The organism is Thiomicrorhabdus heinhorstiae, assembly GCF_013391765.2.
Taxonomy (GTDB): domain Bacteria; phylum Pseudomonadota; class Gammaproteobacteria; order Thiomicrospirales; family Thiomicrospiraceae; genus Thiomicrorhabdus; species Thiomicrorhabdus heinhorstiae.
The window spans coordinates 1-57,671 of record NZ_JACBGI020000013.1 but is presented as its reverse complement, the minus strand read 5'-3'; the positions used below and the strand labels follow the sequence as shown (position 1 = coordinate 57,671).

52 protein-coding genes are annotated in these 57,671 nt (G+C 49.2%); 10 read left to right on the top strand and 42 right to left on the bottom strand.

What is annotated here, in order from left to right; all coding sequences use genetic code 11:
- The first annotated feature begins 17 nt into the window (after positions 1–17).
- Both rlmKL and hemN read left to right on the top strand, forming a co-directional pair.
- Positions 18–2,222, top strand: a complete 2,205-nt coding sequence (gene rlmKL, locus H8792_RS07770) for a bifunctional 23S rRNA (guanine(2069)-N(7))-methyltransferase RlmK/23S rRNA (guanine(2445)-N(2))-methyltransferase RlmL (protein ID WP_185978377.1) — start codon at positions 18–20, stop codon at positions 2,220–2,222.
- 74 nt (positions 2,223–2,296) lie between these two features.
- Positions 2,297–3,679 carry an oxygen-independent coproporphyrinogen III oxidase gene (gene hemN, locus H8792_RS07765; protein ID WP_185978376.1) on the top strand — a complete coding sequence of 461 codons (1,383 nt, stop codon included), beginning with the start codon at positions 2,297–2,299 and terminating at the stop codon, positions 3,677–3,679.
- A gap of 19 nt (positions 3,680–3,698) precedes the next feature.
- On the opposite strand, the gene H8792_RS07760 is transcribed toward hemN, so the two are convergent.
- From H8792_RS07760 to H8792_RS07680, 17 genes are all read right to left on the bottom strand, one after another.
- Entirely contained in the window at positions 3,699–4,484 is a 786-nt protein-coding gene (locus tag H8792_RS07760; protein WP_185978375.1) for an ABC transporter ATP-binding protein, read from the bottom strand.
- Positions 4,477–4,995, bottom strand: coding sequence for a globin domain-containing protein (locus H8792_RS07755; RefSeq protein WP_185978374.1), 519 nt, complete (start codon positions 4,993–4,995; stop codon positions 4,477–4,479). The genes H8792_RS07760 and H8792_RS07755 overlap by 8 nt, the downstream gene beginning before the upstream one ends.
- Complete coding sequence (locus tag H8792_RS07750) at positions 4,992–6,035, bottom strand: FecCD family ABC transporter permease (RefSeq protein WP_324187603.1); 1,044 nt, start codon at positions 6,033–6,035, stop codon at positions 4,992–4,994. The genes H8792_RS07755 and H8792_RS07750 overlap by 4 nt, the downstream gene beginning before the upstream one ends.
- Positions 6,032–7,066, bottom strand: a complete 1,035-nt coding sequence (locus H8792_RS07745) for an LLM class flavin-dependent oxidoreductase (protein WP_185978373.1) — start codon at positions 7,064–7,066, stop codon at positions 6,032–6,034. Before H8792_RS07745 ends, H8792_RS07750 begins: the two co-directional genes overlap by 4 nt.
- Positions 7,053–8,111, bottom strand: a complete 1,059-nt coding sequence (locus H8792_RS07740) for an ABC transporter substrate-binding protein (protein WP_185978372.1) — start codon at positions 8,109–8,111, stop codon at positions 7,053–7,055. Before H8792_RS07740 ends, H8792_RS07745 begins: the two co-directional genes overlap by 14 nt.
- Positions 8,098–10,050, bottom strand: coding sequence for a TonB-dependent receptor plug domain-containing protein (locus tag H8792_RS07735; protein ID WP_185978371.1), 1,953 nt, complete (start codon positions 10,048–10,050; stop codon positions 8,098–8,100). The genes H8792_RS07740 and H8792_RS07735 overlap by 14 nt, the downstream gene beginning before the upstream one ends.
- 103 nt (positions 10,051–10,153) lie before the next feature.
- The gene (locus tag H8792_RS07730; RefSeq protein WP_185978370.1) at positions 10,154–12,169 is read right to left on the bottom strand and encodes a TonB-dependent receptor plug domain-containing protein; all 2,016 of its coding nucleotides are present in this window, start codon (positions 12,167–12,169) and stop codon (positions 10,154–10,156) included.
- A 350-nt stretch (positions 12,170–12,519) separates the two neighbouring features.
- The gene (locus H8792_RS07725) at positions 12,520–13,107 is read right to left on the bottom strand and encodes a rhodanese-like domain-containing protein (RefSeq protein ID WP_185978369.1); all 588 of its coding nucleotides are present in this window, start codon (positions 13,105–13,107) and stop codon (positions 12,520–12,522) included.
- Between the two features lie 94 nt (positions 13,108–13,201).
- Positions 13,202–13,669: a DsrE family protein gene (locus H8792_RS07720; protein WP_185978368.1), complete on the bottom strand. Its 468-nt coding sequence runs from the start codon at positions 13,667–13,669 to the stop codon at positions 13,202–13,204.
- A gap of 22 nt (positions 13,670–13,691) precedes the next feature.
- Positions 13,692–14,723 carry an MBL fold metallo-hydrolase gene (locus H8792_RS07715; protein ID WP_185978367.1) on the bottom strand — a complete coding sequence of 344 codons (1,032 nt, stop codon included), beginning with the start codon at positions 14,721–14,723 and terminating at the stop codon, positions 13,692–13,694.
- Positions 14,724–14,765: 42 nt separating this feature from the next.
- Positions 14,766–15,470 carry a sulfur oxidation c-type cytochrome SoxX gene (gene soxX, locus H8792_RS07710; protein ID WP_185978366.1) on the bottom strand — a complete coding sequence of 235 codons (705 nt, stop codon included), beginning with the start codon at positions 15,468–15,470 and terminating at the stop codon, positions 14,766–14,768.
- Between the two features lie 27 nt (positions 15,471–15,497).
- The gene (locus H8792_RS07705; RefSeq protein ID WP_185978365.1) at positions 15,498–15,779 is read right to left on the bottom strand and encodes a hypothetical protein; all 282 of its coding nucleotides are present in this window, start codon (positions 15,777–15,779) and stop codon (positions 15,498–15,500) included.
- Positions 15,780–15,805: 26 nt separating this feature from the next.
- The gene (gene soxA / locus H8792_RS07700; protein ID WP_185978364.1) at positions 15,806–16,651 is read right to left on the bottom strand and encodes a sulfur oxidation c-type cytochrome SoxA; all 846 of its coding nucleotides are present in this window, start codon (positions 16,649–16,651) and stop codon (positions 15,806–15,808) included.
- 267 nt (positions 16,652–16,918) lie between these two features.
- Complete coding sequence (locus H8792_RS07695; protein WP_185978363.1) at positions 16,919–18,274, bottom strand: sigma-54-dependent transcriptional regulator; 1,356 nt, start codon at positions 18,272–18,274, stop codon at positions 16,919–16,921.
- A 102-nt stretch (positions 18,275–18,376) separates the two neighbouring features.
- Entirely contained in the window at positions 18,377–19,219 is an 843-nt protein-coding gene (modD, locus tag H8792_RS07690) for a ModD protein (RefSeq protein ID WP_185978362.1), read from the bottom strand.
- A 178-nt stretch (positions 19,220–19,397) separates the two neighbouring features.
- Entirely contained in the window at positions 19,398–19,607 is a 210-nt protein-coding gene (locus H8792_RS07685; protein ID WP_185978361.1) for a TOBE domain-containing protein, read from the bottom strand.
- A gap of 558 nt (positions 19,608–20,165) precedes the next feature.
- Positions 20,166–21,011: a YdcF family protein gene (locus H8792_RS07680; RefSeq protein WP_185978360.1), complete on the bottom strand. Its 846-nt coding sequence runs from the start codon at positions 21,009–21,011 to the stop codon at positions 20,166–20,168.
- Positions 21,012–21,150: 139 nt separating this feature from the next.
- Here H8792_RS07680 and clpB point away from each other — a divergent pair, with 139 nt between their 5' ends.
- The 3 genes from clpB (at position 21,151) to H8792_RS07665 (ending at position 25,738) form a co-directional block, all read left to right on the top strand.
- On the top strand, positions 21,151–23,718 hold the full coding sequence (gene clpB, locus H8792_RS07675) for an ATP-dependent chaperone ClpB (RefSeq protein WP_228767006.1): 2,568 nt from the start codon (positions 21,151–21,153) through the stop codon (positions 23,716–23,718).
- Positions 23,719–24,113: 395 nt separating this feature from the next.
- The gene (locus H8792_RS07670) at positions 24,114–24,425 is read left to right on the top strand and encodes a c-type cytochrome (RefSeq protein ID WP_185978359.1); all 312 of its coding nucleotides are present in this window, start codon (positions 24,114–24,116) and stop codon (positions 24,423–24,425) included.
- A gap of 14 nt (positions 24,426–24,439) precedes the next feature.
- Entirely contained in the window at positions 24,440–25,738 is a 1,299-nt protein-coding gene (locus H8792_RS07665; protein WP_185978358.1) for an NAD(P)/FAD-dependent oxidoreductase, read from the top strand.
- Positions 25,739–25,850: 112 nt separating this feature from the next.
- On the opposite strand, the gene H8792_RS07660 is transcribed toward H8792_RS07665, so the two are convergent.
- The 21 genes from H8792_RS07660 to dsbD all read right to left on the bottom strand — a co-directional run bounded on the left by H8792_RS07660 (position 25,851) and on the right by dsbD (position 45,462).
- Complete coding sequence (locus H8792_RS07660; protein WP_185978357.1) at positions 25,851–27,146, bottom strand: NAD(P)/FAD-dependent oxidoreductase; 1,296 nt, start codon at positions 27,144–27,146, stop codon at positions 25,851–25,853.
- 13 nt (positions 27,147–27,159) lie between these two features.
- A complete protein-coding gene (locus tag H8792_RS07655; protein WP_185978356.1) occupies positions 27,160–27,753 on the bottom strand; it encodes a c-type cytochrome in 594 nt (197 codons plus the stop codon).
- A 116-nt stretch (positions 27,754–27,869) separates the two neighbouring features.
- Positions 27,870–28,478: a NapC/NirT family cytochrome c gene (locus tag H8792_RS07650; protein WP_185978355.1), complete on the bottom strand. Its 609-nt coding sequence runs from the start codon at positions 28,476–28,478 to the stop codon at positions 27,870–27,872.
- 161 nt (positions 28,479–28,639) lie between these two features.
- Positions 28,640–29,659 (bottom strand): tetratricopeptide repeat protein, encoded by a 1,020-nt coding sequence (locus H8792_RS07645; RefSeq protein ID WP_185978354.1) that lies wholly within the window; start codon positions 29,657–29,659, stop codon positions 28,640–28,642.
- Complete coding sequence (locus H8792_RS07640; RefSeq protein WP_228767004.1) at positions 29,646–30,062, bottom strand: cytochrome c-type biogenesis protein; 417 nt, start codon at positions 30,060–30,062, stop codon at positions 29,646–29,648. Before H8792_RS07640 ends, H8792_RS07645 begins: the two co-directional genes overlap by 14 nt.
- A complete protein-coding gene (locus H8792_RS07635) occupies positions 30,059–30,592 on the bottom strand; it encodes a DsbE family thiol:disulfide interchange protein (protein WP_185978353.1) in 534 nt (177 codons plus the stop codon). Before H8792_RS07635 ends, H8792_RS07640 begins: the two co-directional genes overlap by 4 nt.
- Complete coding sequence (locus H8792_RS07630; protein ID WP_185978352.1) at positions 30,589–32,508, bottom strand: heme lyase CcmF/NrfE family subunit; 1,920 nt, start codon at positions 32,506–32,508, stop codon at positions 30,589–30,591. Before H8792_RS07630 ends, H8792_RS07635 begins: the two co-directional genes overlap by 4 nt.
- Positions 32,505–32,957, bottom strand: coding sequence for a cytochrome c maturation protein CcmE (ccmE, locus tag H8792_RS07625; protein ID WP_185978351.1), 453 nt, complete (start codon positions 32,955–32,957; stop codon positions 32,505–32,507). Before ccmE ends, H8792_RS07630 begins: the two co-directional genes overlap by 4 nt.
- A 12-nt stretch (positions 32,958–32,969) precedes the next feature.
- Positions 32,970–33,125 carry a heme exporter protein CcmD gene (gene ccmD, locus H8792_RS07620; RefSeq protein ID WP_228767003.1) on the bottom strand — a complete coding sequence of 52 codons (156 nt, stop codon included), beginning with the start codon at positions 33,123–33,125 and terminating at the stop codon, positions 32,970–32,972.
- 1 nt (position 33,126) lies between these two features.
- Positions 33,127–33,897 carry a heme ABC transporter permease gene (locus H8792_RS07615; RefSeq protein WP_185978350.1) on the bottom strand — a complete coding sequence of 257 codons (771 nt, stop codon included), beginning with the start codon at positions 33,895–33,897 and terminating at the stop codon, positions 33,127–33,129.
- Positions 33,894–34,562: a heme exporter protein CcmB gene (gene ccmB, locus H8792_RS07610; RefSeq protein WP_185978349.1), complete on the bottom strand. Its 669-nt coding sequence runs from the start codon at positions 34,560–34,562 to the stop codon at positions 33,894–33,896. Before ccmB ends, H8792_RS07615 begins: the two co-directional genes overlap by 4 nt.
- Positions 34,563–34,565: 3 nt before the next feature.
- The gene (gene ccmA / locus H8792_RS07605; protein WP_185978348.1) at positions 34,566–35,180 is read right to left on the bottom strand and encodes a cytochrome c biogenesis heme-transporting ATPase CcmA; all 615 of its coding nucleotides are present in this window, start codon (positions 35,178–35,180) and stop codon (positions 34,566–34,568) included.
- 318 nt (positions 35,181–35,498) lie between these two features.
- Positions 35,499–36,791 carry a phosphoribosylamine--glycine ligase gene (purD, locus tag H8792_RS07600; RefSeq protein WP_185978347.1) on the bottom strand — a complete coding sequence of 431 codons (1,293 nt, stop codon included), beginning with the start codon at positions 36,789–36,791 and terminating at the stop codon, positions 35,499–35,501.
- A 91-nt stretch (positions 36,792–36,882) separates the two neighbouring features.
- Entirely contained in the window at positions 36,883–38,445 is a 1,563-nt protein-coding gene (purH, locus tag H8792_RS07595) for a bifunctional phosphoribosylaminoimidazolecarboxamide formyltransferase/IMP cyclohydrolase (RefSeq protein ID WP_185978346.1), read from the bottom strand.
- Positions 38,446–38,470: 25 nt separating this feature from the next.
- Positions 38,471–38,722 (bottom strand): helix-turn-helix domain-containing protein, encoded by a 252-nt coding sequence (locus tag H8792_RS07590; RefSeq protein ID WP_185978345.1) that lies wholly within the window; start codon positions 38,720–38,722, stop codon positions 38,471–38,473.
- 10 nt (positions 38,723–38,732) lie between these two features.
- A complete protein-coding gene (gene dusB, locus H8792_RS07585; RefSeq protein WP_185978344.1) occupies positions 38,733–39,710 on the bottom strand; it encodes a tRNA dihydrouridine synthase DusB in 978 nt (325 codons plus the stop codon).
- A gap of 19 nt (positions 39,711–39,729) precedes the next feature.
- Positions 39,730–40,611, bottom strand: a complete 882-nt coding sequence (gene prmA / locus H8792_RS07580; RefSeq protein ID WP_185978343.1) for a 50S ribosomal protein L11 methyltransferase — start codon at positions 40,609–40,611, stop codon at positions 39,730–39,732.
- Positions 40,612–40,696: 85 nt separating this feature from the next.
- Entirely contained in the window at positions 40,697–42,046 is a 1,350-nt protein-coding gene (accC, locus tag H8792_RS07575; protein ID WP_185978342.1) for an acetyl-CoA carboxylase biotin carboxylase subunit, read from the bottom strand.
- Positions 42,047–42,058: 12 nt separating this feature from the next.
- Entirely contained in the window at positions 42,059–42,520 is a 462-nt protein-coding gene (accB, locus tag H8792_RS07570; protein ID WP_185978341.1) for an acetyl-CoA carboxylase biotin carboxyl carrier protein, read from the bottom strand.
- An 88-nt stretch (positions 42,521–42,608) separates the two neighbouring features.
- Complete coding sequence (aroQ, locus tag H8792_RS07565) at positions 42,609–43,049, bottom strand: type II 3-dehydroquinate dehydratase (RefSeq protein ID WP_185978340.1); 441 nt, start codon at positions 43,047–43,049, stop codon at positions 42,609–42,611.
- A gap of 214 nt (positions 43,050–43,263) precedes the next feature.
- A complete protein-coding gene (gene dsbD, locus H8792_RS07560; RefSeq protein ID WP_185978339.1) occupies positions 43,264–45,462 on the bottom strand; it encodes a protein-disulfide reductase DsbD in 2,199 nt (732 codons plus the stop codon).
- Between the two features lie 250 nt (positions 45,463–45,712).
- Here dsbD and H8792_RS07555 point away from each other — a divergent pair, with 250 nt between their 5' ends.
- A complete protein-coding gene (locus tag H8792_RS07555) occupies positions 45,713–46,186 on the top strand; it encodes an FxsA family protein (protein ID WP_185978338.1) in 474 nt (157 codons plus the stop codon).
- A 27-nt stretch (positions 46,187–46,213) separates the two neighbouring features.
- Here the strand turns inward: H8792_RS07555 and H8792_RS07550 are convergent, their stop codons facing one another.
- From H8792_RS07550 to H8792_RS07535, 4 genes are all read right to left on the bottom strand, one after another.
- Positions 46,214–47,056 (bottom strand): NAD-dependent epimerase/dehydratase family protein, encoded by an 843-nt coding sequence (locus tag H8792_RS07550; protein ID WP_185978337.1) that lies wholly within the window; start codon positions 47,054–47,056, stop codon positions 46,214–46,216.
- 169 nt (positions 47,057–47,225) lie between these two features.
- Complete coding sequence (locus tag H8792_RS07545) at positions 47,226–48,581, bottom strand: OmpP1/FadL family transporter (protein ID WP_185978336.1); 1,356 nt, start codon at positions 48,579–48,581, stop codon at positions 47,226–47,228.
- Between the two features lie 298 nt (positions 48,582–48,879).
- Positions 48,880–49,449, bottom strand: coding sequence for a DUF302 domain-containing protein (locus H8792_RS07540; protein WP_185978335.1), 570 nt, complete (start codon positions 49,447–49,449; stop codon positions 48,880–48,882).
- 149 nt (positions 49,450–49,598) lie between these two features.
- Positions 49,599–50,735, bottom strand: a complete 1,137-nt coding sequence (locus H8792_RS07535) for a 4-phosphoerythronate dehydrogenase (RefSeq protein ID WP_185978334.1) — start codon at positions 50,733–50,735, stop codon at positions 49,599–49,601.
- Positions 50,736–50,861: 126 nt separating this feature from the next.
- Here H8792_RS07535 and H8792_RS07530 point away from each other — a divergent pair, with 126 nt between their 5' ends.
- The 4 genes from H8792_RS07530 (at position 50,862) to H8792_RS07515 (ending at position 57,623) form a co-directional block, all read left to right on the top strand.
- Positions 50,862–51,488 (top strand): alpha/beta hydrolase, encoded by a 627-nt coding sequence (locus H8792_RS07530; RefSeq protein WP_228767002.1) that lies wholly within the window; start codon positions 50,862–50,864, stop codon positions 51,486–51,488.
- Between the two features lie 289 nt (positions 51,489–51,777).
- Positions 51,778–53,172, top strand: coding sequence for a TolC family protein (locus tag H8792_RS07525; RefSeq protein WP_185978333.1), 1,395 nt, complete (start codon positions 51,778–51,780; stop codon positions 53,170–53,172).
- A gap of 24 nt (positions 53,173–53,196) precedes the next feature.
- Complete coding sequence (locus tag H8792_RS07520) at positions 53,197–54,294, top strand: efflux RND transporter periplasmic adaptor subunit (protein WP_185978332.1); 1,098 nt, start codon at positions 53,197–53,199, stop codon at positions 54,292–54,294.
- A 2-nt stretch (positions 54,295–54,296) separates the two neighbouring features.
- Positions 54,297–57,623: an efflux RND transporter permease subunit gene (locus H8792_RS07515; RefSeq protein ID WP_185978331.1), complete on the top strand. Its 3,327-nt coding sequence runs from the start codon at positions 54,297–54,299 to the stop codon at positions 57,621–57,623.
- Positions 57,624–57,671: the final 48 nt, after the last annotated feature.

Here is a 57,671-nt window from a genome sequence, read left to right as displayed (position 1 = left end):
ACGCTATTGGATGTTGTATGTTGAAATGTTTTGCCACCACCGCCGGCGGCTTAAGTGAATTGTGTCGTGAAGAACTGATGTCTCTCGGTGCGACAGAAGTCAAGGCGCAGCCGCGCGGCGTCAGTTTTGAAGCCGATCTGGAAACGCTTTATCGTTCTTGTCTGTGGTCGCGTCTGGCAAACCGGATTTTCTTGACGCTACTGGATGTCGAGCTCGACAACCAGGAAGACCTGACTCTTCAGGTTGCCGGAGTGGACTGGCAGCAGCATATGGACGCCTTTGGCACCTTTGCGGTTTCCTTTTCCGGTCAGGGGGTCGGTATCGATCACAGTCATTACGGCACCTTGAAAATCAAAGATGGCATCGTCGACTATTTTCGAGAGGTGTCCAATAGCCGCCCGAAAGTCGATACCCGTGATCCGGAACTACGAGTCCACGGCCACTTGAACCGCAATAAATTAACGCTGAGTATCGACTTGATCGGTTACAGCCTGCATCAGCGTGGCTATCGAGAAGGTCAGCAGGTAACTGCACCTTTAAAAGAGAACGTTGCCGCGGCGATTCTAATGCGTGCTGGTTGGCCGGAAATCGCCAAACAGGGCGGCTGTCTGTACGACCCTATGTGCGGTTCCGGAACCTTTCTGGTCGAAGCGGCCATGATGGCGTCCGACTTGGCGCCGGGGCTGGAAAAGGCCGAGCGTATGCTGCTGAATCGCTGGAAGCAGCACGATGCAAAATTATGGCGTTCTCTGGTAGAGGAAGCGGAAGTCCGCGAAGCCGAAGGGCTGCGACATTTACCGGATATTTACGGTTCGGATGCTTCGCACAAGTCGCTGGATATTGCGCATCAGGCGATCGCCAATGCAGGTTACGACGATTCGATTGAAATCAAACAGATGACGGTCGAGCAGGGACGCCGATGGGGCGACTGGCAACCGGGTCTGGTAATCTGTAACCCGCCTTACGGAGAACGACTGGGTGAGCTGGAAGAGGTGAAGGAGTTATACACTCACCTCGGCGATTATCTGAAAAATGAATTCGATGGTTGGCAGGCGGCGATTTTAACCTGTAACCCGGAATTGGGTATGTATCTGGGGATTAAAGCCAAGCGTTCACACGATTTTGCCAATGGTCCTATGAGCTGCAAGTTACTGCGTTTCGAATTGGATAAGGAATATCATCGTGAGCCGGCCATCAAAGGCGGCGCGGAACTGGCGCAGCAGATTCAGCAGTTTTTCCCGGAGCTGTCCGACAGCGAAGGGGCTCGGATGTTTGCCAACCGGTTGCGCAAAAATTTACGGGCGATCCGAAAATGGGCCGAAAAAGAGAAGGTTAACGCTTACCGCGTCTACGATGCCGACATGCCGGAATATGCCCTGTCGATCGACTATTACGATACTGAAGACAGCGGCGACTGGCTGGTGGTAAATGAGTATGCCGCGCCGAAATCGGTAGATCGTACCAAGGCGAAAAAGCGTCTGCATGAGGCCGTGTCGGTTCTACCTGAAGTGTTTGAAATGGATGCCGAACGAATTGTGTTCAAAGTCCGCCAGCGCCAGAAAGGCAGCAGTCAGTACGAACGCATGGATGAAAGCAAGCAGTTCCATACCGTGATTGAAAATGGCGTGCAACTGCGCGTTAATTTCCATGATTATCTGGATACCGGCGTGTTTCTCGACCATCGTGACGTGCGGGCCAAAGTTGCCGAGCTGGCACGCGGCAAATCCCTGTTGAACCTGTTCTGCTACACCGCGACTGCCAGTGCAATTGCTGCAGCGCAAGGGGCAAAATCCAGCCTCAGTGTCGATATGTCGAAAACTTATCTGTTCTGGGCGCAGAATAATTTCTGGGCCAATCGCATCGACGAGAAACAGCATCAGGTCGAGCGAGCCGACGTACTGGTGTGGCTTGCTGAACAGGCTGCTGCACCGAAACGCCGTTTCGATGTCGTTTTTATGGACCCGCCGTCGTTTTCCTCGTCGAAGAAGATGGAAGGGGTGCTGGATATTCAGCGCGATCACGCAATGCTGGTCGATCAGGCGATGGCGTTATTGAATCCGAACGGGGTATTGGTGTTTTCCAACAACCTGCGCAAATTCAGGCTTGATGCGGCTGTATCGGATAATTACGCCGTGGAGGACATTACCCGGGCGACCATGCCGAAAGATTTCGAGCGTAATGCAAAAATCCATCAGGTTTGGCTGATTCGCCGGAAGTCTTGAGATGAATTAACTTTTTTTGCCGGCGGATGGCGTATGCTTTTCAATTCAGAAGAGCAAAATGGAAGGCTGTGAAAATGGAACAGAAAATTCAGTTCGACGAGGCGCTGATCAAGCGATATAACCAGACAGGACCGCGTTATACCTCTTATCCGACCGCGGTGCAGTTCGAAGAGCATTTCGGGCTGGAAGATTACGCCGAAGCCGCCAAGCGCAGTAATGCCACCAGTCGGGCTTTATCGTTGTATTTTCACATTCCGTTTTGCGATACGGTGTGTTTTTTCTGTGCCTGTAATAAGGTCTGGACCCGCGACCGCTCCAAAACCACGCCTTATCTGGAACGTCTCTTCAAAGAAATTGAAATGCAGTCGAAATTGTTTGACTCCAGTCGAATGGTCGAACAACTGCATTGGGGCGGTGGAACGCCGACCTTCATCAATCACGACGAAATGCGCGCTTTAATGGAAAAAACCCGCGAGCATTTCAATCTGTATAACGACGATTCCGGCGAATATTCGATCGAAATCGATCCGCGCGAAGCCAATCGCGAATCGGTACAGCTTTTGCGCCAGCTCGGTTTTAACCGCATGAGCCTCGGAGTGCAGGATTTCGATGAAAAAGTACAGAAGGCGGTAAACCGTATTCAGACTCAGGCCGAAACGTTTGAAGTGCTGGAGGCGGCGCGTGAAAACGGTTTTTTGTCGGTGAATGTCGACCTGATTTACGGTCTGCCTTTCCAGACCGAGAAGGGATTTATCCATACGCTGGATCGAGTGTTGGAAGCCGAACCTGACCGCTTCTCGATTTTCAACTATGCGCACATGCCGAGTCTGTTCCCGACGCAGAAGAAAATGAGCGAAGCGGATATGCCTTCGGCGGACGAAAAACTGGCGATACTGCACGCCACTACCGAACGTCTTCTCGAAGCCGGTTATGTGTATATCGGCATGGATCACTTTGCGAAACCGGACGATGAACTGGCGGTTGCGCAACGCAACGAAACTCTGTACCGCAACTTCCAAGGCTATTCGACTCACGCCGACTGCGATTTGATCGGGATGGGGGCGACGTCGATTTCTCTGATCAACAACACCTATGCGCAGAACTATAAGTCTCTGGCCGATTACTATGCCGCGATCGATGCTGGGCACCTGGCGGTATTCCGTGGCGTGCAACTGACCGAAGACGACGAACTGCGCCGTGATGTCATTACCCGTCTGATCAGTCACTTCCACCTGAATTTTGAACAACTCGATGATCGCTGGAATATCCGTTTCGACGAATACTTTGCCGATGAACTGAGAAATTTGACGCCGATGATTGAGGATGGTCTGATTCAGGTCAGCGATACCGACCTGTTTGTTACCGCTAAAGGTCGACTGCTGATTCGCAATATCTGTATGGTGTTCGATGCTTACCTGAAAGCGGGTACCGAAAACCGCTTTTCAAAGGTCATTTAGCCAAATCCTGTCGAATGAATCATGCAACATCTTGCCGGGTGGTATTCGTGTTGATAAACGAGGTCGGCCAATAGCCATCCGGTAGCTGACGTTCATCCAGCTGATAAAGCTCACGTAAATGTTCAACTTGCAGAACGTCGCGCGGTCGTCCGTCTTTGGCGATCTGTCCGTTACGCATGCTGATCGCTCTTGTCGCGGTACTTAACGCCTGCTCGGGATGGTGGGTGGTAAACAGCACGCTCTTGCCCTGCGATTTCAGGCTGCGGATTTTTTCCAGAAGTTTGATCTGGTTGCCGAAGTCCAGTCCGTTGGTCGGCTCATCCATAAAGATGATCGGCGTATTCTGTGCAAGAGCTCGTGCAATCAAAACCAATTGCCTCTGTCCTCCTGAGAGTTGGGTGTAAGGGCGATTGCGCAGATGATCAATATTCATTAATTCCAAAGCGTTTTCGGCATTTTCTCGATCTGCGGCATTCGGTCGTCTCCAGCCGGATTTTCCGGCCTGAGTCCCCATCAACACCATCTCGATTACTGGATAACCGAATGCCAGGCGATGATATTGCGGAACATAGCTGATCAGGCGGGCGCGTTGACCGGCATCCATGCGATGGAAATCCTGATTGTTAACCTTTACCGAACCGCTGCGTTTCGGATGCAGCCCGAGTGCTGTTCTCAACAGAGTGGTTTTGCCACAGCCGTTGGCGCCGAGCAAACTGACGATTTCGCCTTCCCTCAGGGTTAGATTCAGATTGGAAAATACATTCGCGGAGTCGTGTCCGGCGCTGAGTTGGTGGATTTTAATCATCGGTTTTTCCCGTCTTGTCTGTATACAGATACATTCTTTGCAATTGCTGCGGTGCGATGCGCGGAGTGAGAAAACGCATCGACAGAGGTTCGACCCAGTTCCAGAGATTTTGTGCAATTTCCTGCGGAATGGCGTTTTCCATCAAAGCCTGACGGAAAAAGTCCAGCCACGCTTCGCGGTCAGCCGGAGTGAGAGCAAAAGGACGATGGCGACGACCGAGCCGAGGTTCTCCACGTTGGCCGGTAAAATATTTCGGCCCACCGAGCATTTCGACAAAATAATCGCAGGTGTACTCGATAATGCGCTCGAAGCGTTGATCGTCCTTGCCGAACAGATGGCCGATATGACTGGTTCGCATCAGCCGGTGATGACGGCGAATCAACTTGCGAATGCTCTCTTCTCCAAGGTGCTGATAGATTTCCTGATCGGGAAAAGGCGCATCCGGGTAGTCTTCACGTCTGAATGCCGGGCTGACCGGACAGGAGCCGGGTGACGTTTTTGGCGTGTTCATGCTTGCCATCCTTTTCTAACGTTTTTTAATGCCCAGGCGAAAACCGGCAGACCGATCAGCGCGGTGAGAATACCGATCGGAATTTCGATACTCAAGGTCAGGCGGGCAATGTCGTCAACGATAAGCAGATAGGTGGCTCCCAGCAGTGCCGATGCCGGCAAAAGCAAACGATTATCCGCGCCGAGCAGCAGACGGGTCAGATGCGGAATCACCAGCCCGACCCAGCCGATCATGCCGCCGAGCGTAACCGTCACCGCGCCGAGAAATGTGGCGATAACGATAATCAAAAAACGTTTCCTCTCGACATTGATGCCCAGTGTTCGGGCTTCGTCGTCGCCGAGACTGAGGACATTTAAGACATGTCCGTGGGCGATCATAAGCACCAGCCCGACAAGAACAAACGGTGCGCTCCACAGCAGAAGGTCATTCTGGATATTGGCCAGCGACCCCATCAGCCAGTAAGTGATGGCCGGCAGTTTGCTGTAAGGGTCGGCAACGTATTTGATGATCGACAGAAAGGCGGTAAAAAGCGCTCCGGTAATCATGCCGCCAAGCACTAGTATCACCATGTTGTTACGCAACTCTCCCTTAGCCAGTAACAACGCAATTGCCACCGCTGCCAGACCGAATACGAAAGTCAGTAGTTGCATTATCCACAGGCTGTCGAACAGCAGAATGCCCAGAGAAGCGCCGAATGCCGAACCGGAAAGCACGCCGAGTACGCCGGGTGAAACCAGCGGGTTCATAAACAGTGCCTGAAAAGCGGCGCCGCCGACGGCCAGAGCGGCACCAATAAGAATGGCAGCCAGAATTCTCGGCAGACGCACATCGATAAGTATGCTGATGACCGTTGGATCGGCTTGACCTTCAAGCCAGCCCCAGTGACGGAATAACTCCGTCAGACTGCTTAAAGGTGCGAAGTCGTAGCGACCGAGTGTCAGAGAGAGCAAGGCGACTCCGATCAGAAGAAGAGACAAGGCGATCAACAACATGCCGCCGCGCATCGAAGTGGAGGAAGAATGGTTTTCCGATGGAGTCACGCGGCGTCCTCGTAGCGGTTTTTCAGTAGAGGATCCCAGATGGCGTTTTTGAAGCACTGCAATTGCTGTAAGCGGGTATTGTGATCCGAGGTTAATGGATTGAGACCGAGCTGGCTGACACCGATATCGATCAGACTCTGTACCTGTTGGCTGACCTGCTCCATCGTGCCGCACAGCATGCGTTCAAGCAGTTCTTCTTTACTTAATCCCTGCATCGGGCCTCGATGATTTGTGCCTTTTTGTCCCCATAGTTGCGCTTTTTGAGCGCGAAAACTCTGGATATGCTGCCATGCAAGTGTCTGGGCCTCTTCTTCACTGTCGGCAATGAACAGTCCGCGTGCGGCCATCATTTGCGGTGTTTTTCCCTGAGGATGCAAATGACGGTAAGCGGCGATATTGGCTTCAATTTTGGCTTGGTCCCAGAATTGTGCGGCCATCAAACCCAGATCGTGGTGTGTCGCGATTTCCAGACTGGATGGGTGGGAAGTCGCCATAAAACATTGAGCCGCGGCAAGGTGAGTGCGCGGATGCAGGTTTAGCGTTCCCCATTGATAGTGTTTTCCAAGGTGGTTGCTGCTTGGATGATTAATTAATTTAAGCACTGCCGGAACGGCTTCTTCCATGCGTGCCCGGCTGAGTTCGGCATCTGCCTTGAAGGCGGCATTCTGTGATTCGAAAGGGCCGCCCTTGGCAAAGCCGCATAGCACGCGTTGCGGATAGAGGGTATTCAGGGTTGCCAGTTGTTCGGCGACTTCGATCGGATTGTGAAATCCGACCAGAACGGCGGCGGATCCCAGCTGTAAACGGGTGGTTTGTGCCAGAAAGTGTCCCATCATCAACAACGGAGCCGGAGTCAGACTGTGCGGTGTAAAATGATGTTCCGTTACCCAGGCCTGCTGGTAGCCGAGAGTTTCGATTTCGCGGACCAGACGACCGAATTCGGCATAGGTCTGTGTCGGCGTTTGCTCATCTTGCGGCGTCACATGCAACATGACTCCCAAAGTCGGTTTGCGTGGTTTAGCGTCTTTCATCGACAATTTCTCCATTTAGAATGCGTTTGAGTTGCGCGTCGTCAGGGCGCACTTGAAAAAAGGTCTCGATAAAGTCGCCGCTGACTTTCAATAAATCGGTATTTAACGACTGCGGATAAAGCTGGGCCATCAGCCACTCCGCCGCCAGCAGACGCATAAGCGATGGTGGGCGATCCATCCAGCGGAAAGGAACCTGCGGCATGAAAAAGACCTGACGGTTCTGCACCGCTTTCAGGCTGCGCCATTTCGCATCCTGATAAACACGTTCGTAAAATCCGATTTCCTGGGTAACGATGGCATCCGGGTTATAACGCAGCAGTTGCTCGAAATTAATATCGACGCGGCCGAAACGACTTTGTTTTGCATGATCGTTCGGGCAGATATGCGGATTGATTCCGCCAGCAAGCGGGATTGCCTCGGAGTGAATCGATCCGCGGCATTCGGTTGCCAATCCGCTGGTCGATTCAGCGTAATAGACGGTCTTCAGCGCTCCTTGCGCCTGCAACATGCGTTTGTGTTCGGCGAGTCGGTTCAGGATCTGTTCTACTTCTTGTGCCAGCTTTTCGCCGCGCTGCGCTTTTCCAAGCCAGTGGCCGAGATTTCGCAAGTCCTGCGGATAATCCGTCAGGCGGTCGAGCTTGAGATAACAGACCGGTACTCCGAGTTTTTCCACTACCCGCTGCTGGTCGGTATTGACGGTGGCCCCGGAAAGCAGCATCAGATCCGGCTTGGAACGGATCAGCTCTTCCATATTCGGTGTTCTGCCCTGGCCGAACCAGCCGCCGATCACCGGCTTGTCGAAGCTATTGTCGGGAAAGATGCCGCGGGCTTGCGGCGGGGGAGGAAAATTCCAGCCGACCAGCTTTTCCGGAGCCAAGGCCATCATTAAATAGGTTACGACCGGGTTTGCGGAATAGACGCGTTGCGGTTCATGTTTTAAGTGACATGCATCGTCCGCAGCTGCATTGCTGATCATCGCCAGGATCAGAATGCTTGCGGCATAAAGGGATTTGGGCGCGATATGGCGAATACTAGAACTGAACACGATAATCCACTCCGATATTGGTTCCTTCGCTTGGGAAGCCGTAAACGGTTTCGTACTTCTCGTCGCTGAGGTTTTTGGCGAATAGGTTGATTTGGTGTCGGTTGCCGCTGATTTTGAACGTGTGGCCGATGCTGGCATCGTAGCTGACGAAATCTCCGGCCATGCCGGTTCCGGCTTTGTTGGCCGACAGGTATTCGCTCATCGAGCGGATTCCCAGATTAAACTGCCATTTGGCTGTTTGATAATAGAGACGGGCACGAACCAAGTTTTCCGGTACATTGACGACCCCGCTCGGCGTTTCTTCCGGATCAACCCGGCTTAAGCCCAGTTCATATCCGTAAGCTCCCTGCCGACCTTTGATTTCCAGTTCCAGACCGCGGTTCTGCCAGCTGTCGGCATCGTAAATATTGATATAGGATGCCGGATCCTGAGGGTCGACAATCTGCCCCGAAACATAGGCGCCGTCATCAAGGTTTTCGATAAAGGCGGTCAGGGTCGTGCGGAACAGCTGATGCCACACATGCGACCAGCCGAGTTCGCCGCGCAGACGTTTTTCTTTCGGCAATTGGGCGCTGTTCTGACTGTAGACGCCGATCGGCTGCTGCTCGGTATACAGGCTTCTGAAGCTCAACAGGTCTGCCGGTGTCGGGTTGTAGGTGGCACCGAGTGCCGCGGTCAACAGATCGTCCAGCGCCACATCTTCGATGATTTTTTTCTGCGTCCCGATCTGTTCGTAGCCCTTGTCGATGTGGCGGCGATCATTTCTGAAACCGAAGTCGACGCTGAAATTGTCGTGGCGATATTCGTCCTGCAAGTAGACGGAGTGGATGTGTTCCTTGCGTTCATAGCCCGGGTAGTACAGCATGCCGGTCGGGTTGTGATAGAACATGAAGTTGTACCCAAGGCGCAGGGTATTTCCGGCTTGTTTCCATGCATGACTGATGTCGAGATTGGAGAAACGTTCTCGAGTTGCTTCTTCGGAATCGGCGGCCGGATTCTGGTAGCTTTTCTTCTGTAGATCGGCATCGCTTTCCGAATAGGAAAATCGTACGGCGGTTGTATTGTGTTCATCCCAGTAGAAGCCGGCCTGACTGTTGATCATGCGAATCTGTAACGGATCGTACTCCCATCTGGCATCGGAGACGCCGGATGTATCGAGTCCGCGCTGTAATTCCCGGCTGCCGTCGGCGTGGAAGAAATTGATTTGCCAATCGAATTTTTCGTGAATGCCTTCCAGTTTCCACAGGCCGGCGGTTTGTTGGTAACCGTTTTCATAACCGGCGGGACCGTCTTTGCGTTCTGTGCCGAGTACTGCGCGGGCATATAGGTTCTCATTTAGCTGTAAGGCGCCGGTGGCATTGGCTCCGGCTTGCCCGAAGTTGGCCAGCCGGGCATGGAGTTCGGTTTTCGGTTTATGAGTGGCGCTAAGGGTTTTGATGACGACGAACCCTTCGGTTCTCGAGCTGGTCATCGGGCCGATGATCGAGGTCAGTGGGCCGAGGTTCAGAGCGCTGGCATCCCGGACAATCGTCATGGATTCAATCGCGGTGACCGGAAGTTGCATCAGAACTTTCGAGGCGGCCGGAGGCGGGAGATAAGCACCGTCAATGATGATTCCCAGATTGGAACCGGCGCGAATACTGGCAAAATAAGGCGATTTTCGCCCTTGAGTCTGGATAAAGGCCCCGGTAGCATAATCGAGCATTTCATAGGCATTATTAATCGGTAAGGCTTGAAAATCTTCGCGTTGAAATGTCTGACTGTTATTAGTGAAGCTTTTGGGTTGTGAATAGACGTCGTCGGTCTGAATGCCTCTTTCGGGAAGTACCTCAACTGCATCTAGCCGTTCGGCTGCGATTGCAGGGAGAGATAAAAGCGCGCAGGAAACGCCTAGTGTGGCCAAAGAGGTGAGAGTGGAATGAGTGTATATCTTGTGCATGGTCTGAAGTCGCATGGTTAAAAGAGAGAGAATGAAAGTGCGCTGATAAAGGTTTTCAATGCTTCTTGATCTGGACGCCCGCAGCATCGGCGGGCGTCATGTATTAAAAGCGTGCGTGCAGGTTGGCCCACAGAGTTCGACCCGGCATAGGATCGCCTTCGGCAATTTCGTAATTGGAGTCCAGAGCGTTTTTAAGTACGACATCTGTGCTGAAGTTTTTGTTGATATCATAGTGAGCTCGCAAATCCCACAGGCTGAATGCCACGACCGGACGAGAACCGTCGGTATTGGTTTCGCTGTCGGATTGATAACGCCAGTCGATACCGAAATTCCATTTAGATTGTGGATACCAGTCAAGAGATGCGCGGGCGGTATGTTCCGGTGAGTAAGTCGGAACCAGAGTTTTATCGGCCAGATCGCGAAGCAGGTAGGCGTAGTTCAAACTGGCATCCCATTGTTCATTCAAGGGATAGTTCAATTTCAGTTCTGCACCTTTCGAAGTCGCTTTTCCGACGTTCTGGTTTTGCAAACAGGTCGTGCCGCCGCACTCGGTGCTGGCAACGGTAACGCTTTCGATCGCATCTTCAATATCGGAGTAGAACAGGTTTGCCTGATAATTTAGGCTGCCTGAAACGCCTTTGGAACCGATCTCATAATGGATGGCTTGTTCGGCTTGCAGGTTGACGTTTGGAATCGCCTGCCCGAGTCGATAGGAGAATAGATCTTTCATATTCGGAAAACGTGATTTTAATGATATGCCGGCAAACAGGCGATGTGCTCCCAAATCGTAGGATGTCTTGATCTGGAAGTTGTCCTTTTCCTGCGAGCCTTGCGGAGCGTTGGCAGGATCGCCATCGTCAGTCAGGGTCAGTTCGTAAATATCGTGGCGATAGCCGAGCGTCAGATCGGCTTGCGGCGAAAGTTGGATATGATCTTCCAATCCCAGTGAGTAAGTATGCCCGCGATAGGTGCGCCAGCTCTGATCTACTGTGGCATTGTCCTTATTCAAGTCACGTTCTTTATGCTCGTCGTGCTTGATGTGCAGGGCGGTTTTGACCAGATGATTATCAAGTTGCACTCCTGCTTCAATACTGCCTCCGATGCTGTGATCGTCGTATTGCGAACGGAAAGCGTAGCCTTTTGTTACACTGCTGTAGGTGTCGTCGTCGTAAGAATTCAAGGCATTTTCAAAGTGATCGTAGAACAGTCTGGTTTTGACATAACCTTGCCCGAATTGTGTATGACCGACATAGTAAAGGCTTTCTTTGTCCCACTGCGGCCAGTCCCAATATCTTACGCTGTCGGCCGAGCCGGCGTACGGAGGGGAATCCTTGCGTCCTTCGGTGCGGTAATAGCTTAAGGCGTATTCATCTTCGCTATTCGGGGTAAAGCCGATTTTCAGGTTTCCTGTGGTGCTCTCGCTACCGGAATGTAAACGATCCCCTTCATCCTGATAAATAGTTCCGCCGTTTAAAGTCGGTTCAAGATCGTCTGAGAGAGGGAAATCGTCACTGAATACCCGGGCGATACCGCCGCTGAGGTAGAAGCGCTCATTCAGGCGACTGCCGACCTGAATATTCTGAGCATTTTTAAAAACACCGTTTTTCCCGGCTTCGAAGCCGATATTGGCATCGACTTCCATCGCGCGATCCGGACGGCGAGTGACCAGGTTGATGGAGCCGCCCATATTATTCGGCCCTTCAAGCAAGGAACCAAGGCTTTTGGATATTTCGATACGGCTGAGATCGGCGATCAAAAAACGACTCAGGTCGATATTGCCGTCGTAGGGAATGTAAATCGGTATGCCGTCCAGATTCAAGGTGATCTGACGCGAATCGAAACCGCGGATATTGGCGCGGGTTTCCGCTCGCCGACCGCCGGACTGGATGCTGACGCCCGGCACGTCGGCAATCGCTTCCCCTGCATTGGTCTGTCCGCGACTGCGAATATGTTCCTGAGTGACGATTTCAACATGTCCTTTACTGTCGGACTGTTCGGTGACTTCGATGGCACCGAGAGTAAATACCCCCGATTCATCGGCGGCAAAAGCCTGCAGGTGCGGAGATAAACAGATGGCAACAGCCAGACTGACCGGTTTCATTCGGATAAGCGATTTCATATTGTAAAAGCTCCTTTGACTTCATTATCCAATGACTGGATTAACGTTATTTCTTTTTGTATATAACGATCTGGATAAAAAAATTGGCATAAGCCAATTCCAGTCGTTTTGATTTTCTTTATGTATTAAAGTACATTTCGATTTTTGGGTATTAAAACATTCTTATATTTAAAGATGCAAATTTACCGGGATAGAATTTTTTAATAAATAGATAAGGAAGGCGCATAAGTTAAAAAGCCCCGCACCGGAAATGTGGGCTTTTCTAAAGTCAGAAACGGCGGGTTGGTGCGGGTAATACGTACAGTGAGCAAAGATCGTGTACGTAACTCTTGAAATGGGTCATACGGCGGTTAGTTGTAGAAGTAGGTTTTTTTCTCGTTGATATGATAAGTCCAAGGGAGCCCGGAATTTTTCCAGCCATCCTTGATTCGGAATCCTTTTTTGTCACCGGATTTCACTGTGCCGCCTTCGAAACCGTCGGTCACAATATAAACGTTTTTATAACCGTATTGCGCCATCATTTTAGCTGCAGGTTGCGCGCGGGAAGATCCCGAACGACACATCAGGAAGTAGGTGCTGTGTTCGTCCGCTCCCAGATTGGCGGCTCGTTCTTCAAGTTCTGAAATGAAATTGCTGTTGTTGACCGATTTGTATCGTGGTTTCTTGGCGTCCATGCCGTTGTACTGGAAGATGACCGACGGAATCATGATCTGCGCCATTTCGGTGTGGCCGACGAATTGCCATTCTTCCGGAGTGCGCACATCGACCAGAAGAACTTTAGAGTCTTTTTTCATCATCTCGTAGGCTTCAACGGCATTAACGTAAAGGCCTTGAGGGGTGCGTTTTTTCGGATCTTTCGGTTCAGGAGAGGCTAGGGCTCCGAACGCGACGGCACTCATTATCAGGCCTAGAATCAAGCGGGTATTTAGCATTTTCATCAATCGTCTCCTTAAAATGACGCTATTGGTTTGAATTAGGAAAAACTGCGCCAACGGAGAGCCTGTGCAGAAAACTGTCGTTTTTTTCATCCTCCTACTGGATCTTGATATAAGCGGCTCCGGCTTTTTGCAGCTGGGCAAGGAATACCACTCCGGACGGCACGATTTCGACGCCTTCGTAGAGCTGATCTTTTGATAGCCCAAATCCTGTCAGAGTGTTATTACACACTGCCAATTTGACGTTTCTGGTCGAGTTCAGTGCTTGCAGGCGGCCTTTTAACTCGGTACGGCGTTCCTTGAGACGAGCATCCTGACCGGCTTGTGGGGCGTCGGTCACGAAGCGGGCGCCTTTGCCGACGAAGACAATGGTGACGTCGTAATCGGACAGGGCGTTTTCGTATTCGTTGAGCATGTTGTTGATCGAAGTTAAGGTGGCTGAATAGCGATCGGCATCGGCAAAGTCGACGTGATAGACCGCCTTTTCAATGTCTTCAGCCTGGACCGGTGAGATTGCCAGCCAAGGCATGAGCAGTACAAACAGAATCGATTTGATTATTTTCATAACAGGTTCCTTTGGACCATTCCTAGAAGGCGGCTTGCTCGGCTTCGGTATAAGCGAAGTTGACGAATTTGCCGATGTCTTCGAAGCCTTCGGTTACTTTGGCCTGGCGTTCGATACGCGGATCTTTCAGAACCAATTCTTTGGTTTCCGCAATACTCAGCCCGTCTTCAACTGCCTTGACGGCATTTTCGTAAATGCCATTCATAATGTCTTCGTAGTTGCGCAGCAGCTTGTCGTGTCCGGGTTTACCGTGTCCTGGCATTAACAGGCGGTCACTCATTTCGGAACGGATGGTATTCAATGTTTTGATATACCCCTGAAACGAGGTTTCGCTCGGATTACCGATTCGGTGGTCCATAATGATGTCACCGACGAAGAGGGCCTTGTCTTCGACAACTTCGATCATAATGTCAACCGGAGAGTGTGCGGGGCCGTAGCTATGAACTTTTAGTGTGACGTCACCGTAGTTGAAAGTCTGTCCGTGGGAAACCCCTTTGTTCGGCGCTGTGACTTTGGTGCCTTCAATCGCACCGTTGGTGGCTTTGATCATCTGGTTCAACCAGTCAGCGCCAACGGCATTTTCAATGGCCCCGATCGCGTCAGGATGCGCGTAAATCGGCAGTTCAGGATAGGCGTTGACAAACGCGTGGTTACCAAGCCAGTGATCGCCGTGGTAATGGCTGTTGAAAGCGGCGATAACCGGCTGGTTAAAAGCTTTTTTGATTGCGCGTAGCGCCATTTCACCGATTTGTACCGAAGTACCGGTGTCGAGCACGACAATTCCTTTAGCGGTTTTCACCAGATAAATATTGGCAAAAAATCCCTGGTTTTCGAGAGTCGGCCATGGGCCGCGCGCATAGAGAGCATAGACATGATCGGTCACTTTAACCGGTTTGGTGTCGGCGACGGTTTGCCAATCCGAAGCCGCGGCAAAGCTGTTTGTCGACCAGGTTGAAGAAATGGCCAGCCCGGCTCCCAGACCAAGGAAGCGTTTCATCAAATCACGGCGTACGTGGTCGACCATGGCGGGAGTGTGTTTAGTGTTTTTAGTCATAAGGTGAAATCTCTATTAATAATATTTTGTTGTCTTATGGGGTTAGTGATGGGCTGCTTCAGCGACGGTTTCCTGTTTGGGATTATTCACCGGTGAGTCGGGATGAAGCAGGAAAGCGGTGATATCGGCTACTTGCTCCGCTGTAAGGAGGTGACCTTCTCCTGCACCGTAGCGCGGCATGAGGGAGCAAGGCACAAACGATTTGGCGTTGTAAATTTTCTCGTAGGTGTATTTAACGATGGCTGCGCCTTGACCGCGGAGTTTGCCGTAGTTGGTCAGGCTTGGTCCCATATTGCCGTTTTGTGGAAAGTTCGGGTCGACGGCGTGGCAGGCATAGCAGTTGGCGCCGTTCGGTTTGGATGGATGGTCGGCATCGGCAAATCCGGGAAAGCCTATACGTCCGCCGTGAGCGCCTTCCACCCAAATTTTGCCTTGCTTCCAGTCACCCATGTACTGGCCGTTTTTCGGTAGCTGGATACTGCTTCGTTCGCGTTGCAGTATCTCCGATGCTTGTTTTGGAGAAGGTTGATCCTGGGTTTGATTACAGGTTGTCAAAGTCGGATCTTGAAAGCGTTTAAAGTCGTTTGGATTTTCAGTTAGGAAACTTTCTTTTACGGCCTGCATGAATTCAGCGTCCGATACCGATTTACCGCGATCCTTCGAATCGTCGACGGCATGAGCCATTGTTACGGTCAGACTTGCGCAAGCGGCTAACAGATATCCTGATATGCGAATTTGGTTAATCATTGAATAGATGTCCTGATGTCGTTAAATTTATTTTGAAAAGTGATAGTAGGTTGCGTCCAGATAATGGCTGACCGCACTCACTTCATCCTCAAACCAGCCGAGATTAAGCTGGTTGCTACAGCCGTTGACGCGTGCTTCCAGTTTGGCAAAATTCGGTGTTTTGATTTTGCTGTAAGGGCGTGTCTGATGACAGGAGAGACAGTTTCCCTCCTGATGCAGGCGCGCTCCTTCGGATAGATCTCCGGCAAAAACCGGTGAGCTGATGATGCTCATCAAAGATGCAGCAATGATCGATTTGTTATACGGCATGGCGATTCTCCGTTAGTGCTTGAGTTTTATGCGCGTGGTTTGATGCCGGGTACGGCAATTTCTTGTTTGCTTTCCGCAGCTTTTTTCACCTGATACAAGATCAGGGAGGTATCGATCGGTGATCCGGTTTTCAGCCAAGGCAGGCGCATGGCCAGCAGGCAGCGTTCGTTACGCCACCACTGGGTACGGACATTACCGTCTTTGTTGACGTAGGCCGGAAAGGCTCCCATTACTTTTCCTGCTCTATGCGGATCGGTCATAATCGGCAGTTCGACCCCGCGTAGTACTCTGCCTTTGACGGCGTGGCAATTGGCGCAGGACAGATCCATTGCTCCCATTCGGTTCCAGAAAGTTTTCTTACCGAGTTCGTAGGCTTGTTTCTCTTTCGGATGGTCAAGTTGGATCAGGAACGGCTGGCCGTTCGATTTTGAAGCAATAAAGGTCGCAATCTGCGACAAGGGCGAAACCCGGCTGTCCTCTTCTGCGGCATTCAGGTAGTGGATGTCGAGAAACTGTTCCTGAATCTGTTTGTCGTTATAACCTTGCAGATTTTTCATACAACTGATGATGCGCCCTTCAAGAGACTCGACCTTATCCGTGTCAGCGAAGTAGCGCGGCAACTGCGCATAAGCGCCTTCCAGGACTCCAGGGCCTAATCCAAAATCGCATCTATCAAGACTGGCGTTCTTGGGGCCTGCTTTGGCGTAAAAAAGTTCTTCACCATCATCGATCCAGAACTCACCGGGGTTTCCATCTTCCAGTGCTGAACGATAGTCATCGAATTTGGCATCATCCGATGCGCTTGCCGGCACAGTGATGCTTCCCAGGCAGGCTAAAGTTATGGTTCCCATCCATTGGCTTAGTTTATTCACGTTTTCTCCTCCTTCATGGATCGTGAGGGACGATTCGCTTCGTCTTGGTTAATCGTTATATATTCTAAGATATAACGGTTGTATATCAGGGAGCGTGCCAATTTTGTAATTATTAGGAATGGATCTAAGGTAAGTATTTGTTTTGTATGTGTTTATGTTTTTAAATGATGGCTGTTTTTGGTTCAGGAACGCATGAAAAAAGGTTGGAGGCAGGCATGCAAGTTGCAAACTTGTGTGCAGGTTGCAATTTGCATAGTGGGGCACATTTCAGTTTTCGTCTTCGGTCTTCAGCTTGCGCCACAGAGTGGTCTGGTTGATTCCCAGTGCTTTGGAAGCACGAAGTTTATTGCCGTCGTATTTGGAAAGAATTTTGCGAATCCAGATTTTTTCAACTTCCGCCAGAGTGGCATCATCCGGGAACGGAGAACTGTTTTTTTCGAATTTGATGTCCGGGTGGGTAACCTTGGCGACGATCTCGGCCGGTAGATCTTTTAATTCGATGCGTTCGTTTTCGCACAGTATGAGAGCTCTTTGCATGACGTTTTCCAGTTCGCGCACATTCCCGGGCCAATGATAATTCTGCAGGGTATTCAATACCCCGGGTCCGCATGAGTTGACGGTCTTACCCAGTTTCGGCGCGTGCTTGAACATAAAGCGGGCAGCCAGATGCGAGATATCTTCAGCTCTTTCTCGGAGCGCCGGAAGATCGATTGGAAAAACGTTCAGGCGGAAATAGAGGTCTTCGCGGAATTGTCCCGCTTCGACCAACGGACGTAATGGCTGATTGGAAGCAAAAATCAATCGCACATCGACGGTAATCTCGTTACGAGATCCGATGCGCAACAGCTTCCTGTCCTGAATAAACTGCAGGAGGCGAATTTGCAATTCGGGGGAGGCGCTATTGATTTCATCAAGAAAAAGCGTACCGCCGTCGGCAGCTTCCAGTAAGCCAACCCGGCGGTTAAGGGCGCCGGTAAAAGCGCCTTTTTCGTGCCCGAATAATTCCGATTCCAATAAACTCGGACTAAGGGCGCCACAGTTGACGGTCAGAAAATGGGCATGTTTACGCGGGCTGATGGAATGCAGGTAGCTGGCGATCACGCTTTTCCCTGTTCCGGTTTCACCATTAAGCAGTGTCGGAATTTCTTTATCGGCGATTTGATGCAATAGAGTCAGCGTGCGACGCATATTGGTACTGACGGCAATCGGCGGTTCACCGGCATTTTGCTCCAATGGTTGTTTCTGTGAGTAAATATAGGCGCGATGCGCGATAAAATTTTCGCTTTTCTTGATAGAAGATGTCAGCGCCAAGGGATTTAACGGTTTGGATAACACATCGAAAGCTCCCGAATGAAACGCTTCAATTGCCTGATCCGCCTGATGGGAATCAACCAGCAGGATAAACAGCAAATGTGGATTTAACTGTCGGAGTTGATGGCACAGCGGCAAGCTGTTTTGCGACTCCCATTCATAGGAAAGCAGAATCAGTTCGCTATTGCGAATAAGGTCATTGTTCAGGCCTTCACTATGAGCGACATGGGTGATTTTATGGATATTTTCGGAATTGCCGGCGCTGAAGTTCTGAAAATCCTGATCGCTGCCGAGAAAGATAATTGAAAGCATAAACACCTCCAAGCCTGAGTTGTGTGAAGGAACTTGTGAATCGATTGCCCGCCTCTTCGGGTGCTTTTGCCTTTCACCCATAGAGGTCGAAACCCGCGCGTGCTAAAGAAGCTCGATTGTGACGCCAAGATCGGCCGGTTTGGCGTGATAGAGAGAGCTTAAGACGATCCCGTCAACGCCGCTTTGTGCATAAAGCCGGATATTGTCCGGTCGAATGCCGCCGGCAATGATAATTTTCAATTGGGGGAACTGTGTCTTCAGTTGTGAACACCACTGGTTCAAAAGACCGACTTCCACCTTGTCGAATTGAATAAGGTCCGTTCCGGCAAGTGCGGCTTGCAGAGCCTGCTCATAGGTATCGCATTCAACGGAGATTTTTTTCTCGCATGCGGCTGCCTGAATTTTCGGCAATCTGTCGGGCAGGCTGTCACGTCCGCCGATTAGGTTCAGGTGGTTTTCGAAAATCAGTACGGTTTCCGATAAGCCAAGGCGGTGAGGGTGGGCGCCGCCGGACAGAATCGCTTTGATCATTGGTTTTTTCATTCCCGGAAGATGCTTGCGGGTAACCAGTAGCGGTATGTCGCCGACTTGCTGAACCTCTGAAACCATTTGCGCCGTTAGAGTCGAAATGCCGCATAGGTATTCAAGTAGATTCATGGCAACTTTCCAGCCGCGATGCAAAGCATCGGCCCGACCTTCAACCTGAAGAATCAAACTGCCTGCATCGACATCCGCGGCGGAGGGCATGACAAAAATGATCTCGGCACCAAGCAATTCGAAGATGCGGGCGGCTTCTTCCATCATGGTCAAACGTGTCGGATGGCGGCTGCGCACACTCAAACGAGACGGTTGGTTTTCGATTCCCAACAAGTGCGAGGTCAGGTCGATCAGTGGCGCATCTTCGTTGATCCAGGCTTCGATTTCATGGGTTTGAAAAAAGATCATTTTGGTTCCTTCTATGACGGATGGTCGGCAAAAATGGAAAAGTTCACTAGCGGCCCGTCAACTATTGTCGTGGTCACAAAGCGGTTTGTTTAAATCAAAACACTTGCGATTCTTTATTTATTTTCATATATATCGAGTATTAAAAAATAGCCGGGTTGCCCCGGCCGGCGAATGATGCCTAATCAACCGCTACCATGACATTGGATGCTTTGACGACTGCATAGGCAGGTTTTCCGACTTCCAGACCAAGAGCTTCTACAGAGCTTTTGGTGATAATGGAGGTGATTTCGACACCGTTGGCAATTTCGATGACGACTTCGCTGTTAACGACGCCTTCGTGAATGGCTTTGACGATTCCTTTGATTTGGTTGCGAGCGCTGAATTTCACTGTATTTCTCCTTGTGAATGTTGCCTTTTATTCCTATGTATTAGAGTAAATATGGCGTTAAGTTTATATTACCGTTTGTATATAAGTTATTGAAAATGTTATATAAAACGAAATTTTATTCTAGTGCTTAAGCTATATGAACCGTCAATTACTATCGCCCGCTTTTAGTGAAAAAAAAGCCCAGATAGTTCTGGGCTAAGTTCCTCGAATGATAAATGACAGATAAAAGTTTAGATGAGGAAAAACTGCCGCGATTGGATTGAGCCGATCCAATCACGGACTTAAAGGGGTAAGAGAGCAGTTCAAATATTCATAATCAAAGTTTCTAGCTTTAGATTAAGTAAAAAACCATCGTTATATATGTTCGGGTATAACGATGGAATTAAAAAAACCAAAACAGTAAAACCTACATATTTTGGTGTTTGAGCGACATCGTTATTCCCGAGTGAATATAACGATGAATGTATTTAAGCACAGCCTAATATTGCTTTGCAAATAAAAAATGCTAAAAAGTCGAGGAATTTTTAGGTGACCGTTAAAAACCGGCCTTAGAGGACTTCATGATGCTTCGCTTGGTTGGTGTTTTTTGTGGTTGAGAGGAGAAGGAAACCATTGGGACGTTTTGCCGCTGAAGAAATATACGCTTAAACCGATCCATTCTTTCCAGGCACTTTCCAGAATTCTCAGATGGTCGTAGAAATCGAAATCCCATTGTCGGTAGGGAGAACGGTTCGAGTAGTAGTCCACAGGGTAGGGGATGACGCCGATTCCTCTTTTTCGCGCTATGCCGACCGATCTCGGCATGTGAAAAGCAGAAGTGACCAATAGATACTGGCCGTCTTTTTTCGGCAATAGAGATTTGATGTTTTTAAAGTTCTCGTAGGTATTGCGCGACTTTGCTTCGATGATCAGCCGTGTTTTAGCGATTCCCATGTCAGTTAACAGTGTGCTTGAAAGGTGGCCTTCGCTTTGATCTCTGCTTTCCGGTTGTAACTGCATTAAACCGCTGCCGCCGGTGAAAATCACCGGTGCTTGCGGATAGCGACGGGCGAGTTTAAGGGTTGCAGCATAGCGGTCACCGCCGTAACCGAGCTCCTGCGTGTGCCAGCTGAGCGAACGCTTCAAATCTTCTCCTCCGCCAAGCAGAATGATGCCGTCGATGTGTTTCGGCAGTTCAGCCGGTTTGGCAAAGCGTTTCTCCAAAGGAACCATCAGGGCGTCGCTGATCGGATAGGCGGTTAATGCCAAAGCGATGCATGAAGTCGGTAGTAGAATCCATTTGGCCAATACGATTTTTTTTAGCAAAAGAGCAATGGTTCCTGCAGCAAATAACAGGATCAATAGATTGCCGGGACTGAGTAGTCCCCATGCGATTTTTGAGGCAATGAAAAACAGATCGTCCATTCAATTCTTATTCGATTTTCCGGAGGTTGCAAAAAGTTAATCTGACGCAATTTTACCGGAAAAAAGCGTGCTTGTATCTTGAAAGCCGGGAAGAGCGCCCTATATTTAGTTTAATTAAATGATTTAGGGGCAGTCTGCCATGATGGATAAATTTACTTCTCAATTCCAGAGCGCGTTGGCTCAGGCGCAGTCCACTGCGATGGGATTGGAACACTCATATATTGAGCCGATTCATATTTTGTCGGCTTTGCTTGATGACCAGGCATCTCTGCTGCGTCTTGCGGGGATCAATAATGCCGAATTAAGAACTTCGGTTGAGCAAAAACTGTCGTCTATGCCGAAAGTTTCCGGTGCGGCTCAGGTACAGTTGAATCAGGCGAGCGCTAGGATTCTGGCGAAGATGGAACAGCAGGCGAAGAAAAACGGTGATGCGTTTATTGCCAGTGAGCTGTTTTTTGTCGCTCTTCTGGAATCGAACGATTATGCCGCTGAGCTGTTCAAGAAGGCCGGAGCGGATCTTAAAACTTTGCAGCAAGCAATCGAACAGGTACGAGGAGGTGAGAGCGTGCAAGATCAAAATGCGGAAGAGAATCGTCAAGCGTTGGAAAAATACACGCTGGATTTAACGGCTCGTGCCGAACAGGGTAAATTGGACCCGGTAATCGGTCGAGATGATGAAATTCGACGTGCGGTGCAGGTGTTGCAGCGCCGTACCAAAAACAACCCGGTGCTGATTGGTGAACCGGGGGTGGGTAAAACAGCGATTGTCGAGGGGTTGGCGCAACGAATCGTCAATGGTGAAGTGCCGGAAGGATTAAAAAACAAGCGCCTGTTGTCACTGGATTTGGCCGGTCTTTTAGCCGGGGCCAAATACCGCGGTGAATTCGAAGAACGCCTGAAAGCCTTGCTAAAAGACCTTGAGAAGCAGGAAGGGCAGGTGATTCTGTTTATCGACGAAATCCATACCATGGTCGGCGCAGGGAAAACCGAAGGGTCGATGGATGCCGGTAATATGCTTAAACCGGCTTTGGCACGTGGTGAATTACACTGTATCGGTGCGACCACTTTGGATGAGTATCGCGAAAATATCGAAAAAGATGCCGCTTTGGAGCGTCGTTTTCAGAAAGTGCTGGTTGACGAGCCAAGCGAAGAAGACACGATTGCGATCCTGCGCGGTTTGAAAGAGCGCTATGAAATTCACCACGGGGTTGATATTACCGACCCGGCGATTGTTGCGGCGGCCAGTTTGTCGCAGCGTTATATTACCGACCGCCAGTTGCCGGATAAAGCGATCGATCTGATCGATGAAGCAGCGTCGCGCATTCGTATGGAAATCGATTCCAAGCCGGAGGTAATGGATAAGCTCGATCGCCGTTTGATCCAGTTGAAAATCGAACAGGTTGCTTTGAAGAAAGAGAAGGATGAAGCATCGAAAAAACGTCTGGCTTCGTTGGAAGAGCAGATTACTTCTCTGGAAAAAGAGTATTCCGATCTTGAAGAAGTCTGGAAACGCGATAAAGCCGCATTACAGGGGGCGCAGCAATACAAAGAGCAGCTGGATGCGGCCCGAACCGAACTGGAGTCGGCGCGCCGTGTCGGTGATCTGGCAAAAATGTCGGAAATCCAATATGGACGTATTCCTGAGCTGGAAGCTAAGATTCAGGCTGCGGAAAAAGCCGAGTCCGAGGCAACCGATAGCGAGGGTCATCATCTGCTGAGAAATAAGGTTACCGATGCGGAAATCGCTGAAGTCGTGGCACGCTGGACCGGTATTCCGGTAGCGCGAATGATGGAAGGCGAGCGTGACAAATTATTGCGTATGGAAGAGGCCTTGCGTAAACAGGTGATCGGTCAGGAAGAAGCCGTCAAAGCGGTATCTGATGCGATTCGCCGTTCTCGTGCCGGTTTGTCGGATCCTAACCGCCCGAACGGTTCTTTCCTGTTCCTTGGGCCTACCGGGGTCGGGAAAACCGAATTGACCAAAGCTTTGGCGGACTTTCTGTTCGATACCACCGATGCGATTGTGCGTATCGATATGTCGGAATTTATGGAGAAGCATTCGGTGGCGCGACTGGTCGGTGCTCCTCCGGGGTATGTCGGTTATGAACAGGGCGGTTATTTGACCGAAGCCGTGCGTCGTAAACCTTATTCGGTGATTTTGCTGGACGAGGTCGAAAAAGCCCATCCGGATGTTTTCAATATCCTATTGCAGGTATTGGATGACGGGCGTTTGACGGATGGACAGGGGCGCACTGTTGACTTCAAGAACACGGTCATTGTCATGACTTCGAATTTGGGTTCACAGTTAATCCAGGAAAAAGCCGGTCAAGCCAGTTACGAAGAGATGAAAGCGGATGTGATGGAAGTGGTCGGCGGTTATTTCCGTCCGGAATTCATTAACCGTATTGACGATATAGTGGTATTCCATCCGTTGGGTCGTGAGCAGATTCGTGCGATTACTTCGATCCAGTTGCAGAACTTGCGCAAACGTTTGGCGGCTTCGGAAATTGGTTTTGAGATCAGCGATACTGCATTGGATAATCTGGGTGAAGCCGGTTTCGATCCATTGTTCGGCGCACGTCCTTTGAAGCGCGTGATCCAACAGCGAATTGAAAACCCTTTGGCTCAGCGCATTTTGCAAGGTGATTTTGCCGCCGGATCGACGGTGAAGGCCGATCTGCAGGACGGAGAAATCCGTTTCCATTAACCTTTTGGAAGTGCTGCTTTTTACCGGTGGCTAGCTTCCTAGGTACGCATTGACCCGGTCCTTTGTGATCGGGTTTTTTATGGTCAGCCGTTTTTGAATATAAATTTTTTATCTATGCAGAAATAGCATTAATGGTTTTGTCGAGAGTTGACTATCTTAAGCTAAGCTTAATTTATTGATAATTCAGTGTTTTGTGATCCTTATTATTAATCTTTTCTGTTTATAAATAAATTTTATCTTTGGTTAGAATTTATTTTTATTAGATTTTGCTTATGCCATTCTGAGAACATCGCTTGAAAATTCGGTCTTATGAAAGCGAGCTTATAGATTCGCTAAATAACTAGGTGCAGATATTGACAAGGCCGGATTCCGTCAATACATACAAGGATGTTTGAATGAAAACATGGGCTACCTTAAGGGTTGCTTTGGCACTAAGTGCAGCAACCTTCGCTTCCGCATCCTATGCGGAAATCACCAATGCGGAATTGTCCGCCACCACCTGTTTCATGTGCCATGGTCCGGAAGGAAAATACGTTGGTGCATCGATTCCTCCTTTAGCTGGTTATCCTGAAAAGGTAATGATTCAGCAGTTGAAAGATTTCAAGAACGGTAAGCGTGCTTCGACGGTTATGCAGCGTCATATGAAAGGTTACAGCGACGAAGAAATCGAAGCTTTGGCGTTGTATTTCAGCAAGCTAAAACCTTGATTGGAGGAAAAAAGATGAAATTAATGAATCGTAGAAATTTGATCAAGGCAATGATTGCGACCGGCACCGTCGGTTCGATGACTTCGGCATTGAGCGGTTGCAGTCTGCCGGTCGATGAAGACGCCAAACCGAAAGTGATCGTTGTCGGCGGTGGATTCGGTGGCGCGACCTGCGCAAAATATCTGAAGCGTTTCGATGACAAGCTGGATGTCACTTTAATCGAACCTAAAGAAAGCTATATGACTTGTCCTGGCAGCAACTGGTATCTGGCCGGTTTGGTGGAGAAGGAATATATTACCCACGACTATCGAAAATTGCAGGATAAGCACGGCGTAGCCGTTATTCATGATAAGGTCACAGATATTAATGCCAGGAAGCAAACGGTCACTCTAAGTGACGGCAGTGAGCTAAGCTATGATCGTCTGGTGGTTTCCCCTGGAATCGATTTCCGTTTCGACGCGATTGAAGGCTATTCGGCGGATGTCATTGAGCAGATTCCTCACGCTTACCAGGCTGGGCCGCAAACCGATATTCTGTATCGCCAGATTCGCGAAATGAAGCAGGGCGGTACCTTTATTATGAGCGCGCCTGCCAATCCGTTCCGTTGTCCTCCGGGGCCATACGAACGCGTCAGTATGATTGCCGATTATTTTAAAAAGCATAACCCGACAGCTAAAATCATTGTTCTGGATGCCAAGAGCAAGTTCTCCAAGCAGGGTCTGTTTATGGAAGGCTGGCAAGAGCTGTACGGAAGTATGATCGAGTGGTTCGGCGAGCATGACGGTGGGGCGGTTACCAAGGTGGAAGCCGACAGCAAAACGGTTCACTGTGACTTGGATACTTTCACAGCCGATGTTCTGAATATTATTCCGCCGCAGCAAGCCGGCAAGATTGCTTTTGATGCCGGATTGGTCGATGAATCTGGCTGGTGTCCGGTGAATCAGGAAACCTTTGAATCCATGATTCATCGAGGAATCCATGTTATCGGTGATGCAGCTATTGCCGGTAAGATGCCGAAGTCAGGTCATTCGGCGGCCAGTCAGGCGAAAATGTGCGCGGCGGCGATTGTATCGCAAATGCATAACTGGGCGATGCCGAGACCGAAGAATGTGAATACCTGCTACAGCTTGGTGGGTGCCGATTACGGTATCAGCGTTGCCGCCGTTTATCATATGCAGGACGGTAAAATCGTCGGTATCGAAGGTGCCGGTGGGGTAAGCCCTCACGGAGCGACGTTGCAGTTCCGTAAAATGGAAGCAACCTATGCGAACGGCTGGTATAAAAACATTACTGCCGATATTTGGGATACCTAAAATTCGCTTCGTTGTATAAAGGCTGGTAATTTCAGGCCGGATAAAAAAATAGCTCCTTTCGGAGCTATTTTTTTGCCTAGTGAATTGTGCAGGCGAAGTTTTAAAACAGGACTTAGCCGAAGACGTCGGCCGTAATGTTTTTAAACCAGGAGTGAGCGTAAAGTTCTTCACGCTTACGTAGTTCAGGGTCGTAAGCTCCGGTCAGACCTCCGGAACCTTTAACCTTAACGATTTTGCCGTCTTCATAAGCGTACACCATCGCTACGGAAATTCCGTCGCCAGGAGCGATGACAGAGTAACAGGTGTTTACCCATGAAGGTTCAACCATGGCAACGTTGTTTAGCAATGAAGCGACGGCAGCGGCGCAAACTTTTGCTTGTGAGTTGGCAGCGTAACCGGATTTCGGCATAGGCGCTGCAACCGATGAATCACCAACGATATGGATGTTTTTGTGCAGGGTTGATTCAAAGGTTTTGTGATCGATTGGACACCAGCCTTTATCGTCGGTCAAACCGGCTTCAAACGCGATTTTTCCTGCTTTTTGGTTCGGGATGATGTTTAGCACGTCCGCTTTGAAAGCGCCTGCACCGCAGTGAACGGTTTTGCTGGCAACATCGACTTTGGTAACTTTCCCGCCGTCTTTTGCCGGAATCCACTGGATCATGCTGGCATCGGTACCGTAGCCGTAGTGGCGCTTCCATCCATCCATGAACAGACCGAATTTAGAGAACTTGTCTTTCTGATCCAGAACGACGATTTTCGAATTCGGTTTGTGTGCTTTCAGATAAGAAGCGATTTGCGATACACGCTCGTATGGTCCAGGAGGGCAGCGGAAAGGGTTGCCCGGAGGAACGATCACAACCGTGCCGCCGTCTTTCATGGCTTCAAGTTGTTTATGCAGCATAACGGTTTGTGGACCGGCTTTCCATGCGTGCGGGATAGAGTCGTGAGCAACGGCTTCCGAGTAACCTTCGATCTCTTCGTATTTGAAGTCGACACCCGGAGAAACGATACAGCGGTTGTAAGACAGACTCTTGCCGCCGGCTGTTTTTACCGTTTGTCCTTTCGGATCGATTGACGTGACTTTATCGAAAATAACCTTGATGCCTTTGGCTTTCAGGTTTTCGTAAGTAAAATGGATCGATTCCATCTTACGGTGTCCGCCAAGCACTTCGTTACTCATGAAACAGGTGTAGTAGTCCGGATTCTTTTCGACGATGGTGACGTCGATGCTCGGATCCATTTTCTTCAGGTATTGAGCGGCGGTGGCTCCACCGATACCGCCACCGACAATCACGACACTCTTGCCGTTAGATGCCAGGCTGCTGGTTGCGCAACCTGTAGCAGCAACACCGACTGCACCGGCTGCAGAAGCTTTAAGGAGGTTTCGTCTTGAAATATTGGTCATCTTGTTTACTCCCTTATTTGCTTGAGTAGAATTCAATCAGTTCGTCAATACCGTCCTGGCCGTATTTTTCATGCATGCTTTTCAGCTGCTTGGCCATTTTTTTCGGTGCTTCACGATTTCCGGAAGTAAAGTCATGCAAGTTATATTGCAGATAAGGCTTCCACTGACCTGCCAGGATACCAGCATCGTCTTCAGCCAGGCTTCCGCCTTCGGAGTGACATTTCTCGCAATATTTCTTATGGATTTTTGCACCTTTGCTCGCCATCTTGTCATTGGTTTCTTGTTTGGCTGAGTGGTGTTTTTGTTTGGAGAAATAGTTTGCCATGGCTTCGATATCCGCATCGCTATAACCTTTTGCGATACGCATCATAATGGTAGATGGGCGATCGCCGGATGCATAGGCGTGCATGGATTCGATGAAGTAGTCTTTTGAAATTCCGGCAATACTTGGTGTTGCCGGACCGTGGCTAACGCCGTTAGGACCGTGGCAACCGGCACAAGTATTGGCGAGCATTTCGCCGCGGTCCAGTGCAATAGCGGTATTGGAAACCAGCATACCGCCGGCTAATACCGTTCCTGCAAGTAAGCTAAACTTAGCTTTTTTCATAGTACTCCTCCTCAGAAGTGTAGGTTCCAGTCAAGCTGGATTTAAATTGGACTGAATAGACAGTCTTTGGCGGCTTCCACCCTTGTGTGTGGAAGCCTAAACTGGTTGTTGGATTTTTATCGTTTCGGCAACAGGTCGCCGACTAGACCGTCGCGGTACTCTTTTTCGACTTCTTCCGGCTCGTCCGGTTCGGTATGAGCGATACCTTTGTGACAATCGATACAGGTCTGTCCCTTTTCAATAGCGCGCGGATGCTTGTTGGCAGCTTGTTTGCCCTGCTCGTCAAAGTCCATTGCGTTGAAAGAGTGACAGGTACGACATTCACGCGAGTCGCTGTCTTTCATTTTTTTCCAAACGGCCGAAGCCATTTGCCAGCGGTGTTTATCGTAGTATTCCAGATAGGCATCTTCATCTGCCTTAAGTTCGTCGCTGACCGCGAAATCGCCGATAAATTCGTGATACACGTCCTTGGCGGCAAACAGTTTTGCTTTGATCTTCGGCAGGAATTCCTTCGGAACGTGGCAATCCGCACACTCCGCACGTACACCGGAAGCATTTTTGTAGTGAATGGTTTCCTGATACTCTTTCAGGTTGACTGTCATGCTGTGGCACGAGGTACAAAACTCAGTGGTATTGGTGTAAGCAAAAAAAGAATTCATGGCTCCGAAGGATGCGAAGCCAAGAAGGAATATAACGATAAGTAGACCGATTTTTTTATTGAACATATTTTTGGATTTCTAGTAAAAGTTTCGCTGTTTTAATTTATTCGGGAATGTCTTATAAATCTTTGACCGTCTCAAGCATTCCTCAATTTTTTGGCTATCTTAGAGAAGAAAACTTAATGGGTACAGAAAGAATTTTTAATGGTCAATAGGACGTATTTATTTCATGAAACGGTAATATTTATATTTGTTATAAATACGGCTTTTTTACCCATTTGTGCCGGTTTTTCTGCCTGATACAACACTTTGGATACATCTTGTTTATCACCTTGAGTCAGTTTGATTCCGACAATTAAGTGTTCGAAATTCTTGAGTTTTCGATTCGCCATCAGTTCATCGGAACTGCTTAGATCAACTTCGACAGGTAGTTGTTTTATCGAAATTTTCCTGGCGGCTATCGGCATCGGCGGACCTTCGGCAGCTTTGATATAGACAAACAAAGTTGTACCTGCCGGTAGTGTCTGTGGAGTCTCGGTTGAAACGACAATCTGGATCGACTTTTCCTCCGATGCAGTCGTATCCTCAGGCTTGGATTCGGGGCCGGGATTTTCAGTAACCGATTGTCCGATCTGCTCGAGTAATGCCGAGATATGCTTGCGATCAGGGTCGTCCGGGTCAAGCTGAGAGTAGAGGGTTTGCCATAGCTCACCAGCCCTTGGAATATCGCCTTTTTGCCGTTCGGCAAGACCGAGAAGCCATAAGGTCATTTTGTTATGAGCATCGAGTTTCAGAGCTTGTTGCAGCAGTTCGTAAGGCCTGCCCTGCAAACGCCCGTTCTGGGTAACGGATAAGGCATCCGCCAAGGGAAGGAGCACACTAAGATTGTTCGGAGCCAGTTGATAGGCGTGCTCGAATGCCCAGACGGCTTTCGGATAATTATCGGTCATCATATAGGAACGCCCGAGGAGCAGCCAGCCACTCAAGTCGTCCGGTTTTTTGGCTAGTTTTTGCTCCAGCTTGTCGACCAGAGTGACCATTTTGGGAGCGGAGTCGTCTTGGGATATTTCCGCGAATTGTGGAGTGCCGAAATAAAAGTACAGTCCTATGGTTAAAGCCGGCAGTCCGATACCGATGGAGAGAAGAGCGCTTTTGGAAAGGTGTTTTCCCTGCTTGAGCAGTGGGAAGAAGAGGATCGCCAGCGCGGCGATCAATAGTAAGCTTAACCAGAGACTAAGAGTTGTCATCAGCATCATCCATCGAGTTTTGGCGGCGAATCAGGCGGATTAAAAACCAGACACCGATTGCCAGAAATAGAAAAGGTCCGGCCCATAGCAAAGTCGTTTGAGTTTTTAGCGGTGGGCGATAGAGGACGAAATCGCCGTAACGCTGCACCATATAGTCGACAACCTGTTGTTTATCTGCCTGTTGATCGACCAGCATGCTATACACCTGTCGGCGCAGATCCTGAGCCAGTTCGGCATTCGAGTCGGCCAGATTTTGGTTTTGGCATACCAGGCAGCGCAGTTCGTCGATAAGCTGGCGGTAATCGCGTTCCTGCTGCGGGGTTTTAAAGCGATGTTCTTCAATTGCTGCAAACAGAGGCAGAGAAAACAACAGCATGTAGAGGAGAATCAGAAAGCGTTTCATGATTGCACCTCGCTCTGCAGTGTCTGCATGAGTGGAATCAGTGTTTCCTCGATGCTTTGCCGGGTTAAAGGACCGGTGAATTTATGACGAATGATGCCGTGGGTATCAATCACGAAAGTTTCCGGTACGCCGTAAACACCCCAATCAATGCCGGCTTTTCCCTGGGCATCTTCAATGACCACGGAGTAGGGATCGGAATAGCGTTGCAACCAGGAGTTCGCTTCCGCAGCGGTATCTTTGTAATTCAGACCGACGATCACATAAGGTTGCGTCTTGGCAAGATCGACCAACAGCTTGTGTTCCTGTTTGCAGGAGCTGCACCACGAGGCCCAGATATTTAAAATCCAGGCCTTACCTTGTAGCTGTTGCGGCGAAAATCTTTCTGCCGAATTCAGTTGCGGTAATTCGAATTGCGGGGCGGTTTTGCCGATCAGTGGCGAAGGTACATTCTGCGGATTCAGAGTCAGGCCGATTGCCAGAAACAGTACCAGTACCGCAAAAATAATCAGGGGGGCGAACTGCTTTTTCATGCCGAACGTCTCCCGTTGCGAATATGGGCCGCCAATACCAACAGAGCACCTAAAGCCATCAGGATCGATCCCAGCCAGATCCAGCGAATAAACGGCTTATATTGCACACGAACGCTCCAGGCTCCATCTTGCAGTCGCTCTCCCAAGGCGACAAATAGGTCACGATTCAGCCCAGCGTCGATGCCGGCTTCGGTCATCGGCATTCCTTGAGTCAGATAGGTGCGTTTCTGCGGTTTCAAATGGGCGATAAATTCGCCGTTTTCCAAAACCGTGACCGAACCTTCCGAAGCGAGATAGTTGGCTTCCTGTTTTTGTTTGACGCCGTCAAAGCGGAATTCATACTGCTGAATGTGGTAGCTGTCGCCCTCGGCTAGGCGAATGTCTTTTTCAATACTGTACAGGGAGGTGATCGTAATGCCGGTCAAGGTGACTGCAAAACCGATGTGCGCCAGACTGGAACCGACTAGCTGCAAGGATGGTTTCGCAAAATGTCCCTGTTGGCCGCGGAGTAGCCAATACAGAGCGCTGAAGCCGATCCAGGCCGACATAAACAGTCCGAGTATGCCCAGGCCTTGAACATCCGGCAGAATCAGTAACGGGATCAAGATTGCCGTCATCAGACTCAAGATCAGCGGCAGACTCATGCGTTTCAGCAATGATATTCCCTGATCCTGTTTCCAGTGGGCGGCAAAGCCGAAGCCCATAAAAATTGCCAAAGGTACTGTCAGAGGCAGCATCACGCTATTAAAGTAAGGGGCGCCGACGGAAATTTTAGCCAGCCCGAGAGCGTCGAGAATCAATGGATAAAGTGTACCGAGCAGCACGGTTGCCATCATCGCCATCAGAATCACGTTGTTAAATAGCAGGAGGCTCTCTTTGGAGAAGAGGCTAAATTTTTTGCTATGCGTAACCTTGTGGGCATTCGCCGAATACAGGGTTAGGGATAGACCGACTACGACTACCAGGAAGAGTAGAATAAAAACTCCGCGCGACGGATCGCTGGTAAAAGCGTGCACCGAAGTGAGAACGCCGGAGCGCACCAGGAAGGTACCGAGCAGGCTTAAGGCAAAAGCCAGAATTGCTAGTAACAGGCTCCAGGACTGGAAGGTGCCGCGTGCCCCGGTAATCGCTAAAGAATGGATCAGAGCGGTTGCGACCAGCCATGGAAGCAGGGATGCATTTTCGACTGGGTCCCAGAACCACCAGCCACCCCAGCCGAGTTCATAGTAAGCCCACCAGCTGCCGAGCGCAATTCCAAGAGTCAGGAAGGCCCAGGCAATCAAAGTCCAGGCTTTGGTCCAACGAGCCCAGGCCATTTCCAGACGACCTTCCAATAAAACGGCGACTGCGAAAGCGAAGGAGACGGCCATACCGACATAGCCCATATAGAGCATAGGAGGATGGATCGCCAGACCGATATCCTGAAGTAGCGGATTCAGACTGCGGCCTTCTTGCGGCACTTCAAGCAGTCGTTCGAAAGGGTTAGAGGTAATCAATATGAACAATAGGAAGCCGATACTGACCAGGCCGAGAGTAGCAAGCAGTTTAGCATTCAGGCTCTCCGGCAGGGAACGGTTGAACAGGCTTACGGCAAAGGTCCACAATGTCAGAATCAGTCCCCACAGTAACAAGGATCCTTCATGTGCTCCCCAGGTGGCGGAGACCTTGAAAATCATCGGCAATTGCGTGTTGGAGTTGGCGGCAACGTATTTCACCGAAAAATCGTTGTCGATAAAGGCGTAGACCAGGCAGGCGAAAGACAGTCCGACAAACAGAAACTGTCCGAATGCTGCCGGGCGGGACAGAGCGATCCATGCCGAATTGTTTTTGTAACTGCCCCATAGCGGGAAAATCGCTAGAACGGTGGCAAAGCCCAAGCCGAGAATTAAAGAAAAATGGCCGATTTCCGGAATCATGGTTGAACTGGCTCCGAACTGGCGAGCTGGGCTTTATTAATGGAATCAGCGACCTCTGGTGGCATATAATTTTCGTCGTGTTTAGCGAGCACTTCCTTGGCGACAAAGACTCCTTGGTCGTTTAAGCGTCCTTTGGCAATAATCCCTTGTCCTTCGCGGAACAGATCAGGCAAGATGCCACTATATTCGACTTTAACCGGCGTCTGGCTGTCGGTCAGTTCGAAGTGGACCTTAAGCGAACCGCTTTCACGCTGCACACTGTGGTTAACCACCAGACCACCCAAGCGGAAGTCGCGGTCGGCAGGCGCTTTACCTTGTTTGACTTCGGTCGTGGAGAAGAAAAACATCATATTCTGGCTGAATGCCTGAATAATCAGAAAGGTGGCGATACTGACGCCGGTTAGCAGCAGTAGCACCATATAGAAACGTTTTTTGCGGACAGGACTCATAACATTTTCCCTTTATTTTTCTTGGTGGTGAAAATCGTCAGCGTCCCGAATCGCTTGACGGTGTTGCAATGCCGGTTGGACAAGGTTGATTAAGATAATCAAAAAACTGATGCCGAAAGCGGACCAGACATAGCTGCCATAACCGCCCATTGCGAAAAATTCCTGCATCTTAATTTCCTCCGTTGTGTGCTTTGCGGCGATCCCAGATAATCTTCTTAACCCAGCCGCAGTGTAGGTCCTGCTCAAGCAGGTTGGCGCGCATTTTGAGTAATAGAATCCACAAATAAAGAAACTGGAATGCGGCTGCCATCAGTAAAAGCGGAATCAGCATATCGATGTGAATCGACGGCGTGTCGAACTTGCTGACGGTAGCCGCCTGATGTAGCGTGTTCCACCACACCACCGAATAGTGAATAATTGGCAAGTTGACGACACCGACCAAGGTCAGAATGCTCATGGCACGACCGGCGGTCTGTTTGTTTTCGATTGCATTGTAGAGGGCGAAGATTCCTAAATAGATAAACAGCAGAATCAGTTCCGAAGTCAGGCGCGCGTCCCATACCCACCAGGCTCCCCACATCGGTTTGCCCCATAGTGAGCCGGTAATCAAGGCTATCAAGGCAAAGCTGGCGCCGATCGGAGCACTGGAAATAATCATGATTTCCGCCATGCGTACCCGCCACACCAAAGCAACCACCGCAGCAACCGCCATCGCAAAATAGATAAACATCGACATCCAGGCGGCCGGGACATGCACGTACATAATGCGGAAGGAGTCGCCTTGCTGGTAGTCGGCGGGGGCGGTAAACAGTCCCATGTAAAGTCCCGGAATCAGCAGTGCCAAAAAGATCACCGCGATCCAGGGAAGCATTTTCCCTGTTAAAGGGTAGAACCAGTTTGGGGCTCCGAGACGATAGTACCATTTGGCGATAATATTCATTGCGATACACTGACCTTTAAAGCTGAGGCGACCGCAAAGGGTGCCAGGGTAAGACCGAGAACGAAAAGTCCGGCCAGAATATAAAGTTGCCCGGCAGCAGACCAGCCGGAGGCACTGACTTCCACCGCGCTGGCGCCGAAAATCAACACCGGAATATAAAACGGCAGCACCAGCAATGGCAGCAGCAAGCTGCTTTTCTGCAGTCCTGTCGTTAAGGCGACGCCGATGGCACCGACAAACATAAGAACCGGTGTTCCCAGCAACAGGCTGAGAAGTAGAACGCCGATCGCATCAGCCGGTAGATTGAGTGTCAGGGCTAAAACAGGTGCTACCGCAACCAATGGCAGGGCCGTAATCAACCAGTGCGAGATCAGGCGAGCCCAGACAAAAGCTACCAGAGAGTGCGGGCTGAGAGTCCATTGTTCCAAAGTGCCATCCTGATAGTCCTCTTTAAACAGACTGTCGAGCGACATCAGTGTTGCCAGCAGGGCGGCGATCCAGATTAAACCGGGGGCGATCTGCGCCAGTAAGGTTTCGGATGCGCCGATTCCGATAGGGAACAGCAGAACGACCAGACCGAAAAAAATTAGTGCATTGCCGACTTCACCACGGCGACGGTAGGCGAGTAGTAAGTCGCGACGAATCAGGCTCCACAAACTGCTCATCGATCAGACTCCCAATGCCAATCGCTGCACGCGATCGGCAGGTAGATTCAACGGATGGTGCGAAGTCATTACAATCATGCCGTCGTTTTCCAGATGCTGTTTGGCAAGGGATTCGTACAGAGCAACGCCGTCTTTATCCAAAGCTGCCTGGGGTTCGTCCAGAATCCATAATTGAGTATTCGCTACCAGCAGGGATGCGAGTGACAAACGGCGTTTCATTCCGGCTGAAAAGGTTTTGACTTGTGCGTGTTTGGCATGCCCGAGTTTTACTTCCTGTAAGGCGTCGGTCAGGCTGATCGAATTGCGCGGGCGAAAGCTGCTTAGAGTATGCAGATTTTCCAGGGCGCTCTGTTCGTCTTTCAACGGATTTTGGTGCCCGAGCCAGGAGAGTTTGCTGCGGAAGTCGTTGTGAGCATCGTGAATCGAACGAGATTGCCAGAGGATTTCTCCGGCTTCGGGCATACGTAAGCCGGTCAGCAGTTTTAATAAGCTGGTTTTTCCGGCACCGTTATGGCCTTCAATTAATAGCAGTTGGCCCGCTTGAAGCTCGAAAGAGAGCTCAGAAAACAGCGTTTTACGGCCACGCTTACAACTCAGTTGCTTTGCCTGATAATGCATCTTGGATGTGTTACCCGATGGTTATAAACCTCCTCTATCTTGAGGAGTTTTTGGATTTAGTTTTTATATTTTGAGGGCCAAGTTTAGCAAAATGCCCGGGGATGAAAAGCAAAACCGCCCCGCTTTATCCTAGGTATTTTTTATAATGCATTAGATGGTTTTATTTTAGGAAAAGCTGATGTTTTGTAAGTTGGGGAGACTTAAGGGATTATTGTCCGAAAGTTTGAATCGGAGATTGAGTAAGCAGGATAGAATGATTGATAGGAGAGAATCCCGGAAAATTCCAGCATTTTCCGGGATAGACGCATAAGTCTGGGGCTATGCTTTCTGTTCGCGTTCTACGGCTCTGTGGCCGATATCGGTACGGAAGTAGACCTCGTCCCAATTGACTTTATCTACACCTTCGTAGGCACGTTTTTGTGCTTCGGTGACATTGCTGCCAAGAGCGGTTACGCAAAGAACGCGTCCGCCGGAGGTAATGACATCGCCATTTCCATTTAAAGACGTACCAGCGTGGAAAACCTTAAGGTCGTCGGCATTGGCACTGTCGATTCCATTGATGACATCGCCTTTTCGGTAGTCGTCAGGGTAACCGCCGGCTGCCATTACCACGCCTAGCGCAGCACGATCGTCCCACTGAGCTGTCGCTTGATCCAGTTTGCCATCCAGTGCATCCAAACAGTGTTGAACTAGATCCGATTGCAGACGCATCATAATCGGTTGGGTTTCAGGGTCTCCGAAACGGCAGTTGAATTCCAGTACTTTCGGTGCTCCTGTTGCGTCGATCATCAGACCGGCATACAGGAAACCGGTGTACGGCAGACCGTCTTTGGCCATACCTTCAATGGTCGGCATAATCACTTCGCGCATGGCTCGATCATGAATTTCAGGCGTAACGACTGGAGCCGGGGTGTAGGCACCCATACCGCCGGTATTCGGACCGGTATCACCGTTGTTACGCGCTTTATGGTCTTGCGAGGTCGCCATCGGCAAAACGTTTTTACCGTCGGCCATAACAATAAAGCTGGCCTCTTCACCGTAAAGGAACTCTTCGACAACAACTCGAGCACCGGCATCGCCGAATTTATTTCCTTCAAGCATATCTTCAACCGCTGCAAAGGCTTCTTCTTCGGTATCGGCCAGGATAACGCCTTTACCGGCTGCCAGACCGTCGGCTTTGATAACGATCGGTGCGCCCAGTTCGCGAATAAATTCTTTTGCCGGAGGAATCTCAGTGAAGACCCGGTACGCCGCGGTTGGAATTTTGTGTTTTGCCAGGAAATCTTTGGAAAATGCTTTAGAGCCTTCCAATTGTGCGGCATCTTTAGATGGGCCGAAGCACTTCAAGCCTGCAGCCTGGAAAGCGTTAACCACGCCTAAAACCAGAGGAACTTCTGGGCCGACGATTGCCAGACCGATGGCGTTTTCTTTTGCGAAAGCTACCAAGCCGTCAAGGTCTTCAACCTTGATATCGACGTTTTCAAGGTTCGGCTCCAAAGCCGTACCTGCATTCCCCGGAGCGACAAATACTTTCTCCGCCAGAGGCGATTGCGCCACTTTCCAGGCCAGAGCGTGTTCACGTCCGCCGCTACCAATTACTAAAATATTCATAAATGAATTCTCTCTTTAAAAATTTGTTTTAAAAATTAGCGTTTTGCTCAAATTTGCGAAGGGCAGCAAAATTTGAGTAAACAAGCAATTTTTAGTGGCGGAAGTGGCGCATTCCTGTAAACACCATCGCGATTCCATGTTCATCCGCTGCATCGATTACTTCCTGATCGCGCATAGAGCCGCCCGGATGGATTACCGCTGTAATGCCGGCTGCGGCAGCGGCATCGATTCCGTCGCGGAACGGGAAGAAAGCGTCCGATGCCATGACCGAACCAGGCACTTCCAGGCCTTCGTCTTCTGCCTTGATTCCGGCGATTTTAGCTGAATAAACGCGGCTCATTTGTCCGGCACCGACTCCGACGGTCATACCGTCTTTGACGTAAACGATTGCATTCGATTTAACGAATTTGGCTACTTTCCAGGCAAACATCAGGTCTTGCATCTCTTTATCGGTCGGAGCACGCTTGGTGACGACTTTCAGATCTTCGGTAGTAACCGTACCCAGATCACGGTCTTGTACCAACAGTCCGCCGGTAACGCGCTTGTAGTCGTAGGCGGCCTCCTGACCGGTGAATTCGCCGCATTCCAGCAAACGAACGTTTTTCTTGGCTTCAACGGCTGCCTTAGCTGCTTCGGAAACCTTAGGCGCGATAATGACTTCAACAAATTGACGGTCGACAATCGCTTGAGCGGTTTCACCGTCCAATTCGGTGTTGAAGGCGATAATGCCGCCGAATGCCGAAGTTGGATCGGTTTTATAAGCACGGTCATAAGCTTCGAATTGCGTTGCTCCGATGGAAACACCGCACGGGTTGGCATGTTTCACGATGACGCAGGCGGTTTCTTCGAAAGTTTTCACCAGTTCCAATGCCGCATCGGTGTCGGCGATATTGTTGAAAGACAGTTCCTTGCCTTGGATTTGGGTTGCAGTCGAAATCGACGCTTCGGTGGCATTACGTTCAGTATAGAAAGCCGCTGCCTGATGCGGGTTTTCACCGTAGCGCATGGACTGCTTCTTAACGAATTGGGTGTTGTAAGTACGCGGGAAAGTATCGCCTTCTTCCGTGTTGAACATCTTGCCGAAGTAGTTGGAGATGGCGCCGTCGTAACGCGCTGTCTGTTCAAAGGTCTTAATCGCTAGGTCGAAGCGGGTCGCATGTGAAAGTTGGCCTTCGTTAGCGCTCATCTCTTCAAGAATACGCGAGTAGTCGGCAGGATCGGTGACAACCGCCACGTCGTTGTGGTTCTTTGCTGCAGAACGAAGCATGGTCGGACCACCGATATCGATGTTTTCGATAGCGTCTTCCAGAGAACAGTCCTCTTTGGCAACGGTTGCTTCGAAAGGGTACAGGTTGACGACAACCATATCGATCGGATCAATGCCGTGTTCGCTCATAATCGCATCGTCTTTACCGCGGCGTCCTAGAAGACCACCGTGAATTTTCGGGTGCAGAGTTTTTACGCGTCCGTCCATCATTTCCGGGAATCCGGTGTATTCGGAAACTTCAGTTACCGGCAGACCGGCTTCAGAAAGAACTTTATAGGTTCCGCCGGTAGAAAGAATGGCGACGCCCATAGCGTCAAGCGATTTGGCAAATTCTAGAATGCCGTCTTTGTCGGACACGCTGATTAAAGCACGACGAACTGGTTTCATAGTGGATTCTCCGAAAAAAGAAAAATTAAGATTCGATAAGTTGGTATTTCAGCATCTTCTTTCTCAGGGTATTGCGGTTGATACCCAAGATTTGTGCTGTCTGCGTTTGATTATGCTGGGTTCTGTTCAGTACGAATTCGATGAGCGGTCTTTCAACCTGTTGAATCACCATTTCATGCAGATCGCAGGTCGATTGGTCTTCAAGGGTTTCAAAGTAAACTTCCAAGGTTTGTGTGACTTGAATACTCAGGTTGTTTTGCGGGGTCTTGTCGCTCATATCGCTTTGTTTAATTCGACTTAATGTTACGGTTAAAGTAATCTTCGACCAGTTGCAGCTGCTGATGGCACTCCGTCAACCGGTTAAACTGTTTGCGTAAATCTGTGCCGCCCGGCATGGATTGGCTATACCAGCCTAAATGCTTGCGGGCAATGCGTACGCCGTGTGTGTCGCCGTAGAGCTCATATAATCCCAGTAAGTGTCGGCGGATCGTCTCGCGCTTTTCCAGCAAGCTCGGTTCCGCTAGTTTCTGCGTATGTCTAAGGTAATGATTTATCTCGCGAAATATCCAAGGATTGCCTTGAGATGCACGGCCGATCATTATGGCGTCACAAGCGGTATATTTTAATACAAAATCCGCCTGTTCGGGGCTGCAAATATCGCCATTGGCAATGACCGGTATCTGTACTGCCTGCTTAACACTTTTAATGGTGTCGTATTCGGCTTGCCCGCTGAATTTATCTTCACGGGTACGGCCGTGAATACTGACGGCTTTCAGGCCGTGTTCCTGAGCCAAAAAGGCAATCTGCAAGGCATTTTTATTTTGCGCATCGGTGCCGGTTCGTGTTTTTACCGTCACCGGAATATCGACCGATTCGCTTACCGCCTGAAAGATCTCAGCGATTCTTTGCGGATCACTCATTAGTGCCGAGCCGGCAGCGATACTACAGACTTTTTTGGCCGGACAGCCCATATTCAGGTCGATGATCTGTGCTCCCTGACTGGCCTGCCAAGCAGCTGCTTCGGCCAATTCTTGCGGGTCGGTACCGATTAGTTGAACGGCTCGAGGCTCGGGGTCGTTTGGGTCCACATGACGAGTGGAGGATTTTTTTGATTCCCAGAGTTGTTTTTTTGAGGCGACCATTTCGGCGAGGGTATAAGCGGCTCCCTGCTCTCGGCATAATTTACGGAAAACGGCATCGGTCACTCCGGCCATGGGAGCCAGAACTAATGAATTTTCGAATTGATAAGGACCGATTTGAAACATTAACCTTGTGCGCCGACTTTTAAACCGAATGTTTGCGGCCGCTGAGCAGGCCCCACTCTTCACGCGTGCGCAATTCGGTTAGTTCGATGCCGAAATTTTTGTAATGCTGGATGAGTTCATCCGCTTGAGAAGCGAGCAGGCCGGAAAGCACCAGTTGCGCTCCCGGTTTCATCAGGCGTTCGAATTCGGCTGCCAGCTCTTTAAGCGGGCCGGCCAGAATATTCGCTAGTAATAGATCGACTGGCTGAGAGTCGAAATCTTTTACCAGGTTGAAAGGGATCGATTCCGCATTGCGTGCGGCATTTTCCAGGCTGGCGGTAATTGCCTGAGGGTCGATGTCGGTTCCGCAAACCGATGAAGCGCCGAGTTTCTTTGCGGCTAGAGCCAGAATGCCGGAACCGCAGCCGTAGTCGATCACGCTTAAATCTTCGGGAGCATTGCTATCCAGCCATTCAAGGCATAGAGCGGTAGTAGGGTGGGTTCCGGTGCCGAATGCCAGACCGGGATCGAGCATCAGATTAACGCCTTGTGGATCAGGCGCTTCCAACCAGCTGGGTACTATCCATAGTCGCTTACCGAAAGAGAGCGGTTGGAATTGATCCATCCATTCGCGAACCCAGTCTTTGTCTTCGATCGCTTCGATTTTGAAGGTATGTTCGGAAACGGCCGGTAAGAGTTGTTTAAGAAGCGCTAAGACACCGCCAACTTCGATTTTCGCGTCGAAAAGTGCGCTGACCCGGGTGTTTTGCCAGATCGGCGTCGTGCCGATGTCCGGTTCGAAAATCGGTTGATCCAAGGCGTCTTCAAAGGTCACCGAAACAGCACCGCATTCGCTGAAAGCGTCCGACAAGGTTTCGGCAAGCGCCTCTTCAGTGGTGGTGGAAATTTGTATCCAGGCCATAAACTTAACTCTCTAAAAACAAAAAAGCCACGAAGCTCGTTTTGACGGTCATCAAAAGCGAACCCCGTGGCGATTTAGGACGAAATTAAACCAGATGCTCTAAGCGTTCTTCCAGATAGTGAATGTTGCGGCCGCCTTCGCGGAAACCGCCATCGTTCATTATCTCGCGTTGCATGTGGATATTGGTGTCGATTCCTTTGATCACCATTTCACTCAAAGCACTGTCCATGCGGGCAATCGCCGTATTGCGGTCGCTACCGAAGGTAATCAGTTTGCCGATCATCGAATCGTAGTTCGGTGGGATGCTGTAACCGGTGTAGATATGTGAATCCCAACGGACACCTAGGCCGCCCGGCAAGTGCAAGCGCTCGATTTTTCCTGGTGACGGCATAAAGTTACGAGCCGGGTTTTCTGCGTTGACACGGCATTCGATCGCGTGGCCTTTCAGTTGAATGTCTTCCTGGCGAATGCTCAAAGGAATTCCCATTGCAACTTCGATCTGTGCCTTAACCAAGTCGATACCGGTAACCATTTCGGTAACGCAGTGTTCGACTTGTAGACGGGTGTTCATTTCAATGAAATAGAATTCGCCGTTTTCGTACAAGAATTCGAACGTGCCGGCACCGCGATAGTTGATTTCCAGACAGGCATTGACACATGCAGAACCGATTTTTTCACGCTGCTCAACAGTGATTCCAGGAGCTGGGGCTTCTTCAACAACCTTCTGGTGGCGACGTTGCATTGAGCAATCGCGCTCGCCAAGGTGAACGGCATTTCCCTGACCATCGGCAAGAACTTGAATCTCGATGTGACGAGGATTTTCCAGAAATTTTTCCATATAGACTTCCGGATTACCGAAGAAACTGCCGGCTTCCGAACTGGTCAATTGGATTGATTTCAATAAATTGGCCTCGGTATGTACCACGCGCATGCCGCGTCCGCCGCCGCCGCCGGATGCTTTGATAATAACCGGATAACCGATTTCACGGGCGATACGCAGATTTTCGGCATCGTCTTTGCCCAGCGGGCCACCGGAACCAGGAACGGTCGGAACACCTGCCGCCTTCATTGCTTTGATGGCTGAGACTTTGTCACCCATCAGGCGGATAGTATCGGCTTTCGGGCCGATAAAGGTAAAACCACTTTCTTCAACGCGCTCGGCAAAGTCGGCGTTTTCGGATAAGAAGCCGTATCCAGGATGGATCGCTTCAGCATCAGTCACTTCGGCTGCGGAAATAATGGCCGGGATGTTCAAGTAACTTTCCGATGATGGTGCTGGACCGATACAAACCGATTCGTCAGCCAGCAGCACGTGCTTAAGATCAGCATCCGCCGTCGAGTGAACGGCGACGGTTTTAATTCCGAGCTCTTTGCTTGCACGCAAAACGCGTAGAGCAATTTCGCCTCGGTTAGCGATTAGGATTTTTTCAATCATGCAACTCGATCCTTATTCGATCACGAATAGTGTTTGGCCATATTCAACCGGCTCACCGTTTTCACCAAGAATCTGCTTGATGGTTCCGGCTTTGTCCGCTTCGATCGGGTTCATGATTTTCATCGCTTCGATAATGCACAGGGTGTCACCTTCGGCAACCTTGTCGCCAACTTTAACGAAAGGCCCTGCGTCAGGTGATGGAGAAGAGTAGAAAGTACCTACCATTGGCGAAGTGACTTTATGGCCGCTTACTTCGGCAGACGCTGCGCTCGGAGCGGAAGGCGCTTCAACCGGAGCGCTTGGTGCGACTGGAGCACTGGCGACGGCTTGTACAGGCGCAGCCGGAGCGGTAACATAAACCGGCTCTTGACTGCGGGTGATGCGAATATTGTGTTCGCCTTCTTTGATTTCGATTTCGGCAATGTCTGATTGCTCTACAATTTCAATAAGCTTTCGAATTGATCGAATATCCATGTTATTTATCCTTTCTCTGTCGGGTGTGTCCCGAAGTTTGCGTTGTTGAGTGCGGCCTTAAATGAGTCTGTTTAAGGTCATAAATTTGTTATTTGATTAGTTTGTTAACCGCTGCCTGAAATGCCAGTTCATAACCGAGTGTCCCCAGTCCGGCAATCACGCCATCGGCAAGGTCCGAGAAATAGGAGTGATGTCGGAAAGGCTCTCTCTTATGAATATTGGAGAGGTGAATTTCGATGAACGGAATTTGCACTGTCGCCAAGGCGTCGCGAATTGCTACACTGGTATGAGTGTAGGCAGCAGGGTTGATCAAGATATAGTCTGTACCATCGTCCATGGCTTGATGAATACGCTCGATAATCGCGCTTTCGGAATTGCTTTGGAAATCGCGCAGGCGAATATCAAAGCGATCGGCGAGCATTTCCAGGCGTTCAATGACGTCGCCGAGAGTCTCGCTGCCGTATATTTCCGGTTCTCTGCGGCCTAACATATTGAGATTAGGACCGTTAATTACAAGAATGCTTGCCATGCGGCTGTGCCTATAGGTTGAATCAAATATGCGAAATTATAACTGATGCGCTGGTGGAACACTATTTAAAAATCAGTAAAACTTGACGGAATTTGCTTGAAAAGCGGCGTTCTGTTTTGAACGTTAAGAAAAGTTGAGAAATGTTTGATGGTTGATTGGGGCAGGGGTAGCCCCAATCGAAAACTTGCCTGTTTTGGCAGGCTGACAAGCCGTTTTAGAAAGCTTGTTTTACAATCTGTTCAAAGGCTTCAGCGTTTTTAAAACCGACGACTCTTTGCGCTTTCTGCTCCTTGCCTTGACTATTAAAGAACAAGATAGCCGGAGGTCCGATCAGATCAAAGTGCTTCATCAAGGCTTTGTCGACCGCATCGTTGGCGGTGACATCGGCTTGAATAAGGGTCACACCTTTTAGGGCTGCTTGAACCTTAGTATCGCTAAAGGTGAATTTCTCCATCTCTTTACAGCTGATACACCAGTCGGCATAGAAGTCGAGCATGACCGGCTTGCCGGATGCCAGAACTTGCTGCAGATCGTCCAGGCTTTTAATGCGCTGGAATGCCAGATGTTCTTCTTGTGCTGCCTGGTGGCTTGAACTTCCCTGGAAGACTTTTAGCGGTTGCAGCATATTGTTGCTGCCGCCGAGCAGACCGACAAGAATCATTGCTCCGTACAGGAATAGTGCCAAGCCGATTCCTTTAAACAGTTTGAACCAGCCGGATTTGCTTGCGGTTGATTCGAAACTGCCAAGGTAGACTGCGGAAACGATGAACAGAAGCGCCCAACTCAGAAGAATGATTTCCGACGGAAGAATACGCTCGGCCATCCAGATGGCGACACCGATCAGAGCGACACCGAATACCGCTTTGACCGAATCCATCCAAGCGCCGGCTCTTGGTAGAAGTTTTCCTGCTGATGTGCCCAGCAATAATAGCGGTAATCCCATCCCCATGCTCATGGCGAATAGGGCTACACCGCCTAAAAGCGCGTCTCCGGTTTGTCCGATGTAGATCAATGCTCCGGCCAGAGGTGGTGCGACACATGGGCCGACAATTAATGCAGAAAGGAAGCCCATAACGGCAACGCCGGTTAGAGTCCCGCCCTGTTGCTTATTGGAAAGGTTGGTGAGTTTTGATTGCAGTGAACTTGGAAGCTGCAGCTCGTAAAAACCGAACATTGAGAAAGCAAGCAGAATGAAAATGGCACTGAAACTACCGATAATCCATGGATTTTGGAAAGCAGCTTGCAGGTTTTCGCCGAACAGCCCTGCCAGTACACCGGCTACGGTGTAAGTAACCGACATGGCGAGTACATAGACCAGAGACATAATGAAGGCTTTACGGGTGGTCAGTTGATCGCCTTGTCCGACAATGATGCTGGATAAGATCGGAATCATTGGGAAAACGCATGGGGTAAGCGCTAAAAGAAGTCCGAAAGCGAAGAAAGTGGCGATGACGATCCACACGCTGCTGTTCTTCAGGGTGTCGGCAATTTGGTCGGTTTCCGACAGAGGCGATTCCTCGGTAACCGTTGCAGTGGCCTGGACGGCTTTTGATGTGGAACTGCCGGATACCGCATCCAGTTGGATCACCTTTTTAACAGGAGGGTAACAGACGCCGGCTTCAGCCGAGCAGCCCTGATATTCGATTTGGACTTCGCTGGTGGATGTTGCTCGTTTTACATTTAAAGTACCTTGCAGATCACCGTGGTAGACAGTTGTCTTGCCGAATAGCGGATCATCGATCTGTTCGGCTTCGGGCAGTGAAAGAGAGACTTCAGCATCGCCCTTTAGCAGTTTGGTTTTGATCTTGTCTTGATATAGGTGATAACCGTGGGCGATTTCCCAGGTCAGCTTAATATTAGCCGGATTGGATTTATCTGCCGAGAAGCGGAAAGCGTCTTCGGCATCCAGTAGCTCTGGCTCGGAGGTTTCCTGTTTTAAGAAGCTGTCCAGTGCACCGAGAGTGGACGGCGCGGATTGTTGCGGCAAGTCCAGAGTAAAGGTTCGGGTTTGCGGTGGATAACATACGCCGATTTTGTCGGCACAGCCTTGGTATTTTACTGTGACTTCAGTAGCTGAAGCCTGGCCCTGATAGGCAATATCGATCGTTGCCTGATGGGTGAATACCTCTGTCTTGCCGAATAATTCATCTTCTACGGTTTTGGCTTTGGAAAAAGCCGGCTGCTGCAAGGTGATCTGCGTCGCGCTTACAGACATTTTGTCTTTGTACAGCTTGTAATCGTCAGCAATTTTCCATTCAATATGAATTTTACTGTCTTTGACGGTCGGGTGAGCAAGCTGAAACGCTTGGTCAACATCCAGTAGTTCATCCGCCCAGGCACTGGTGTTTTGCAGGCCGAATGCAATGATTAAAATTTGTATGAGGTAGAGTGTAATATTTTTGGCGCGACGCATTTAGAATTCCTTTCTCTAATAGCACTTGAAAACTGACGATCAATGACTATTAAGTATTACGTTAATTATGCCGAAATGGATTCATTATTCTATACGCTTTGCAGCGCTTTTTCATCTGTAATGCTTTGATTAAAACTGGGTTTTGCCGCTTTTGACAAAAACTTGTTGCCAATCCTTTTAAATAAGGCTCTTTGCGGATTTTGTATCTTTAGCGATTTCTTTTACGAACATATTTTCTAGGGACCGAATTATGCGATTTTTCTTTCTCTTATTTATTGCTGTACCTTTGGTTGAGTTGTATTTCTTAATTCAGGTAGGCTCTGTAATCGGCGCACTGCCGACTGTATTGTTGACGATTTTTACCGCTGTGTTAGGCGTATACCTCATGCGTAGTCAAGGCGTTGATATCATGATGAAGGCGCAGCGTATGATGGCGCAGGGCGAGGCGCCTCAAGAAGCGATTTTTGAAGGGGTCTTTATTTTTATCGGAGGGGTTTTGCTTTTAATTCCCGGTTTGATTACCGATGCGTTGGGTTTTTTGTTTTTAGTGCCGCCGGTTCGTCGTTATCTGATAAAGCAAAGCTTCAAAGGCTTGCAGGTTTCGGGGCGTTATTCATATCGTTCCGACGATAATGTCTTTGAAGGCGAATGGCAGGAAAAAACTCAGGTGCCGCCATCACGAATAGAAGGAACTCGTGAAGACGATAAGCGACGCGATCTTTAGCCAGATTTATAAATAGAAAGGGTTGTCTCAGGCTTCCAGTAATTCTATATAACCATCTTGATAGGTCGGGTAGATGAAGTTGTAGCCTGAGGCACGGATTTTGGCGTTGGAAAGACGCTTGTTGCTGCGCATCATTCTGGAATTTTCTGTCGGTTCGCTATGTTCAACATCCGGTACACTCAGTTGTTCAGCCAACCAGTCATAGACTTCACAGGACAGGGTTGGCTGATTGTCTACCCCGATGTAGAGTCCATCCACTTTCTGTGGTGCAGTCATGTCCAGTTCCATTAGATGCTTAAGTATTCCGACACAATCTATAGAGTGAATGCGGTTGCTCCAAACATCTTCCATGCAATGGGCTTTACCTTGTGTGACCAAGTCGATTAAATGGGTTCTTCCCGGCCCGTAGATGCCTCCAAAACGAACGATGGTGCTTGCGAAGCCGCAATCACGGACAAGGTGTTCTCCTTCCAGCAAGCGACGAGTAGAGAAGTTTTTACCACTGGTCGGACTCTCTTCATTTACCAGTTCGCCTTCACTTTGACCGAAAACCGACGTACTGGAAATAAAGAAAAAACGTTTGACGTTTTTATTTCCCAAGGCGTTAAGGGTATTTTTAACACCCAATACATAGGCTTGATAGTAAGCCGCATCTTTGTATTTTCCCGCTGATGCCATATAGAAAACATAATCTACGGTTTCCGGAAGTTTGGGTAGTGAATGAGAAAGATCTGATTGAATGGGATGAATGGATTCGGGCAGGTCGTCGGTGTGACGTCGCAAACCATAAATGGTATGTCCTTCTTGTGCTAATGTTTCGCCCAGTAAACAGCCTAAATCACCGCACCCCGCTATAAGAATAGTGGCCATAGAAAACTCCTTTTTTAGATAGTATGCACAAAAAAACAGTTGCGAGGAAGAGGGAGGGGATAGGGTTTTGTTAAATTTTTTTGGCGAGAGGAATGGAAGAGAATTTACAAGGATGCAAAACGGAAAAAGCCGCGCATGTGCGCGGCTTTCAGAGCAAGGAAATACCGGATTAGAAGTGGTACTTCATTTGCATGGTTAGACCCATTTGCGAATGCTCGGTGGTTGAGGATGATTTAACACCGGAAGCTAGACCATCAGCAGTTCCTGGCCCCATTCCTTGCGCAATGGCACCGTCGTAAGCGAAGGCTTGGCTAACTGCAGAAGTATCGACCGTGGTTTTAACTTTTGGTGTATAGACAAAGGCGCCTTCCAGTGATGCGTTTTTGCTGATATTGAACCCACCACCGATTGTGAAGTGTTCTTCAACGGTTGCAGGGAAGAAGGTGTTGTTAAACATATTGGTGGCAGCACCTTTGTAATCGGTTGTGTAACTTGCGGCTGCTTGTTCCTTGATAGGGTTTTTACCGTAGTTGTAACCGAAGCCGATCCAGCTGTTTTTGCCCATTAGTTTCATACCAAGGGCATAGACCATTTGGTTTTCCCAGCCGTAGTCCTTGTAACCGGCTGCTTCACCCCATTGAACTTGTTTGACGTCGGCATTGACCATGAAGCGCTTAGTTCCGTAAGAAACCCCTGCTTTGATTTCAGCAGGCTGTTCCAGTTCATCACCAAACACCAGGTTGAAACCTTGACCTGCCGTTGAAAGTTGGCCGTTATATTTCATGCTGATCGGTGACTGGTAGGCCAAACCAAAGGTCAGGTTTTTGCCTAGATCAAAATAGGTTCCGATGGTGTAACCAACTCCTAGATCGGTAGCCATGCCTGAACCGTGTTGTGTTTCGTTTCCATCAGCAGTGACATTGCCTTGGGCTTCGGCAATTGCATTATCATTGGTGCGGTAGTTAATATCTAAAGCACCATACTGCAGGATTGGAGAGATACCAACAGCCATTTTGCGGTCACGGCTGTTGAAAGTCAGGGTCGGCACAAAGCGCATAATCTGTAATTGACTTTGTGCATTGAAAAGTCCGTCATTGGTTCGGTAGTCAACCCCCATACCGGATGTTCCGAACATTCCGATACCAAAGCTCATGGTTTGGTTGATACGTGTAGCAAAGGAAACGGAAGGTACCACGAAAAGGTCGGCCTTACTGTTTCCTGAAGCATCATCTGCGGTAAATCCGAATGCCTGAAATACCGAGCTTACAGTGTTGTTTTTGGTTTTAACGTCCGGAGCGAACAATGTACCACCGAAAGTAAATTCCGTGCCGTCGCCTTTACCAATTAGCGCCGGGTTGATAATAACGTTTTCCGCGCCAAAGTAGCCCGCTACACCGGTCCCACCCGTTGCAGCAGATTGAGCGCCAACGGCGATCATGTTTGTCCCGTTGGTAGCCATGGCGTTGGTTGAAAAAACGCCGGCAGCAGCAAAGGACAATGCTAGTGCTAGTTTTGTTTTTCTCATGAGTCTGACTCTCTCTTGTGAAGTTATTTACACAGACTTCTACGGTCTGCGTGATTTCATGTGTAACTATGCAGGATTTTGCGGCTTTTGAGTAATTAAAATTTATTAATGCCCCATTAGTGCATCTGATTTTTTAACTATCGACGGTTGAAGGGGGTGAAATGCCTTAGTATAAAGGCTTATTAAGGCCTGGGCTTGAGCGAGTTTGGGGTGGGTTTTCTGACGTTTCTTACGCTTAAAAAACAAAAAAGCCGCTAAAAAATAGCGGCTTTTAAAGGCTCTTAAAATCAGGCGTAAATTAGAATTCGCCAGCTTTACCTTTTTGCATCATTTCCCAGATGGTGTTACGCACTTGCATAGTCGCTTCTTTCAGTGCTGGTGGCATTTTTTTACCCATCTCGATAGCCATATCCATGTTCATGGAATAGATGTGTAGGCCATCTTCTTTTTCGATGATGTTTACACGACATGGAAGGAACCCACCCATAGCAGGCGAGAAGTCAACCATTTTGCGAGCTGTTTCTGGGTTACAGAAAGACATTACGTGGATAACTTTTGATTCAATACCACGAGCTTTTAGCTCTTCAGATAGTGGTAGTTCACCAACGTTTTTAAGGTTGCGGTTGATGCCGACTGCGTTGATCGCGTCTTTAACGTCTTCTAGAGAAACGCCTTCGTCGACTTTTACTTCCCACATAGTGGCATCTGCGATATCACCTTCGCTTGCTACCCATTTGTCCCAAACTTGGTTGAATGTATCCCAAGCGCCGTCTTCTAGGTTAGTAGCTGCGTTAATCGTGCCGCACCCTGAAAGAGTTGCAACAGAAGCAGCTAAAACAGCAGCTTTAAATAGGTTGATTAATTTCATAATGCTCTCCCTTGAGATTGAATTTTGTTGAGTGGCTCAAAACATTTCAGGTGCTAGATTACTGGTTATGAAGGCAAATGCAAACCTAAATTTTTTGTGGGGTAAATAATATAATTTTATTAAGGGATTCTTATACGTTTTGTGGTGTTTTAACCATCTATTATAAATTTTAGGGATTTTAATAGCTTAGCAAGGTGTGGGGTTTTTATGTTCTGAACCCTATGGCGGTGCCATTCTCGTCGAAGAGGATAGGTGCGGCGGTAATCCTCGAAGGCAAGATGGACTTTTTGAATTTGCTTATCGCGAATGGCGCTATCATCATTATAGGGATTGTAGACTTCTTTAAAGAGTCTGTGAAGTTTTGTTTGACTGCTTTCCGTCCGGCTATCAATTTCAATCGGTTGTGGGTCAGGTGGAAGCAATGTTTGCCAGTTGTTTTGAGGTTCAATTTGCCAGTGACGGCAAAGCTGGCGGTAGACCATTTCGCCACCGGCAATTTTAGCTTCCAGCGAATGGCCTGCGATATGCGGTGTTGCCAAGTCGGCGCTTCTGTATAGCGTTTCGTCAATATTGGGTTCATTCTCCCAGCAATCAACAACTATTGCTTGAAGGGGTTGTGCAGCCCAGGCCGCTTCATTGATGATTCCTCCACGAGCGGCATTGATCAGTATCTGTTCTGGAGACAGTCGCGAGATATGTTCCGCATTAATTAAATTATAGGTGCAATCAACCCCACTCATATATAAAGGTGTATGAACGGTAATAATGTCCGCTGTCAGGCATTGATCCAGATCCACGAAATTTAGCTCATTATCTTTTGGATCCCGTTCTCTCGGTGGATCATTGAGCAAGCATTTGATGCCTAGGTTTTGCGCTTTTTGATACAGACGCCCGCCGACATTGCCGACGCCTATAATACCCAGGGTTTTGTGTTGCAGGTCAAAGCCGTGCCGTTCGGCAAGATCGAATAACACATGGATAACGTATTCGGCCACCGAGTTTGCATTGCAGCCTTGGGCGGAGTAAAAGTGAATGTCGTTTTTTTGGAGATAGGTTTGGTCTATGTGATCCAAACCGACAACGGTACTGCCGACAAACTGCACGCGGCTGTTTGTCAGCAGATTCTGGTTAACCTGTGTTCGCGAACGAACAATCAGAGCATCGGCATTTTGTACATCGGATGGGGTGATTTTTTTTCCCGGTAGCAGAGTGATTTCGCCTAAGTGGCCGAACATGTCGGCGGCATATGGCACGGCGTCGTCGATAACGATTTGTCTGGTAGGCATTTAGCGAGCTCTTTTTGATTATGTATTTATTATTCAGCGTTTTTGCGAGGCAGAGTGATGTCGCCATCTGTTTTATGACTCGTGCAAGACGCTTTTTGATTTGCATCAATAATAAAGGATTTAAAGTTGAAAAAAAATCTACAAACGACTCTTATTAAAGGTGTTCATGGAAATCTGGAGATTCGACATAATTTTGCCGACTTTGATGGTGTGAGCGAAAGTAAGTTGGTGGTACTAAGTCATCCGCACCCTTTGTTCGGCGGCACTATGAATAATAAGGTGATTACCACTATGGAGCGCGCTTTTCAAAGTTTAGGCTATGCGACCCTTGCCTATAATTTTAGGGGTGTCGGGAAAAGTGAGGGTGAATACGACGAAGGGATGGGTGAAACCGCGGACTTGCTTAAGGCCTTAAGTTGGGCTCGCGAACAATTGCCTGTTAAAGAAACGGTATTGGCCGGTTTCTCTTTCGGTAGTTATGTTTCTTTAAGAGCTTTGTCCGAGGTTCAGGTTGACAGAATTTGTACGGTTGCGCCGCCGATCGGTTTATATGATTTCTCTTCTTTAGATCCGGTATCCATTCCCTGGACCTGTATTCAAGGAGGCAGGGATGAAGTAATCGATGCAAGAGAAGTTTTGGAATGGGTTACAAGGCCGGAAAGTTCGGCGGATCTTTTTTGGCGGTCGGGTGCCAGCCATTTTTTTCATGGTGAATTGATTTGGCTTAAAAATGTCATTATAGCTTCATATTAGTTTTTTCTAATATATTTGGGTTTACTTGAAGCATGAAGTCACTATAATATAAGAAAATTCTTATATGTTAATAAGCTTGAGTTATATCCGTAGAATCGCTAAGGTTAGATGGCAGGTTTTACAGGGTGATTCAATGACTTTTGAAAGAGCGAAAAAAGGGTGTTTTAACATCCTTTTTTGCTATCGGAAACCATGCAGGGTTTCACGGTCTTTTTCAAATGTCTTGGCCGGAATTGAAATTATGGCGGTGCATGGCTTCACCGAAAAAAGGACTTTGCTCGGAGGCAAAATGAAACAGAAGTATTCGTTATTAAAAGCCGGAAGCTTGATGCTGACGGCTTTGCTGCCATGGTCTGTTTATGCTCAGACCTATGATTTTAAAATGTGCGTGGAGGATGCATTGCACAAGAATCCTGAGATGGATGTCAGTTCGTCGCGTATTCAACAGGCTCAGTCTGCTTTGCAGCAGGCGGAAGCGAGCCGCTATCCACAGGTAAACCTGTCTGTTACCGCTACAAATTCGGACAACCCTTTAAATGTTTTCGGTATGAAAATACAGCAGCGACAAGCGGCATTTGCCGACTTCGGTGTGGACATGGCGGCGATGACCGAATTGAATAACGGCAATTTCGCCTATGAACCGAGTGGATTGAATTATCCCGGGGCACACACCGATTTTAATACCCGCATCGAAATGCTGATTCCGATTTGGAACGGCGGCAAGATCAAGAGTTATGAAGAACAAGCTGCCGCCATGATCGAAGCGGCACAACAGGGTGATTCAGCCGTTCAGCAGTATTTGACTTATAACGTCTATCAAGCTTATGAAGGAGTGCATGCGGCGCGTTCCTATATCAAGGTTGCCGAGCAGGCTAAAAAAACCGCAGACTCTTTTGTTAAAACCACACGTAACCTGGTCGAACAGGGTGTGGTGGTGCGTTCGGAGTTGCTAAGTGCGGAAGTGCATCAATCCACGGCCGAAGTCGCTCTGATGAAAGCGCAAGGTCAAGAGCAGATTGCGCTGGATAGTTTGCGTATGCTAATGAATATGGATGCTTCGGCGGAACTTGATGTGGCTGATCGTATGGATCTGCAATTACCGAAAGATTCGATTGATAGTCTTTTAGCCCTTGCCATGAACGGTAACCCTCAACTGGAAGCGCAGCGTAAAGAAGCGAACTCATCACATTTTGCCATCGATGCTGCGCGTGCTGACAAATATCCGCACTTTAATGTCATGCTGCGTCAAGATTGGAACAGTGAAAATCCTGGTTTTGACAGCAGTTCTTACACGATTGCCGGTGTGGTTTCCTGGAAAATTACCGACTTCGGCGTAACCGCCAGTGCAATTGATATGGCGAATGCTTCTGCCGAACAGAAAAAGGCGGCAGTTCGCTCGGCAGAGAATAAAGTCCGTCTAGATTTGCTAACGTCTTGGCGCAAAATGCAAATTGCGCAAAAGCAGGTTCAATCCAACGAACTGGCAGTTAAGCAAGCAGAGGAGGCGTTGGAGTTGATTATGCGCCGCTACGAAAACGGTGTTGCGACTATGACGGAAGTTTTATTGGCCCAGACCCAGTTGGATAAAGCCCGTGCAGATCTGGTGTCTGCTAATTACGACGTCAACGTTTACAAAGCGAAGTTGCGCCTGTTTACCGGGACGATGGATATCAAGTTACTGTAATGAATGAATTGAGGTTTTTTTGAAATGAAACAGACACGTAAATTATTTGCCGTTCCGCTTCTAGCTGCGGCTTTGGGCTTAACCGCTTGTCAGCAGGAAGCTCCGGTTGCGCCTCAGGAAGCGGTGCAAACCATTGCCGCTCAAGTCACGACAGTAAGCTTGGGTGAAGTCCCGATGACGACGGTTGTGCCGGGTGCGGTTGTACCGGATCAGAAGGCTCGCATCGCCTCTCGCTTGATGGGGTATATCAAAAACTTGAATGTCACCGTCGGGCAAACCGTCAAACGTGGTGAATTATTATTCTCGATCGACTCGGCGGATATTCGCAGCCAAATTTCGCAGGCCAATTCGGCTTATCAGCAAGCGAAAGCCGCTTTGACGGATGCGAAACTGGATTATGATCGTTTTACCAAATTGTATGAAGACGATTCGGTTTCCAAACAGCAATACGACAAAATTCGTTTGCAGTATAGTGTCGCGCAGGAAAACCTGGCAGCGGCTCGTTCCGGTTTAAAACAGGCGGAATCGCAGTTGAAATACGCTAACGTCACCGCTCCGTTTGATGGCGTGGTGGTAGAGAAAATGGCCGTCGCCGGTGATTTGGCGGCTCCGGGTAACCCGATTGTCGTGATCGAAAACTTGAAGTCATTGAGTGTTCAGACGGAAGTGGCTGCAGATTTATACGCCGTTTTGCGTCAAGGGGATGAGGCCGAAGTGATGATCGATGGCCAGGATAAGCCTTTGGTCGGTACGATCTATACTTTAGTGAGTTCAGCGAACCCTAAAACCCGTACTCACACGGTTAAATTGAGTCTACCTGATATTAATAACGTTAACAGTGGTACTTTCGCTCGTATCAGTTTCACCCGTGGCGTTCGCCAGGCGATGATGATTCCGAAATCGGCGATTGTTGTCCGAGCCGGAATTGAAGGTGTTTTCGTGGTTGAAGACGGGCACGCTTTCTATCATATGGTCAGAACAGGGATGTCAATCGACGATCAGGTTGAAGTGCAGGCTGGTTTGGCTTTGGGTGAGCAGATTGTGATCGATAACAATCAGAGCATGTTGAACGGCGACAAGGTTGAAGTAACCTCTGCCGGTTCTAAAGCGGAAGGGGCTTAAGTATGTCTGAGAATGCAACGCCAAAATCCGAATTGAATATTGCCGGGAAATTGGCCAAGGCGTTTATCCATTCAAAAATCACCATGATGATCATGCTGGCGATTACTTTGGCCGGTATCATGGCTTATTTGATTACGCCGCGTGAATACAACCCGCAAATCGTTGTGCCTGCGGCCAATATTATTGTGCCGAAAGGGGGAGCGACTCCGGAAGAAGTTGAGAATATGGTGGTCAAGCCTCTGGAAACCATTATGGGAGCGCTGCCGGGTGTCGACCATACCTTCGGTTATGCCGCCAACGACTTCGGTGTGGTAACCGTGCAATTTGAGGTCGGTCAGAATCAAGTCGACAGTTTGGTTAAGGTTTATAACCAGTTGATGCAGAATCTGGATAAGATGCCTCCGGATACTCAGCAGCCGCTGGTTAAGCCGATCAATGTCGATGATGTGCCGATTATGACTCTGGCGGTCACTTCCAAAGAGTTGTCAGGATATGATCTGCGTGATGTCGCTCTGAAGCTGGTTGAAAACCTGCGTAACATTCCTGGGGTCTCTTTTACCGATGTGGTCGGAGGAAAGGAGCGCGCCATCAATGTGTGGCTGGATGCGCGCAAAATTGCTTTGACCGGATTATCGTTGGATACCATCAGTGAAATGCTGTTGGGTAATAACGTTTCAGTTCCTGTCGGGACGATGGTCAATAATAACCAGAATCATCTGATTCGCGTTAACGGTTATCTTGGAAATGCCAAGGAAGTCGGCAATATTATTATCGGTATGGATCAGGGAAGTCCGATCTATCTGAAAGATATTGCGACGATTACCGACGGCCCAAAAGAGACTGATACTTATACTCGTATCGGTTTCGGTCCGAATTCGACGATGGTACATAAAGGAGAACAGGCGGCGGTCACGATTGCGCTGGCGAAAAAGCCGGGTACCAATGCGGTTGATGTCGCTAACGCCGTACTCGATAAGCTGGATATGCTGAAAAAGAGTGTTTTGCCGAGTAATGTCGATGTGGTTGTAACCCGTAATGACGGTGAAAAAGCCAATGCCGCGGTAAATCTGTTGATGGAACATCTCGGTATTGCCGTCGGTTCGGTTATCGTGATACTGGTGCTTTTCCTTGGCTGGCGTGAGGCGAGTATCGTGACGCTGACCGTTCCGTTGATTCTGTTTGTAGTGCTGTTTGTCGGCTTGATTGCCGATCAGACGATTAACCGAATTACCTTGTTTGCCTTGATTCTGTCGCTTGGTCTGCTGGTGGATGCGGCGATCGTGGTTATAGAGAATATCCACAGGCATATTCACGACGGCTTTGATCCGGAAAAATTCGATGAAGTGTTGATTCGTGCCACCAATGAAATCGGTAATCCGACCAACGTTGCGACGATTGCCGTTATTCTGGCCTTTATCCCGATGCTGTTCGTAACCGGAATGATGGGGCCGTTTATGGCACCGATCCCGTTCAATGTGCCGGTGGCGATGATTGCCTCACTGGTGGTGGCTTATATTCTGGTGCCTTATGCGGCTTATCGTTTCCTTGGCAAAAAAGCCATCAAGGAAATGCAGGAACGCGAAAGTCTGGAAACTCACCATGTTGAGAAAGAAGACTGGATGCAGAAGTTGTATGTTAAGGCGATCAATCCTCTGATTGAGAGCCGCACCAAGCGTAATTTGTTCCTGTTCGTGGTTTTGGGTGCTTTGATTGCCGCCATGGTTCAACCGGCACTGCAGTTTGTCCGCGGTGACGGTATGAATAACCCGCTTCATCCGGCCGGTGTTGAGGTTAAGATGCTGCCGTATGACAACACCAGTACTTTCCTGGTCCAGGTGGACATGCCCGAAGGCACGGCTTTGGAGGCAACCGATCGCGTGGTTCGCCATGTTGGTGATCTACTTTCTAAAACGCCGTTTGTGACCGACTATAGTGTTTATCTGGGTAATCACGCGCCTATCGATTTCGCAGCATTGGTTCGTGGCGACTTGATTAAAGAAGGCAGTAACTTTGCTCAGATCCGCGTCAATCTGGTGAATAAGCATCAGCGTAGCGTTTCTTCTCATGAGATTGTTAACCGTTTTAATGATTCTTTGGCGATGATTCGCAAAGATTTCCCGCAAGCGAATGTCAAGCTGTACGAAACGCCTCCAGGGCCACCGGTTACTACTCAGATTATGGCCGAGCTGTATGGTCCGGATTATGACAAGCTGCGTGCCGCGGCGATTGAGATGCGTGAAAATTTCGGTGATATTTACGGTTTGATCAATGTTGATGATTCGGTGACTGACGATCAGGTCAGTTATGAGATCAATATCGATCGAGATCAGGCAAACTTGCTGGGAGTTGCGCCGGCGCAAGTCAGTAAAATGTTGCGTGATTATATTAACGGTTACGAGTTGGGGTATATGCACCTTGATAATGTTCGCGAACCGGTAAATATTATTGTGCGTTTGCCGCGTTCGGATCGTACGACGCCTGAGCAGTTATTGGCGCTACGTATCCAGTCGCGCGGCGGAGATGCCGTACCGCTTTCGGCCGTTGCAAAAATAGAAAAATCAACACACGCCAAGCCGATCGTTATGCGTGATCAGCACCGGATGGTGATGATCGGTGGTGAGCTGTTGAAATCAAGCCCGGTGTATGCGGTTCTGTCCTTGGATAAAATGCTGGATAATGTAACACTGCCTAAAACTGGGGTTACTTTCCATACCGCAAACTTGGGCTTTGTTGAAGCGCAGCCGCATGACGTAATGGAATATACGCTATTGTGGGGCGGAGAGATGCGTCTGACACTGGACGTTTTCCGTGATATGGGAAGTGCTTTCATCGTCGCTTTGGTATTTATTTATCTGATTCTGGTCGGATACTATAAATCCTTTATGATGCCGGTGATCGTTATGGGGGCGATTCCATTGACCATGATCGGGGTTTTCCCAGGGCACTGGCTGACGGGGCAAGCCTTTACCGCGACCTCCATGATCGGGGTGATTGCCCTGGCGGGGATAGTGGTGCGAAACTCCCTGCTGTTGATTGACTTTATTCTCGAATATCGCGCTGAGGGACAGTCTTTGAAAGATGCGGTTATTGAAGCCGGTAAAGTCCGCTTCCGTCCGATTCTGTTGACGGCTCTGGCGATTATGTTCGGCTCAATGATCATGATTACCGATCCGGTATTCGGCGGTTTGGCGGTTTCCCTGATCTTTGGTACCTTATCGTCAACCGTACTGACTCTGTTGGTCATTCCGTTGTTGTATTACATCTGGCAGTGGCATGGTGGAGTCAAACAGCAAGAAGCGCTGGCCAGACAGGCTGTAACCCAGGCTTAAAAGCAATTTAAAAAATTGTTTGCGAAAAGGCCGGGCATTCTTTGAGAA

Bases quoted from the DNA above. Each gene is read 5' to 3' on its own strand.
- purH (WP_185978346.1), bottom strand. From the start codon at position 38,445: ATGAAACCAGTTCGTCGTGCTTTAATCAGCGTGTCCGACAAAGACGGC.
- H8792_RS07670 (WP_185978359.1), top strand. From the start codon at position 24,114: ATGAAAACATGGGCTACCTTAAGGGTTGCTTTGGCACTAAGTGCAGCA.
- aroQ (WP_185978340.1), bottom strand. From the start codon at position 43,049: ATGGCAAGCATTCTTGTAATTAACGGTCCTAATCTCAATATGTTAGGC.
- H8792_RS07630 (WP_185978352.1), bottom strand. From the start codon at position 32,508: ATGATTCCGGAAATCGGCCATTTTTCTTTAATTCTCGGCTTGGGCTTT.
- H8792_RS07680 (WP_185978360.1), bottom strand. From the start codon at position 21,011: ATGGACGATCTGTTTTTCATTGCCTCAAAAATCGCATGGGGACTACTC.
- H8792_RS07760 (WP_185978375.1), bottom strand. From the start codon at position 4,484: ATGATTAAAATCCACCAACTCAGCGCCGGACACGACTCCGCGAATGTA.
- dusB (WP_185978344.1), bottom strand. From the start codon at position 39,710: ATGTTTCAAATCGGTCCTTATCAATTCGAAAATTCATTAGTTCTGGCT.
- H8792_RS07640 (WP_228767004.1), bottom strand. From the start codon at position 30,062: ATGAAACGCTTTCTGATTCTCCTCTACATGCTGTTGTTTTCTCTGCCT.
- H8792_RS07520 (WP_185978332.1), top strand. From the start codon at position 53,197: ATGAAACAGACACGTAAATTATTTGCCGTTCCGCTTCTAGCTGCGGCT.
- H8792_RS07550 (WP_185978337.1), bottom strand. From the start codon at position 47,056: ATGGCCACTATTCTTATAGCGGGGTGCGGTGATTTAGGCTGTTTACTG.
- H8792_RS07755 (WP_185978374.1), bottom strand. From the start codon at position 4,995: ATGAACACGCCAAAAACGTCACCCGGCTCCTGTCCGGTCAGCCCGGCA.
- H8792_RS07655 (WP_185978356.1), bottom strand. From the start codon at position 27,753: ATGAAAAAAGCTAAGTTTAGCTTACTTGCAGGAACGGTATTAGCCGGC.
- H8792_RS07705 (WP_185978365.1), bottom strand. From the start codon at position 15,779: ATGCCGTATAACAAATCGATCATTGCTGCATCTTTGATGAGCATCATC.
- accB (WP_185978341.1), bottom strand. From the start codon at position 42,520: ATGGATATTCGATCAATTCGAAAGCTTATTGAAATTGTAGAGCAATCA.
- H8792_RS07695 (WP_185978363.1), bottom strand. From the start codon at position 18,274: ATGCTTTCAATTATCTTTCTCGGCAGCGATCAGGATTTTCAGAACTTC.
- H8792_RS07540 (WP_185978335.1), bottom strand. From the start codon at position 49,449: ATGAAATTAATCAACCTATTTAAAGCTGCTGTTTTAGCTGCTTCTGTT.
- H8792_RS07715 (WP_185978367.1), bottom strand. From the start codon at position 14,723: ATGACTAAAAACACTAAACACACTCCCGCCATGGTCGACCACGTACGC.
- H8792_RS07735 (WP_185978371.1), bottom strand. From the start codon at position 10,050: ATGCACAAGATATACACTCATTCCACTCTCACCTCTTTGGCCACACTA.
- H8792_RS07590 (WP_185978345.1), bottom strand. From the start codon at position 38,722: ATGAGCGACAAGACCCCGCAAAACAACCTGAGTATTCAAGTCACACAA.
- ccmA (WP_185978348.1), bottom strand. From the start codon at position 35,180: ATGCATTATCAGGCAAAGCAACTGAGTTGTAAGCGTGGCCGTAAAACG.
- H8792_RS07720 (WP_185978368.1), bottom strand. From the start codon at position 13,669: ATGAAAATAATCAAATCGATTCTGTTTGTACTGCTCATGCCTTGGCTG.
- H8792_RS07525 (WP_185978333.1), top strand. From the start codon at position 51,778: ATGAAACAGAAGTATTCGTTATTAAAAGCCGGAAGCTTGATGCTGACG.
- H8792_RS07555 (WP_185978338.1), top strand. From the start codon at position 45,713: ATGCGATTTTTCTTTCTCTTATTTATTGCTGTACCTTTGGTTGAGTTG.
- ccmB (WP_185978349.1), bottom strand. From the start codon at position 34,562: ATGAGCAGTTTGTGGAGCCTGATTCGTCGCGACTTACTACTCGCCTAC.
- H8792_RS07515 (WP_185978331.1), top strand. From the start codon at position 54,297: ATGTCTGAGAATGCAACGCCAAAATCCGAATTGAATATTGCCGGGAAA.
- H8792_RS07745 (WP_185978373.1), bottom strand. From the start codon at position 7,066: ATGAAAGACGCTAAACCACGCAAACCGACTTTGGGAGTCATGTTGCAT.
- ccmE (WP_185978351.1), bottom strand. From the start codon at position 32,957: ATGAGTCCTGTCCGCAAAAAACGTTTCTATATGGTGCTACTGCTGCTA.
- hemN (WP_185978376.1), top strand. From the start codon at position 2,297: ATGGAACAGAAAATTCAGTTCGACGAGGCGCTGATCAAGCGATATAAC.
- clpB (WP_228767006.1), top strand. From the start codon at position 21,151: ATGATGGATAAATTTACTTCTCAATTCCAGAGCGCGTTGGCTCAGGCG.
- H8792_RS07615 (WP_185978350.1), bottom strand. From the start codon at position 33,897: ATGAATATTATCGCCAAATGGTACTATCGTCTCGGAGCCCCAAACTGG.
- H8792_RS07725 (WP_185978369.1), bottom strand. From the start codon at position 13,107: ATGAAAATGCTAAATACCCGCTTGATTCTAGGCCTGATAATGAGTGCC.
- H8792_RS07635 (WP_185978353.1), bottom strand. From the start codon at position 30,592: ATGAAAAAGCAGTTCGCCCCCCTGATTATTTTTGCGGTACTGGTACTG.
- prmA (WP_185978343.1), bottom strand. From the start codon at position 40,611: ATGGCCTGGATACAAATTTCCACCACCACTGAAGAGGCGCTTGCCGAA.
- accC (WP_185978342.1), bottom strand. From the start codon at position 42,046: ATGATTGAAAAAATCCTAATCGCTAACCGAGGCGAAATTGCTCTACGC.
- H8792_RS07535 (WP_185978334.1), bottom strand. From the start codon at position 50,735: ATGCCTACCAGACAAATCGTTATCGACGACGCCGTGCCATATGCCGCC.
- H8792_RS07660 (WP_185978357.1), bottom strand. From the start codon at position 27,146: ATGACCAATATTTCAAGACGAAACCTCCTTAAAGCTTCTGCAGCCGGT.
- ccmD (WP_228767003.1), bottom strand. From the start codon at position 33,125: ATGCAGGAATTTTTCGCAATGGGCGGTTATGGCAGCTATGTCTGGTCC.
- H8792_RS07650 (WP_185978355.1), bottom strand. From the start codon at position 28,478: ATGTTCAATAAAAAAATCGGTCTACTTATCGTTATATTCCTTCTTGGC.
- rlmKL (WP_185978377.1), top strand. From the start codon at position 18: ATGTTGAAATGTTTTGCCACCACCGCCGGCGGCTTAAGTGAATTGTGT.
- modD (WP_185978362.1), bottom strand. From the start codon at position 19,219: ATGATCTTTTTTCAAACCCATGAAATCGAAGCCTGGATCAACGAAGAT.
- H8792_RS07665 (WP_185978358.1), top strand. From the start codon at position 24,440: ATGAAATTAATGAATCGTAGAAATTTGATCAAGGCAATGATTGCGACC.
- soxX (WP_185978366.1), bottom strand. From the start codon at position 15,470: ATGATTAACCAAATTCGCATATCAGGATATCTGTTAGCCGCTTGCGCA.
- dsbD (WP_185978339.1), bottom strand. From the start codon at position 45,462: ATGCGTCGCGCCAAAAATATTACACTCTACCTCATACAAATTTTAATC.
- purD (WP_185978347.1), bottom strand. From the start codon at position 36,791: ATGAATATTTTAGTAATTGGTAGCGGCGGACGTGAACACGCTCTGGCC.
- H8792_RS07645 (WP_185978354.1), bottom strand. From the start codon at position 29,659: ATGACAACTCTTAGTCTCTGGTTAAGCTTACTATTGATCGCCGCGCTG.
- H8792_RS07545 (WP_185978336.1), bottom strand. From the start codon at position 48,581: ATGAGAAAAACAAAACTAGCACTAGCATTGTCCTTTGCTGCTGCCGGC.
- H8792_RS07730 (WP_185978370.1), bottom strand. From the start codon at position 12,169: ATGAAATCGCTTATCCGAATGAAACCGGTCAGTCTGGCTGTTGCCATC.